The organism is Sphingomonas sp. Leaf242, assembly GCF_001422045.1.
GTDB lineage: Bacteria > Pseudomonadota > Alphaproteobacteria > Sphingomonadales > Sphingomonadaceae > Sphingomonas.
This window is the reverse complement of record NZ_LMLW01000010.1, coordinates 55,280-112,280: the sequence shown is the minus strand read 5'-3', so window position 1 is coordinate 112,280 and position 57,001 is coordinate 55,280. Positions and strand designations below refer to the sequence as shown.

The window sequence follows — 57,001 nt, the reverse complement described above, 5'->3', positions numbered from 1 at the left end:
CTTCTTCCCCGACGAACTCGGGGGACACGATCATCCGGTGCTCTACGAACCCAACGAGCGCGGCTTCGAGCGCGACGTGAAGAAGCGCCTCGAATTCTGGAACCGCCGCCGGAAACAGGCGCCCGAAGCCAAGGACTGACGCCTTATCGGTCTGCAGCGCGCGCCGATCTGCGTGGCGATGCGTTGGGGGTGCTCGTCCTGCCATCCCCAAGCCGTGAGATCCTCATGTCCATCATCGACCCCGCGCGCGACTATGCCGCGCGCGACGCCAGCATCGTCGTCAACAGCTACACCACCGTGCTCCGCCGCCCCGGCGTTCCGCACGAGGTATTCGCGACCTATTGGCGCGACGTCCACGGCCCGCTGTGCTCGCGCATTCCAGGGCTCGGCTGGTACGTCCAGACGCATCTGAACCGCGAGCAGGACGCGCATCTGTGGCCGGCGATCGACGGCATCGCGCCATTCGACGACTATGTGCTCGATGGCGGCGTCGAGATCGGCTTCGCCTCCGAAGCGGACCAGGACATTTTCAACGATGCCTGCGCGATCCTGTTCGCGGACGAACAGAACATGTTCGCGGCGACCGTCGCCTATGCGCTGCCGCAGGGGTCTCGGACGCTGGTCGACCGCGCCCCGGACCCGATCCCGAACGGCGATGACGGTCTCGACCGCCTTCACGTCCATTTCGGCGCGCGCCACGACGACGCGGCCGGCTTTGGCGCGTACATGATGCAGTTCGCCGAGACGCTTGCGGGCGATCCGGCGGTGCTGAAAGTGCGGCTCCATGTGCCCGAGCGCTACGACAATGCGGACCCCGCCCCGCCCGCACCCAACGTCGACCACAGCGTGCCGCCCGAACGCGCGCTGGTCGCGATCCTAGACATCGCGTTTGCCACGCCGATGACGCGCCGCGCATTCTACGCGTCCGACGCGTTCCAGCGCACCACCGCGGACCAGCAGGCGCATATCGCCTACACCTCGGCGTTCGCGGTCAGCGGCGTCTACACCTATGTCCGCGACGGCGCGCTGACGGTAGCGGGTCTGCGCGGCAGCCGCCCCGCGCAGCTGATCGAACGGCTCGGCGCCGCCAACCAGGTCGCCGACGACGCCCGCCACCTGCTCTTCACCGGGCGCCTCGAGGACTAGGCGCGGGTAGCGGCACCCTTTGCCCGGCGGCTCGCCAGCGTGCTGCCGGGCACCGAACGGCTAGTCGAGCCGTCGATCCGATAGCGCACCATCACGCCGATATGATCCGACAGCATCGCATTGTCGGGACCGCGACCGAACGGCGCGCTGAGCGCAAGCGGCTGGACGGCGGCGCCGTTCGACGGACGATACAGCAGGAAATCCTTCGCGCGCCCGGTCGAGTAGGCGATGTCGGCAGGCTGCGTCACCAGGCAGGTCCGCGACTCCCGGCACTTCAGCGAGCCGCCGGTCAGCGCGGTCGCTCCGCCGAACATGTGCTGCGCGAAATAGGCGCGCCGCGCGATATCGCGACCGACGTTGAAGTCGCCCGCCACCAGCATCGTCCCGCCGGGCCGCGCCATCGAACCGATGAACCCGCTCAGCACGTCGATCTGCCGCCGATACGCATACAGCGCGCGTGGCTCGGACACGCCAGTCGCGCCGTTCGAATTGAGATGCGTGTCGATCACCGTGACCGGCCCCGCGACCCCAGGCACCGCGATCAGCGCGGCCATCGCGCCCTTGTTTGCAAGGCAGTCATAGCCCGCACAGACCGGATAGCTGATCCGCCGCACCGCCAGGATCGGATAGTCGGAGAAAATCGCGAGGCCGCTGCCGACATGCTTGCCGACCCGCTCGCCGCGCAGCATGCTGCCATCCGCGACGAACTGCCGGTCCTGTGCGGTTGCGGGGTCCGCGGTCGCCTCGGCCGGCGCACCGAACGCGACATAGCGATAGCCAGCCGCGGCACCGATCGCCTTGGCCTCGGGCACGAACGATTCCTGCAACGCGACGATTCCGGGTTGCCGCCCCTCGGCGCGCATCGTGCGAAGCTGCGCGGCGATCGCCGACAACGCGCTCGATCGATCCTCCGCGACCGGCCAGGGCACGCCGTGGACGTTGTAGGTCATCACCGACACGCTCGTGCCGGGCGCGGTCATCACGGCGGATGGCACCGCGGCGGGCGCTGCGCTTCCGACCAGCGCGGCGATACCGACACCCAAACTCGCGATCCGTACCGACACCGTGCGATCTCCCTGCTCTTGCTTCGACGACGAGACGCCGCCGCGGCATCGGTTCCACATGTCCCGATTAAAACTTCCGCGATTTTCCGGTGTGCGACACTGCGGATCGATCGCCTCGTCGGCGTCTCCCAAGCAACGAGGGGAGAATGTCATGACGGCTTGCGATCGCGCCACGCTCGCCAAGGTTGCCGCCAAGGTGCCGGCGGTGACGACGGCGTTCTGGATCATCAAGATCCTCGCCACCACGCTCGGCGAGACCGCGGGCGACACGGTCAGCATGTCGCTGAACCTCGGCTACCTCACCGCCACAATCGTCTTCGTCGCGATCCTGCTGCTGTTGGTGTGGCAACAGGTTGCGGCGGACCGCTACCGCCCGGCGCTCTATTGGGCGACGATCATCGCCTCGACGACCGCAGGCACGACGCTCGCGGACTTCGCCACCCGCTCCCTCGGGATCGGCTATCCCGGCGGATCGCTGCTGCTGCTCGGCTGTGTCGTCGCGTCGCTGGCGTTGTGGTACAACCGGCTCGGTTCGGTGTCGGTCGCGACCGTCCACGAACCGCGCGCGGAATTGTTCTACTGGCTGACGATCACGTTTTCGCAGACGCTGGGCACCGCGCTCGGCGATTGGACCGCGGACACCGGCGGGCTCGGCTACGGCGGCGCCGCGATCCTGTTCGGCGTCGTGCTCGCAGGGATCGCAGGCCTGTATCTGTGGACGGCGGTCGACCGGGTTCTCCTGTTCTGGAGCGCGTTCATCCTCACCCGCCCGCTCGGCGCCGCGGTCGGCGATTTTCTCGACAAGCCGGTCGATCATGGCGGGCTCGCGTTCAGCCGCCCCTATGCGTCCGCGGCGCTGGTGATCGCGATCGTCGTCCTGGTGCTGCTCAAGCCCTTGTACCCGTCCGAACGCCGCGCCACCTGAACCGCGATGCCGAGCCCGCCGCCTGTAAATTCCGAAACCGGCAAGGCGGCGCGATTCACCCGGTTCACCGCGATCGACTGGTCGGGTGCGCAGGGGCATCGCCACAAGGGTATCGCGGTCGCGACCTGCGGCGTCGGCGATGCAGCGCCGGTGCTGGTGTCGCCCCCCAACTCAGTGGCCTGGTCACGCGCGGACGTGCTCGACTGGCTGCTCGACCAGCGCGATTCGCCGATGCTGATCGGGTTCGATCTCTCGCCGGCGTTCCCGTTTGTCGATCAGGGCGGCTATTTCCCCGGCTGGCAGCAAAGCCCCGGTGACGCGCGTACGCTGTGGGACTTGGTCGAGACGCTGTCGTCGGCCGACCCGCATCTCGCGGTCGACACCGTGTTGCGCGATCCCGACATCCGCCGCCATTTCCGCCAGCATCGCGATTGCGGCGATCTGTTCGCGGGCGGCGCGGGCCGGATGCGCGTCTGCGAGCTGGGCCAGCGCGCGATGGGCTTCGCGCCGACGAGCTGCTTCAACCTGGTCGGCGCGGCGCAGGTCGGCAAGTCGAGCCTGACGGGCATGCGCGTGCTGCACCGGCTGGCTGGGCGTATCCCGGTATGGCCGTTCGATCCGCGGCCCGATCACGGTCCGGCGATCGTCGAAATCTACACCACCATCGCCGCGCGCGCCGCCGGCATCCGCAAGGGCCTGAGCAAGATGCGCGACGCCGCCGCGCTCGATGCGGCGCTGGCAGGTCTGGGCAGCGACCCGCATACGCCGCTGCCGCGCTACGACGATCACGCCACCGACGCGATCCTGACCGCGGCGTGGCTGCGCGCGAACGCGGATCGCGCCGATCTCTGGGCGCCAGCAGGCATGACCCGCGATATCGCCCGCACCGAGGGCTGGACCTTCGGCGTTTCTTGAAGCATTGGAGCGCAACGCCGCAGACGCCTTGTCGCGCTGCGCACGTGGGCCGGTTTAGCTCAGTTGGTAGAGCGCCAGTTTTGTAAACTGGATGTCGCGGGTTCGATTCCTGCAACCGGCACCACTTTTTACCGCCATCGGACGGACAGTCGAAACTCTTCGACGGACACGGCCTATATCTCAACGCCCTGAAGCCGAGCGCCAAAGCGCCCGCCCCGCCTCGTCGAACCAAGATTTCGCCCGTCGAGGACAATATGGTTGCGCCGGAATCTTGCGCGCGTTGACATTAAGGCGTGGGTCCACGATGGTATTCGCATGTACGCACCTGCGACACATAAGCGTTTTCGCGACCACGCTGGCCAACTCGCCGCACGCGGTTAGCCCGAGCTCGCGGCCAATGCCGCTCGAGTTCGGGCTTTATTCGATCTGACCTTTGGGACGCGCGCTGCGCGCCCATGATCTCGAATGTGCGGAAACCGTAAAATGGCCGACAATATCTCGAACTCCGACGATCCTTCTGCGAGCGATCATAAGCCACAGGTTCGCAGCCCGTCGCCTCAGCCTTTTCTGAGAATGCGACCCAAACACTTCTTCTCGAACAAATTCGACATGGAAATCGTCGAGGACTATTCCAAAGCCGATGCTGCGGGCGTGCCGGAGGGAAAGCGGAACTGGCTCGGTAGACTTATGGAGCTGAACCTTCTGCTTCTGATCCTTTTGATCGGCGTGCCGGTGCTGGTGTATTGCATCTTGTCCTCGGCGGCCTGACCCGGAATCGGACATCGGCGCCTACCCGGCTCCGGGAGCGACAGGCCGCGCCGCGCACCTGGTCCATCTGCCCCCGGCGCATATTGTCTTCGCCGGGGGGACGCTCCACACCGTGAGCCATGCCTTCCAGCCGACCCGACATGGCCGATTTCACCTATTTTCTGGCGATCGCGCGACACCGCAGTTTCAGTCGCGCGGGGCTCGAACTCGGCGTCACCGCTTCGGGCCTGAGCCATGCGCTGAAAGGGCTGGAAGGACGGCTTGGCGTACGTCTGCTCAACCGCACCAGCCGCAGCGTCACGCTCACCGCCGCCGGGGGGGCGCTGCGCGATGCGGTCGAAGGACCGTTCGCCGAGATCGCTGTGGCCGTGGAAGGCCTCAACCGCTTTCGCGACACGCCGGCCGGGCGGATACGCCTCAACGTCGTTGCCGACGCTGCGACCTTGCTGCTCGGGCCGGTGATGTCGGCGTTCGCCGACCGCTATCCGGACGTCGAGGTCGACATCGTCGCCAGCAACCGGATGATCGATGTGGTCGATTCCGGGTTCGACGCGGGCATCCGTCATGGCGGCACGGTGCCGGAGGACATGATCGCACAGCGGCTGTCCGCCGACCTGCGCTGGGTGGTCGCGGCGGCGCCGGCGTATCTCGCGCGGTTCGGTACGCCGGCGACCCCCGCCGATCTCGTTCGGCATCGCTGCATCGGCGTGCGGCTGGGGGACGATCGTATCTATCGCTGGGAATTCGAGGGACCGGACGGGGAGTTCGCGGTGCCGGTCGCGAGCCGCATCACCGCCGACGATGGCCGCGCCATGCTGGCGATGGCGCTCGGCGGCACCGGATTGGTCTATGGCATCGCGCCGATCTTCGCGCCGCATGTCGCATCCGGTGCGCTCTCGCTGGTGCTGGAGTCCTGGTCGACGACCGGCCCCGGCTACGAATTATATTATCCGAGCCGCCGCCATGTGCCGACCGGGCTCCGGGCGTTGATCGACTTGATCAAGGAGTTGCAGCCGCTCGGGCGGTGATGCGAAACGTTGAGCTTTGCTCACAGGTCCTTGGAGTGCATCGGGGCTAATCGCCTTCGGTGAACAGGCCTATCTCGCCCGAGGAATACGCCGCCGCGTTCCGAGGAGAGCTTCGCTGACCACCGCAACAATGATCGACGCCGAGCACGGCCATGCGTCGCAAGCACCCGCATGGGGCGCCGTGTACGCGATGACGCTCTGCACCTTCGTGCTGGTGGCGTCCGAGTTCATGCCGGTCAGCCTGCTCAGCCCGATCGCAGCCGACCTTCACCTCACCGCCGGCCAAGCGGGTCAGGCGATCGCGATTTCCGGCCTGTTTGCGATGATCGCCAGCCTGGCGCTCGGCCGGCTGATCAACGGCATCGATCGCCGCCTCGTCCTGCTCGGGCTGACCGCCTTGCTGATCGTGTCCGGCGCCGTGGTGGCCTGCGCGCCGACCTACGCGATGCTGATGCTCGGACGCGCGATACTCGGGATCGCCATCGGCGGCTTCTGGTCGATGTCGGCGGCGATCGCGATGCGGCTGGTGCCGGCGGAGTCGGTGCCCAAGGCGCTCGCCATGCTCAACGGCGGCAACGCGCTCGCCACGGTGATCGGCGCGCCGCTGGGCAGCTTTCTCGGTGGCCTGATCGGCTGGCGTGGCGCTTTCTTCTGCGTGGTGCCGATCGCGATCGCCGCGACCGCGTGGCAGGCCTTGGCGCTGCCCTCTCTACCCGCCGAACGACGCGTCGGGGGCAGCGGCATGCTGGTCCTGTTGCGGCGCAGGACGGTCCTGCTCGGGCTGGCCGGCGCGGTCCTGCTCTTCATGGGACAGTTCGCGCTCTACACCTATCTTCGTCCGTTCCTCGAACAGGTGACGCGCGTCGGGCTGGGCACGCTGTCGACGCTGCTGCTCGTCGTCGGCGTCGCGGGGTTCATCGGCACGACGCTAATCGGTCGCCTGATCGGCCGCCAGATTCACCTCCTGCTCGCGGCGATCCCGGCGATCATGGCCCTCGTCGCGGTCGGCCTGGCGATCTTCGGAACGTCGGTCGCCATCGTCGCGGTCCTGCTCGCCGTGTGGGGCTTCGTCGCCACCGTGGCCCCGGTTGGATGGTGGACGTGGTTGACCCGCGCCGCGCCCGACCATCCCGAAGCCGGTGGCGGACTGATGGTCGCGGTGGTCCAGTTCGCGATCATGTCCGGGGCGACCATCGGCGGCCTGGCGTATGATGCTACCGGACCGAGCACGGAGTTTCTCGGCTGCGCGGCGATCCTCAGTGCGGCAGCAGCGGTCGCGCTGTTCTGCGGCACCGACCGCGCCGCCGCCTGACCGCGTCCCGCGCCCGTACGCGCACTATCTCTCACGGCCGACGAACCCACCGAAGCCCGCGAGACATGCGGCGATATCTCGTCAAGATCACCCACAAAGGAGTCGTTCGATGCACCTCAAGCGCGCAGGATCGCAACCGTCGCAGCCCGGCCCAGCCGACTATTTCACCGGCAGCGTGCGTATAGACCCGCTGAACGTGCCGCCCGCTCCCGCCCGTCATTCCTGCGCGGCGGTGACGTTCGAGCCCGGCGCGCGGTCGCACTGGCACACCCATCCGCTCGGCCAGACGCTGATCGTCACCGCCGGCTGCGGCTGGACGCAGTGCGAGGGCGAGAATATCGTCGAAATCCGCGCCGGCGACGTGATCTGGTGTCCTCCAGGCCACAAGCACTGGCATGGTGCGACCCCGACGACGGCGATGACCCACATCGCCGTCCAGGAGGCGCTCGACGGCAAGAACGTCGAATGGCTCGAACCCGTCACGGATGCGCAATATGCCGGCGTTCGGGACACTGCCTGAGACCGTGCCGCGCCGCTCGACCCATCCACCAGAATCGCGAAACGGCGACTAGGGTGTGGAACACCGGGGCCCGGCTTGATAGCCTCGGCAATGCCTATATTTCCCGCCACGCGCATCGCTTCCCTGCTGATCCTCACGACGCTCGGCGCATCGGTCATGGCCCAGGAAGAACGCCCTGTGCGCAGCGTCCGCTTCGTGGGACCGGTCGAGCGGGTTACCGCCGCCAGCCTCCCCGACTTGTCCTCTAGTCTCGCCCGGCTGGCAGCGATCGATCCGACGCATCCGCTGGGCGACGGCAGCACCGCACAGACGCTGAGCCTGTTCGGCCGGGAAGACCTGATCGCGGCGAGCAGCAAGGATTATCAGGCGAAGGCATGCGCGCCGCTCGAGGCCGCAACGGACGTCCTCGCCGAGATCGAGCGACGCGCGCGGACGACGTCGATCGTCATCGTCACCGAGAGCCACGAACGCACCGACCATCGCGGCTTCAGCACCGCGGTCGCGACGCGGTTGCGGCCGCTCGGGTACGATACGCTGGCACTGGAGACGCTGTCTCCATCGATGCCCGGCACGCCGACGCGATATCTGCCGGCGTTCGTCCGGCAGCCGGCGCTGCCGTATTTCGAGGACGGCGACGGCCATTATCTCTCGGAGGCGGGATACGGGCGGCTCGGTCGACGTGCCAAGGCGCTCGGCTATCATCTCCTGGCCTACGAGTTCATCGATGAACATCCGGCGGCGGACGCGACGATGGACCAGCGGATCGCAACGCGCGAGGAAGGACAGGCGCGCAACCTCGCCGCCTACGTACACGATCATCCCGGTGCCAGGCTGCTGGTCCACGTCGGCTACTCGCACGCTGCGGAGGTGCCACGCGCCGACGGCACCCGGTGGATGGCCGCGCGGCTCAAGGCGACGACCGGAATCGATCCGCTCACCATCTCGCAGACGACGTGTCGCGGCAGTAGCGGCGAGGTGCGGCTGTCCGCGCTGCCGAACGACGAGCCGCCCGGCACGTTCGACCTGGTCGTCGATCACCCCACGGCACGCTTCGTCCGCGGGCGCCCCCTATGGCGGCGGCAGGCCGGCGACCTGCCAGTCAGCATTCCCCGCGCGCTGTATCCGGCAAGCGGCTGGCGCGTCGTCGAGGCCCGCCCGGTCGGCGAGCCCGCCGCCTCCGTGCCGCTGGACCGGATCGCGATCCGCGCGGGCGATGATGTCGCGCTGATGCTGCCGGCAGGACGCTATCGGTTGCGGGTGATCGACGTGGGACCGGCGCGAGGATCGCAGACACCGGGCAAACCGGCCCTGTGAACGGCGAACGGCAGGCTTCGCGCTTGTCCCCCGCGCGTTCGCAAATGCAGCACGCTCAGCGGATCGTGACGATCACCTGGTCGGCGGCGCGACCGGCTGCATCGACGAGCCGCAACCGGTGCCGGCCCGGCGGCGCGAAGAACAGCAGTTGTTGCGCGGCGGGGCCGAGGTCGCGATTGTCGAGGAAGACGTGGTGCGCGCGGACGTCGCCAGTGGTCTCGATCGCGAGGCGCTGGCGGTCGGCGGGGATGTCAGGGTCGATCGCGTAGACGCTGCCCGAGGCAGGGTTGACGATCCGGGCACGGCGCGCGGTGGCGGGTGCTGCCGCGATCAGCGACTGGCCGGTGCCGCGGAGAAAATAGTCCATGCGGGGCTGCTCGATCGCGTCGGCGAACGCGATCCGGCGACGCTCGACACCGGCGGGCATGGCGGGCCCGCGTTCGTCGTCACGTCCGAGCGCCAGCATCACGTCGCGCCAGACCGGCGCCGCACCGCTGGTGCCCGAGACCGCGCGCATCGGGTCGCCCTCGACGTTCCCGACCCAGACCGCGACCGTATAGCGGCGCGAGAATCCGACGCACCAATTGTCGCGCATGCCTTTCGAAGTGCCCGTCTTCACCGCGGTCCAGAACGGCAGCCGCAGTGCCGAGTCCAGACCGAAGGTGGCGGCGCGGGCATTGGGGTCGGCCATCATGTCAGCGACGATCCACGCGGCGGCTGGCGTCGTGACCGGACGAGCGGCAACGTGGGGAGTATCGGCGGTCAGCCGCAGCGGGGACCAGCGCCCGCCATTCGCCAGCGACCGGTACGCATCGGCCTGTTCGAGCAGCGTCACCTCGGCTGATCCGAGCGCAAGGCTGAACCCGTAATAATCGCCGTCCTCGACGAGGCCACGATAGCCCGTATCCCACAGCCGATCGCGGAACGGTTCGACCCCGACCAGCAGCAGCGTCCGGACCGCGGGCACGTTGAGCGACCCCGCCAGCGCGCTACGCACCGACACGCGCCCCTTGAACCCGCGATCGTAATTCTGCGGGACGTACAGCCCCGACGCGGTGTCGAGCTGCACGGGGGAATCGTCGAGCACCGACGCCGGCGTCAGGTATCCGCGCTCGATCGCCTGTGCGTAGAGAAACGGTTTCAGCGTCGACCCGGCTTGGCGATAGGCGTTGGCGGCATCGACCGCCGGCGCGGTCGAGGCGCCGCCGATCCCGCCGACATAAGCAAGGACGTCACCGCTGGCATTGTCGATCACGACCGCGGACCCGTCGCGTGCGCGCGATCCGCCGAGCCCGAGCAACTGGCGACGCAACGCGGCGGCGACCGTGCGCTGCAGCGCTGCATCGAGCGTGGTGGTGATTCGCAGGCCGGGCTTGGTCAGCAGGCGATCGGCGAGATGCGGCGCGAGCCCCGGATCGAGCGCCAGCGTCCGCACCGGCCCGAGCATCGACGCGGCCTCGCTGGCGAACCGCGCGCAATCGCCCACGCCCCCCAATCGGCAGGCCCGCGCGGCGATGCGCGGTGCGGCGGCCTGCGGATCGGGCAGCAGCGCGGTCAGCAGCAGCGCGTCGTCGCGCGCCATCGCCGCAGGGGTCTTGCCGAACAGCGACAGCGCCGCCGCGCCGATCCCCTGCGCCTCGCCGCGGAACGGCGCGAGGTTGAGATACGCCTCAAGGATCTGGTCCTTGCTCCACGTCATCTCCAGCGCTCGGGCCGCGCGCATCTGGCGAAGCTTGTCGCGCCAGCCGCGTGCGCCGGGCATCGCCAGCGTCGGCGACAGGAAGGCCGCGACCTGCATCGAGAGCGTACTCGCCCCCCTGCCCCGCTCGCCCTTCGCGCGCGCGCGCACCGAGCCGAGGATCGCCAGCCAGTCGACGCCGCCATGGCTGCGGAAGCGGGCGTCCTCCGCCGCGACGACGGTGGCGGGCACGACCGGTGCGATCTGGTCGAGCGGCACCCACGCCAGCCGACGCGCGGCGAAATTGACGCGCGCGCTGTCGATCAGCACGCCGTGGCGATCGTACAGCCACGCCTCCGACGGCTTCCACGCAGCGCGAACCTGCGCATAGCCCGGCAGCGGCGGCGGGAACGTCGCCCAGTCGAACCCGACCGCGGCGAGGATCAGCACCAGCAATCCGACAAGCGCCGCGCGCTGCTTCATCGATCCGCGACGACCATCGTCTGGTTCGGCACCGCGGCGCGAATTGCCGGCGAATACATCGCCTCGACCCGGCTAGGCGGCATCTGGAACCGGCCGGCGCCGTTGAGCCGCAGCGTGTACGTCACGGTCGTGGTTCCCTTGGGCAGCCAGGCGAAATAGGCGCGCCACGTATCGCGGCCGCGCTCGACATAGCTCGGACCGCCGCCCTCACCGCCACCCTCACCCTCGCCGCCACCGCCGCCCTGCTGGAGCAGTTGCGACTGGCCGCCGAGATCGCCGATCACCGTGGCCCCTGCCGGCACCGGATCGCTGATCGCGACCCAGTTGCGCTCGGCGGTCGCCTCGACCGACAGCGTTACGCGGAGCACGTCGCCCGTCGTCAGCCGCCCTGCCGTACGCGCCTGCACGACATCGACCTTCCGCGTCAGGCGATAGCCCGCGAACAGCGGCTGCCGCAGCGGCACGGCCGCGGAGATCGACACGGTCGCCCACGGCCCCGCCCCGCCGCCTTGTGCCAACCGCAGTGGTCCGGCGGCAGCGAGCGGGAACGACACCGTCCGCGCGGGTTCCGCCAGCGGCCAGCCGCGCGCGACGCTACGGCCAGCGTAGGACAGCATCGTCGCCCCCGTGACCGCCTGCGCCGGATAGACCTGCGCGAACCGCCGCGCGGCGATCGCACCCCAGGCGTTGGCGGTGGTCGTATCCCAATGCCCGCGCGACTGACGCAGCGCCGTGCCGACCATCAGCCGCGGCGCATCGTCCTGCCAACCCGGCCGCCCGAGCACCGCCGCGGTCGCCTTGTTCGCCGCCTCGTCCGCCGACGACATCAGCCACCACGACGCATTGGCCGAGTCCGACAGATCGAGCCGCGTGCCCTCGAACACGAGGCGCGTGCGCAACACCGCCTCGGCCTGCGCCTTGGCTTCGGTCGACGCGCCGGGGATCGCGGTAAGAGCGGTAATATAGTCGGCGAGGCTCGCGGTCGGCATCTCGGCGGGCGTCATGCCGATCTGGCCGAGCATAGCCGGGGTGGCCTCGCCCTGCCGTGCTAGGGCCGCCAATGCCGCGACCTTGGTCAGGCGGACATCGCCGTAATCCTCGTGTCGCAAGCGCCCGTCGAGCACCGCCTTCATCGCCTCGATCATCCGCGCGCGCTGCACCGGGGGCAGCGACAGGTTCGCCGCGCCCGTCATCGACAGCACATAGGCGGTCAGCGCCTCCGACCCCTGCAGGCTGTCGCCGGGGAAGTAGCGCAGCAGGCCATCGGGCGCCTGATAGGTCGGGATTTCGCCCGCCAGCGTCGCCCAGCCCGCCATGTCGCCGAGCACGACGATCCGCGACAGCCGCTGTTCGAAACAGTTGAACGGATAGCGGCTCATGTAGTCGCGCACCCCGGCGAGCGACGGCGCCAGCGTATCGGCAAGGCGGATGTCGACGCTGCCGCGACCCGGCAGCGCCCCCATCGGCGGCGCGATCGGGATCAGTGTGTTCTCCCCGACCTGCGCGAGCGTCGCCGCCCAGATCTCGGTCGGCACCGCGGGGATGACGTCCTGCGTCACCGTCACCTGATCGGTCGCACGGCCGTCGGTACTCTTCGCACGCACCGTCCAGCGCAGCGTATCGACGCCAGAGGGCGCGGTAAGGTTCCACGCCACCGGTGCCGCACCACCCGCGGGAATGGTGACGGTCAGCGGCTTGCCTTGTGCGATCCGCGGGAAGACGTCGACGTTCGCCGTGACCGTCATCGCGCGGTCCGATCCGTTCCGCAGCGTAAAGCGCGCACCGTAGAAATCGCCCGAACGGACCAGCGGCGGCATCCCGGCATACAGCGACAGATCCTGCGCGGTACGGATGTCGGTGCTGCCGGTACCGAACGCCTGCGCGCCATCGGTGGCGATCGCGACGAGCTTGAACGACGACAGCGCGTCGGAGAGCGGCACGGACACGCGCGCACGCCCTTGCGCATCGAGCGGGACATGCCCCTTCCACAACAGCACCGGCTGGAAATTCTCGCGGTTGAGCCCCGACAGGTCGCCGCCACCACCGCCGCCGCCCGCTTCGAGCGCCTTGCGTCCATAATGCCGTTTGCCGACGACCTGCATCTGCGCGGTCGCGGTCAGGACGGACAGCGGGCGATCGCCCATCATCGCGTCGAGGATGTTCCAGCTGTCGTTGGGTGCGAGTTGCAGCAACGCCTGGTCGACCGCGGCGAACGCGACATCGGCCTCGCGCGCCGGGCTGCCATCGGGCTTCCGCACCTGGATCGCGACGTTGGCCGTCCCCCGCGGCGCGTAACGCTCGCGGTCCGCCTTGACCGCGACGGCGAGCGTATGGCCCTCCCAGCCAACCTTCACCTTGGCGATGCCGAGGCGGTAGGCGGGCTTGGCGAGATCGACCAGCGCGGTCGGCTCGGCCGCGTCCTCGGGCATGTCCGACAGCCCGAGCGTCCGCGCGATCCGGTGGATCCAGCTCCAGAACCCGCTCTCGACACGGCCGCGCACGACCAATACCGAGACATAGACGTCGGGCGCATAGGCGGAGTCCATCGGCACCTCGATCACCGGGTCCTTGCCCGACAATTCGGCGACGAAGCTCGACAACACCCCCTCGCGCTCGACGCTGACCAAAGCGGTCGCCGAGCGGAACGGCATCCGAACCTGGAACCGCGCGGTCTCGCCCGAGGCATAGGTGAGCTTCTCGGGGACGACGTCCATCCGGTCGCCATTGTCGCCGCCGAACCACCAGTCGTCGTTCCCCGCGAGCCACACCGACTTCACCGCGCGCGCGACGTTGCCGTCGGCATCGGTGGTGGTGACGACCGCGTAGATCTCGCCCGAGACGCCCGGATCCGCCTTGCACTGCGCGAGTCCCTGCGCATCGGTCGTGGCGCTGCACGAGGCCGACAGCTTGGTCGTCCGCATCCGGTTGTCATAGGCGTAGAACCCGCCGATCAGCCGCCGCCGCGCGGTCAGGATCTGGCGGCTGTAGAGCGCGACCGACAGCGTCTGCCCCTTGATCGGCTTGCCCTCGGTATCGAGCGCGACGAAGCGCAGGCGCAGATCGTCCGCGCGCATCATCCAGCCATCGGTGGCGACGCCGAGTTGCACGCCCGAGGCGTAGATCGGGATCGATTTCGAGGCGGTCAGCGTCTCGCCGTTCGCATCGCGGTAATCCATCTCGACCTGCATATCGGTCGTGCCGGGGAGGGTCTGCGGCATGTCGACCGTCATCCGCCGCGTGCCGTCGCTGCCGAGCGTCGCCGGCAGCATCTGGGTCGGCGGCAACGGCGTCTTCGCATCCTCGCCCTCGCCATCGAGCGGCTTGACGCCTTCGGTGATCGGTTCGCCGCCGAAGCTGAACTTGTCGTAGCCGACAGGCGTCGCACTATGCGCGAACCAGCCGATGCGGACGTCGACCGGCAGGCCGGGGGCACCGCCACCCGAGAGATAGCCGGCAAACAGATCGAGCTGTGCGGTGCGCGGTTTGACCAGCGCGGTCTTCGGCCCGGTCACGCTCGCGCGCATCGTCGGCAGGCGGTATTCGTCGACTTTGAACGACTGCGCGGACTCGGTGGTGGTGTCGCCGACGACGAAGATGAGGTCGTAATCCCCCATCGGCGCGCCCTTGGGGGCGGTCCAGACCGTCTCGCCGGTGCCGTTCGCGCCGATCGTCACGGGCATCTCGAACTGCGTGTCCGAACCGCGATGCGACAGCCGCAGCGTGCCGGTAAAGCCCGGCGCCAACGAGAAGCCGCGCGCGTCGGGGCGGCGCAGAATGTGCTTCATGTGGATCGTCTCGCCCTGGCGGACCAAAGCGCGATCGAACACGGTGTGGATGATGTCGGTCGCCGCCGAATAGCCATAGGACAGGTCGAAATCGAACGGCCGGATACCCTCGCCCCAGTCGGTCAGCGTGAAGCTGAAATCGTCACCGCTACGCGCCGAGATCATCAGCGGATGCGGCGAGCCCTCGCCCTTGCAGCTACCATAGGTCTCGGGTTCGGGAAGGCCCCGCGCGACCATCAACCCGCCGCTCTTGTCGGTCGCTCCGCGCGCGAGCGGCTTGCCCGTGCAACTGTCGCTGACCTGCACCACCGCGTTCGCGACCGGCTTGCCCGTCGACAGCCGCGTGACCCAGGCGAGCGAGCGATCGCGCCCCCATTCGAAATGCACGGCGAGGTCGGTGACCAGCGCGGCGCTCGCGACATAGCGCGGCACGTCGCGGCCGAGCAACGCACGCCCCAGCGTCGGGCTGGCGAGTTCGACGACGTAGAAGCCGGGCTTGCCTAGCGGCAGGCCGACGACCTCGAAATCCTTGCCCTTGCCCGGCAGGTCGAGCTTGAACGGATCGCCCGCGCCGCCGCTAGCCCCGCCGCCCCCGCTCCCGAACAGCAGCGGTTTCTCGCCGGTATGGTTGATCTGGAGCGGCTCGGCACCCTTGCGCTCGATCGTCTGGTAGTCGGTCTTGCCCGCATCCTCGACGCGCCGCAGCCACGCGGCGATCTCGCCGTCGGTACCGCCCACGCGCAGCCGCTGGCCGCCAATACCCGCGGTCTGGCCTTGCAGCGAAGGCTCGACGTTGCGCACGGTGACGGGCAGCACGCCGCCCTGTTTTGCCTCGAGGATGCCGAAATCAGCCGCGAACTTCACCAGCGGCGGGGCCTCGTCGAACTTCACCTCCAGCGGGAAACGTTCGCGGTTGGCGAGAATGCGACCGCTCTCGTCCTTGAGGTCGGCGGGGATCGCCACCGTCCCACGCGTCGCGACCGGCAAGGGTGCGGCGAACGTGACCTGCTCGATCGTCGCGCGGGTCTTCTCCTCGTCGCTGAACACGGGCGCGATCGTCTTGCCGTTCGCCAGCGTCAGGCGAACCGCCGTCGCCGCGCTCATCGGCACCGGCGCGGAGAACCGCAGATACGCCTTCTCGACCGGGCTGCATCCCGCTGCGGTGTTGACGCGCGAGCATTCGAACCGCGCGGTGAAGGGTTTCCGAACGGTGAAGTCGAACCGCTGGTCGGCACCGGCGAGCTTGCCCCCGGCACTGGCGATGTTCGCGCCCCACACCAGCGCCATGTCGCGGCCCGGCGGCAGCGGGCGGCGGCATTTCAGCGCGGTAATGCCGGCCAGCGCGCGCTGGCGCGATGCGGTATCGGCGGGGACCGTCTTGGGCAGTCCGGCACTTTCGAGGAAATTGCTGACCGAGTAGTTGCTTCCCAATCCGGCGAGCAGCTTGCCCGGCAGATCGGGCGCGAGCACGTCGACCGCGATCTTCTCGCCGATCCCGTCGACCGCGCAATACGCGTTGGCGGCGATCGATTCACGGGTCGCGAGCATGTTCGCGGCGACCAGGAACACCTGATCCTCCTCGATATCGCCCTCGCCGGGCAGCACCGCGCGGGCGATCGGACCGCCGGCATCGACGGTGAAGCTCTCCGCATCGACGCCGTAGCCCGCCGCGCTCTTGAGTCCCTCGCGCGTCGCGAGCGTGCAGCGCGTTCCCCCAGGCAGGCCTTGCGCGAAGTCCCAGACATAGGTCTGCGGATCTACCCAGCGCCCTTCGCCCGACACCGCGCACTCGACCTTCAGCGGCGAGGCGGCGCGCGGATCGCCGAGCGGGACGATCGCGTCGCTGAACCGCACGGTGAAACGCGTGATCGCGCCGTCCGAGATGTTGGGCGTGGCAAGCGTGACGTGCGGCGTATCGCCCCCGAACGCGGCAACCGGCGCGACGACGATCGCTAGCGCCGCCCACAGTCTAGCAAATCGCATCCCCGCTCTCCCCGCCGCCAGAATAGGGATCCGGGAGCGCTAGTCCAGACCGTTCCCGTCGAGATTGAAATACAGCGCCATGCTGCACCCAAGAATAGCTCGTTCGACGGGGCCGTGCATGGCCATGATGGCATTGAATACACGCAGGAGTCTTTGGCGGGCATCACCGGCGCTTCTCGATAACTCAGTATGTCCGACGGCAACGCGCGGGATCGAAAGTATAAATTGCGCAATGGTAGCGCTCTCTTTATCGTGACGACCAATAACGATAAAACAGGGGAGAGCGATCATGGTACACGTGATGAGCAACAACGCGGCGAGTGGGGGCGTGCGCCGTCGCCGTTCGGGATTCGGGCTGGCGCGACTCGGTTTCGCCGCAGCGATGATCCTGGCGACTCCGGTCCAGGCGCAGTCCGACCAGATGACCCCGATCGCGATCCCCGCGCAGACCGATGCGATCGTTCTCGGCACCGGCAAGCTGCCCGGCGCGACCGCCCCCGAAGCCTGGCACAGCCAATATGGCAGCGTGTTCGCGCGCAACGTCACGATCGCCACGCTGACCCCGTTCCTGCCCGATCCGTCCAAGGCGACCGGCACCGCGGTGATCGTCGCGCCGGGCGGCGGCTTCAAGACGCTGTCGATGGAAAACGAAGGCTATGACGTCGCGCGCGCGCTGGCCGCCAAGGGTGTCGCAGCGTTCGTGCTCAAATATCGCCTCAACCCGACGCCCGAGGCGATGCCCGCGTTCGAGAAATCGATGACCGCGATGTTCTCGTCGATCGCGCGTGCGCCCCGCCCGAAGCCCGATGCGATGATGGCGGGACTCGCACCGCAGATCGCGGATGCGCGCGCCGCCTTCGCGCTCGTCCGCAAACGCTCCGCCGAATGGCATGTCGATCCGACTCGCATCGGCATGGTCGGGTTCTCCGCCGGCGCGATGCTGACGATGGCGACGACCGTAGCGGGCGGCGATGCGAAGCCCGCGTTCATCGGCAACATCTACGGGCCGCTCGCGGCGATGACCGTCCCCGCCGGCGCCCCGCCGCTGTTCGTCGCGCTCGCCGCGGACGATCCGTTCTTCGGCAATAGCGGGTTCGGGCTGATCGAGAGCTGGCACGCGGCCAAGCGTCCGGTCGAATTCCACCTGTTCGAACAGGGCGGTCACGGCTTCGGCATGTACCCCAAGACCACCACCAGCACCGGCTGGTTCGACGAGTTCACCCGCTGGATGGCGATGCACGACCTGCTCAAGCCCGCGAAGTAATCCCACCAAGACCTTGACTACCCGGCGGCCCCGCGAGCGCTCGATAGAAGCGCCGCCGCCGGACGAAACTGCAGACATCATCAGGGAGAGGCCTGTGCCAAGATCGGCATTTATCGCTTTGCTCGCATCCGTCGGTGCGTGCGTCGTTCCAGCATTATTTGGGGGCGCCGGAACGGCCTCCGCCCAATCGCTTACCGCGACGCCTGCCGGGACGCTGGAAACGCAGGGGCTGTCGGTGATTATCGACCAGAACCAGTTCAGCCCGATCTTCTTCGACGAGAAGAACGCCGGGATCCAGATCGTCCTGCACGGCAATCGCCTCGCGACCGACGGCGCCGTCCGGCTCGATCCCACCCCCGAGCAATGGGCGCGCGTGCCCGCGTTCGTCAGCCGTACCACGGGCAGCGAACCCAACCAGATCGTCGTCCGCTCGACCTACAAGGACGTGAACCTCGCTTATGCGGTGAAGGTGACCACGGAAGGCGACGGCTTCCGGATCGCGGTCGATCTCGACCAGCCTTTGCCCGCCAGCCTCGCGGGCAAGGCGGGCTTCAACCTCGATTTCCTGCCGACCGCCTATTTCGGCAAGACCTATCTGATGGATGCCGCGCCGGGCCTGTTTCCGCGCCATCCGACCGGACCGATGGCGAAGGACGGCTCCGGCGATCCGCTGCCGATGGCGAGCGGTGGCACGTCGGTCACGCTGTCGCCCGAGGATCCGCTGACCCGCGTGACGATCACCTCGGATCAGGGGCCGCTGTCGCTATACGACGCGCGCAATCGTGCGCAGAACGGCTGGTTCGTCGTCCGCTCGATGATCGCCGCGGGTGCGAAGGATAATGCGGTCGTCTGGCATGTCCGGCCCAACGTCGTGAAGAACTGGGTGCGCGAGCCGGTCGTGTCGTTCAACCAGGCGGGCTATACGCCGAACCGGCCCAAGATCGCGCTGATCGAGCTCGATCCCAAGTTCAAGGCGCCCGCCGACGCCGCGCTCGTCAGGCTTACCGCCGATGGCGGCCAGCAGACCGTGCTGCGCGCCGGGACGCAATCGCGCGGTCGTTGGACACGCTACGATTACGCGGCGTTCGATTTCTCGACGGTGCGCGAACCCGGCATCTACGCGATCTCTTACGCGGGCAAGACGACCAACCCGTTCCGGATCGCCGCCGACGCGTATGACCGGATCTGGCAGACCTCGCTCGACACCTTCATCGCCGAACAGATGGATCATGTCGGGATCAGGGAGCAGTACCGCGTGTGGTCGGCGCCGTCGCATCTCGACGATGCGCGCCAGGCGCCGCCGGACATCACGCATTTCGACGGCTACAAGATGGGCGCGAACCTCGACTCGCCGTTCAAGGCGGGCGAGCATATCCCCGGCCTCGCGGTCGGCGGTTTCCAGGATGCCGGCGATTACGACATCCAGACTCCCGAGAACGCCTCGGTGGTGCGCGATCTCGTCTGGGCGCGCGAGTTGTTCGGGCTCGACTGGGACGAGACCAGCGTCGACGAGGCCGCGCGAGCGGTCGAGATCCGCAAGCCCGACGGCGTCGAGGATGCGGTCCAGCAGATCCGCCACGGCACGCTCCAGCTGCTCGCGCAGTACAAGGTGTTCGGGCACGCGATCGTCGGCATCGTCGACCCGGCGCTGCGCCAATACGCGCATCTCGGCGAAGCGGGATCGCAGACCGATGGCCTGCTCTACGACGCCGCGCTGAAGCCGGCCGAGCGCAAGGGCGGCACGTCGGGCGCTCCCGATGATCGCTGGGCGTTCACCACCGACCTGCCCGCCAACAATTTGCTCGTCGCCGCTGCGCTCGCCGCCTCGTCGCGCGCACTGACGTCGAGCGATCCGGCGATGGCGAAGGACGCGTTGACCGCATCGACGGCGATGTGGGCGAAACAGCAGCGCGGCATCGTCAAGTCGGGCGACGGGCGCGACGATTCCTCCTCGCCGCGCTCGGCCGACGCGGCGAACGTCGCGGCGACGATCGAACTGCTGATCACCAGCAAAGGCGACACGGCCTATGCCGATCGTCTCCGCCAGTTGCTGCCCGTGATCCGCCAGAATTTCGGCTGGATCGGCGGCGTCGCGGTCCGCGCGATCCCGTTCATGGATGCGGACTATCGCGCGCAGCTCGTGCCGCTGGTCCAGCAGTTCAAGACGAAGGCCGACGGCGACAAGGCGCGCAATCCGTTCGGGGTGCCGATCAGCGACGGCTCCTGGGCCGGATCGAACCAGGTCGTCAGCTTCGGCACGTCGATGTACCTGATGCACAAGGCGTTCCCCGAGCTGATCGGCACGGGCTATACGCTCGATGCGCTAGACTATGTGCTCGGGCGACACCCCGCCAACAACCTCTCACTGGTGTCGACCGTCGGCACCGACTCGAAACTGATCGGCTATGGTCACAACCGCGCCGACTACAGCTTCATCCCGGGCGGGATGGTGCCGGGCGTGCTGATCGTCAAACCCGACTTTCCCGAGTTGAAGACCGACTGGCCGTTCCTGTGGTTTGAGAACGAATACACCGTCAGCACGACGTCGGCCTATATCCTCGCGGCGCGCGCGGCGATGGCGGCCGCGGCGGAAGCCAAGTGATGCGCGCCCTCTGGGCGATCGCGGCGCTGGTCATCGCGGTACCGGCGGCGGCACAGGACCCCGCGCCGGTACCGGCCCCGACCTACACGTCGATCCCGCTCTGGCCGAACGGCGCGCCCGGTTCGACGGGACGCCGCAAGGAAGCCGAGATCGGCCGCGATTACTGGGTCCGCAACATCCACGATCCGTCGCTGATCGCCTTCCCCGCCGCGCCTGCGCATCGCAACGGCGCGGCGATCGTCGTCATTCCCGGCGGCGGTCACAAGCTGCTCGTCTGGACCAACGAGGGAACGAAAGTCGCCACCGCGCTCAACCGCATGGGCGTCACCGCGTTCGTCCTGAAGTACCGATTGGCGAACGAACCGGGCTCGCACTATTCGGTCGAGGGCGACGCCGCCGACGATGCGCGGCGAGCCGTCCGCTGGGTCCGCGCGCACGCCGCCGACTACGGAATCGATCCGCACCGCGTCGGCGCGATGGGCTTTTCGGCGGGGGGCGAACTCGTGTCGCTGATCGCTGACAATCCAGAGCCACCTGCCCGGCCCGTGGTCGACGCGATCGACCGCCAGTTCGCGCGTCCCGATTTTCAGGTCCTGGTATTCCCCGGACCGCGCGGCATTCCGGCGACCGCGATTGCGACCGCGCCACCCGCCTTCCTGATCGCCGGCAGCCGCGACGCCTGTTGTGCCGCACCGCCGGTCGCGCTGTACGAACAGTTGCGCAAGGCGGGCGTCTCGGCCGAGCTGCACATGTATGCGGACAGCGATCACGCATTCAATCTCGACGAGTCCGACCGCATCTCGATCCTGCACTGGCCCGACCGGCTGAACGACTGGCTCGCCGACAGCGGCTGGCTGTCGCCCAAACCTGCCACACCGCGGAAGTAGCGCGATAATTGTTCGCGGGCGCAAGGACGAAACGCCGGGCCATGCGTTGGGGGATGTCTGATCGATAGGACGAAGGACGCAGCGTGCCGCATTTTCTCGTCGCCGAGAGCGAAACCGCCGACGAGCGTGATGCGCGCCGCCGGCATACCGGCAAGAGTTCAGGCGAAAGCTACGCCGCCACGCTCGAACAGCTTCGTCCCGATGCCAGGATCACGATCGTCGCCCCCGCCGACGACGACGCGGAGGTCTACGACGCGACCGAAATCGCGGCGTTCGATGCGGTGTTCGTCACCGGTTCACCGCTTCACGTCTACGACGACACCCCCGAAGTCCGTCGCCAGCTGAGCTTCATGCGCAACGTGTTCGCATCGCGCACGCCGTCGTTCGGATCGTGCGCCGGCCTGCAACTCGCGGTGGCGGCAGCAGGCGGCACGGTGCGGAAGATGCCCGGCAAGCTCGAGGCCGGGCTCGCGCGTCGGATCACGCCGACCGATGCGGGGCGCAGCCATCCGTTGCTCGCGGGCCGGGCACCAAGCTGGGACGCGCCCGCGATCCACGGCGACGAGGTCGAGCACCTCCCCGACGATGCCACGCTGCTCGCGAGCAACGCCGTCACGACTATCCAGGCGGCGGAAATCCGCCACGACGGCGGAATCTTCTGGGGCGTGCAATACCACCCCGAACTGGCGCCCGGCGAGATCGCGGTGGCGCTGCGCCGACAGTCCGAAGACCTGATCGAGGCGGGTCTCGCCGATACGCCCGAGGACGTCGAACGCCGCGCCGCGGAGCTGGACGCGTTGCACGACGACCCCGGTCGCCGATCGATCCTGTGGGCGCTCGGCGTCGACAATGAGTTCGCGCAGGAAGCAAGTCGGCGGATCGAGCTGACCAACTTCCTCGATCACTTCGTCGCCGCGACGAGCGCCGACCGTTCGAATCACCCCACCCCCCTTCCCGCTTAACCCAAGGAGTTCCCATGCCCACGACCCTCAAAGCCAAGTTCGACACCCGCCGCGAAGCCGAGATGACCGTCGAGCGTCTCGTCCAGGAGCAGCATATCGAGCGGACCGACATCTTCATCACCACCGACGGCCCCGCCAACAGTGCCGGCAGCGAGACGGCGGGCGCGGACACCGAAGGCCAGGACCCCTCGCCCGCATCGCGCGACGACGCGGCGCTGGAGGACAAGATCGTCATCTCGGTCGACATCGCGGACGAGGCCAAGGCCGCCAAGGTCAAGGCCGCGTTCGCCGAGTTCGACGCGAGCGACGTCGCGCAGGGCTGAACGCGCACGCCGACGCGGGTCGATCCCGCGTCGGCGCTCGATCGCTTTGTCGTTTCGCAGGCATGACGCCGCAACCCAATTCCCGGACGCCGCGTTAAGCCCCCACGCATGATCAAGGTCGCCAGCTACAATATTCACAAGGGCATCGGGCTCGACCGTCGGCGCAATCCCGAGCGCGTGGTCGAGGTATTGCGCGAAATCGATGCCGACGTGATCGCGCTGCAGGAGGCGGATCGACGCTTCGGCGCCAAGGCCTGCGTCCTCCCGCACCATCTTCTCGACGAACATAGTGACTGGAAACCGGTCGATTTCGGCCTGCGTGCGCTCAGCATGGGCTGGCACGGCAATGTCATCCTCGTCCGCAAATCGGCGCGCATCGTCGCGAGCGAGCCACTGCATCTGCCCGCACTCGAGCCTCGCGGCGCCGTTATGGCGGACATCGAACTCGCGGGCGCGACGCTGCGCGTGCTGGGCATGCACCTCGACCTGTCGGGGCTCTGGCGCCGCAAGCAGGCCGCCGCGATCATGAATCATGTCGACGCCTGCGCGCACCGCCACCCGACCGTGATGATGGGCGATCTCAACGAATGGAGTGCAGGCGCCGGGTGCCTGCGCGATTTCGGGCGCGACTATGCGTTTGCCGAGACCGGCGCGAGTTTCCATTCCAGGCGGGCGATCGCACGGCTCGACCGGATCATGGTCTCGCGTGACTTGAAAGTCGCCGACTCCGGCGTGCATGCAAGCCCGGCGGCGCGCAAGGCATCGGATCATCTGCCGATCTGGGCTATTCTGCAGCCGACATAAGCGCGATGCGAACGACGATGCGGGACGGGATCTAGGATGCGCGAGAAGGAACTGCGACTGGCGCTCGTCTGCTACGGCGGGATCAGCCTGGCGGTCTACATGCACGGCATCACCAAGGAGATCTGGCGCCTCGTCTGCGCCAGCCGCGCGTTCCACGACGGCGAGACCCCGGTCGGGGGCAGCCAGGGCGTCTATCACGCGCTGCTCCAGGAGATCGAAGAACACGCGTCAATCCGCGTGCGCGTGCTCGCCGACATCATCGCTGGCGCGAGTGCGGGCGGGATCAACGGCATCTTCCTCGCGCAGGCGATCGCCACCGGCCAGAGCCTCGATCCGCTGACCGACCTCTGGATGACCTCGGCCGATGTCGAGGCGCTGATCGATACCGAAGCGGCGCCGAAATCGCGGCTGTCGAAGGTCTGGGCGATGCCGCTCGCCTGGATGGCGGCGGGGCGCAGCACCGACAAGGTCGAGGAGCTCGACGAGCCGACGCGCGAGGAGGTGCGGGCCAAGCTGTCGCACTTCATCCGCTCGCGCTGGTTCGAGCCGCCGTTCGGGGGGAAGACCTTCACCAATTTGCTGCTCGACGCGTTCGACGCGATGGCGGCAAGCACGCGCGGCCCCCGCCTGTTGCCGCCCGGACAGCCGCTCGACCTGTTCGTGACCGTCACCGATTTCTCGGGCCATCCCGAGCGCTTGCAGCTCAACTCGCCGGCCGAGGTGGTCGAAACCGAGCATCGGCTGGTGGTCGACTTCACCGACAATGGCGGCGCGACCGATACGCTCGCACCGCGTGCGGAACTCGCGTTCGCGGCCCGCGCGACGTCGAGTTTTCCCGGCGCGTTCCCGCCGTTCACCGTCGCGGAACTCGACACCGTGCTTCAGACCCGCCAGATCGCATGGCCCGGGCGTGGCGCCTTCCTCAAGCGCGTTCTGCCACGTCATGCTGCGGCGAAAGCGGCGGAGACCGCGGTGCTGATCGATGGATCGGTGCTCGCCAACGCGCCGTTCCGGCCCGCGCTCGATGCGCTCAAGGAACGGCCGGCACGGCGCCAGATCGACCGTCGCTTCATCTACATCGACCCCTCGCCGGGCATCAAGCTGCGGCTCAATCGCGGCGAGGGCACGCCCGGTTTCTTCCAGACGATCATCGCCGCGATCAGCGACATCCCGCGCCAGCAGCCGATCCGCGACAATCTGGAGGCGATCGCCGAGCGTTCCGCGCGGATCGATCGGATGCGCGGGATCGTCACCGCGATCCGCCCCGATGTCGAGGCCGATGTCGAATCGCTGTTCGGCCACACGCTGTTTCTCGACCGCCCGACCGCTCCCCGGCTGATCACTTGGCGACGGCGCGCGCAAAAGGCGGCCGCGTCGAAGGCAGGGTACGGCTTCGTCGCCTACGGGCACGTCAAACGCAGCGCGGTGATCGAGACGATGGCCAGCCTGCTGTTTCACGCGGGCCGTCATCATCGTCCACGCCGCCTTGCCCAGATCAGGTCGGCGATCGTGGCGAGCGTCGTCGCGACCGGCGCCGATCAGCTCGGCTCGAACTATCCCGGCGGTGCCAGCCCCGCGTCGATCGCGTTCCTGCGCACCTTCGACATCGGCTTTCGCATCCGCCGCTTGCGGCTGATGGCACGCCGGCTGGCAGAGGTCGAGACGCAGGCCGACGAGCCCGAACTCGCCCCGATGCGCGACGCGATCTACGAATCGCTGTCGCCGTATCTCGATCGGATGCGCGGCGAGATGCATGCCGGACAGCATGACGCGGTCCGCGCGATGCGCGGCGATGCGACCGAGGTGCTGGCGACGCTCGGCCGGACCTTCGACCTCGGTCGGCTCGACGCGGAGACCGACCAGCGCCTCGCCGCCGCGTTCGCGCAACTCGCCAAGCCCGCACGGCGCACGATGTTGCTCGCCTATCTCGGCTTTCCGTATTTCGACACCGCCACGCTGCCGCTGTTGCAGGGCGAAGGACTCGACGAGTTCGATCCGATCAAGGTCGACCGCATCGCCCCCGACGACGCCACCGCGATCCGCTCGGGCGGTGCCGACGCGACGTTGAAGGGGATCCAGTTCGGCACGTTCGGCGCGTTCTTCAGCCGGACCTACCGCGAGAACGACTATCTCTGGGGCCGCCTCCACGGCGCGGAACGGATGATCGACATCACCGTCTCGACGCTGCCGAAGACAGTGCGGATGAAGCCCGGCCGCGTCGCCGCGATCAAGCGCGCGGCGTTCGTCGCGATCCTCGACGAGGAGGAACCCCGGCTCACCGCGATCCTGCCGCTGATCGCGCAGATCAGGACCGAAATCGGCTGAGATCCCCCTTTTCCGCACAAGACTGGCCAAACCGGCCGCTTGGCGGTAGCTCTGGCACACCCATCGGCGCTTCGGCGCGGAGGGACGCGATAGAGGTGGCCGCATGCAGTTCCTGAAAATCCTGTTCTGGTGTCTGTTGGCGTTCATCGCCGCAGTCTTCACGATATCGAACTGGAATGCCGTGCAGATCCAGCTTTGGGGTGGGCTGATCGCCGACGTGAACCTGCCGCTGCTGCTGTTCGTCACGTTCCTGATCGGGTTCGTGCCGACGATGCTGTACAATCACGCGATCCGCTGGCGGCTGCGGCAACGCCTCGCGACGTGCGAACGCGAGCTGGTCGAACTGCGGACGCCGCGGCCCGAGCCGGTGGCGTTCGCGCACGCCGAGACGCCGGTCGCGCCGATCACCGCCGCTGGCCCCGCCTCCGACCTGTCGACCACGACCCAGCCGGGCTCGCTCCTGTGAGCAACCGCATCTACGTCGCGCTCGATACGCCCGATCTCGCCAAGGCCAAGGCGATCGCATCGCGCGTCCGCCATCACGTCGGCGGCATCAAGCTAGGGCTCGAATTCTTCTCCGCACATGGCCAGGCCGGCGTCCACGCGATGGCCGAACTCGGCCTGCCGATCTTCCTCGACCTGAAGCTGCACGATATCCCCAACACCGTCGCCAAGGCGGTACAGGCGCTCGGCGCGCTCGAACCGGCGATCCTGACGGTCCATGCAAGCGGCGGCCGGGCGATGCTCGAGGATGCGAAGGCAGCGGCGCCGATCGGCACCAAGGTGATCGCGGTGACGATGCTCACCAGCCTCGACGCGTCCGATCTCGCCGCAACCGGCGTCGTCGGCAGCGCGCACGACCAGGTCTCGCGGCTGACCGAACTGGCCTGCGCGGCGGGGGTCGACGGCATCGTCTGCTCCGGTGCCGAAGTCGCAGCGGCGAAGAAAATCTGGCCGAAGGGGTTCTTCGTCGTGCCGGGCGTACGCCTGCCCGACGGCCAGATCGGCGACCAGAAGCGAGTCGTCACGCCGCGCCAGGCGCTCGATGCCGGCGCGTCGATCCTCGTGGTCGGTCGCCCGATCACGCAAGCCGAAGACCCCGACACCGCCGCCCGCGCGATCGGCGCGACGCTCTGACGAGGGGGGCGTACCTGGCCCCCTTTACCATTCGCCGCCGTTACCAGTTGGGATGGCAATCGCGCGGATAGCAGTCAGTATCTCGGGAAGGCAGAACCACACGGCCGAGAGTGCGATCCAGGTGATGGCCACCATCCGCGCCCGCCAACCTCGCAACGCCCCAGCGCCGACGTTCCAGCGGCCCCGCCGAACCGCGAACGCGGCGATCGTGAACATACCGCCATTCACCCATGCCCACGGCACCAGCCGATCGGTTGGCAACCATGACGTCAGCGAATAGCCGGTATAAATCCGCACCAATCCATTGATCGCGGCTAGATGGATGATGACGACCGGCGGTATCCAGCGCCCTGCACCCATCGCGAACTGGCGATATTCGGACAGGTCGGTGGAATGGTCTGGATCAGACTGCACTGGTTTGGCCTCCACGAACGCACTAGCAAGACGCGCATGAAGAAAACGAAAATTTGCGGCCTTTCCACGCTCGCCACGCTCGACGCTGCGATCCGGCACGGGGCGAGCCATGTCGGGTTCGTCTTCTTTCCCGCCTCGCCCCGCCACGTGACGTTTGCGAAGGCGGCCGAACTTGCCGCACGCGTACCGGGCCATGTCGCCAAGGTCGGCGTGTTCGTCGATCCGGAGGACGACATGCTCGAACAGGCCGTCGGTTCGGCGGCGCTGGACGTGCTGCAACTCCACAAGGTGACCCCGCCACGCGCCGCCGCGATCCGCGCCAAGTTCGGGATCGAGACCTGGGTTGCGGTGGCAGTTCGCACGCGCGGCGATCTCGACGCGGCGCACGGGTTCGTCGGAGTCGCCGACCGCATCCTCTACGACGCGAAGACGCCGGACTCGGCGGCGCTGCCCGGCGGGATGGGCTTGCGGTTCGACTGGGACCTACTCGACGGCTTCCGGCATCCGCTGCCCTGGGCGCTGTCGGGCGGGCTCGATCCGACGAACGTGGCGGAGGCGATCCGCCGCACCGGCGCGGAACTGGTCGACGTGTCCTCCGGGGTCGAAAGCGAACCCGGTACCAAGGACGAAACCAGGATCGCGGCGTTTCTGAAGGCGGTCGCCGCGCGCTAGCACCACCCCGGCGAAGGCCGGGGCCCAATTGGAAAGGTCGAGGTCACGGAGCATCCGACTCGCCAAAAAGCCTTTCTCAATTGGGCCCCGGCCTCCGCCGGGGTGGTCTTTAGCGGAAACGGAAGGGGTGACAGCGATTTACGAAGTGCTAAACGCCCCTGCATGAACGCTCCCCTCGCCCCCAACTCCTACCGCGCCCAGCCCGACGAGCGCGGCCATTTCGGCGACTTCGGCGGCCGCTATGTCGCCGAGACGCTGATGCCGCTCGTCCTCGAACTCGACGAGGCGTACCGCGCCGCCAAGGCCGACCCCGCCTTCAAGGCGCAGTTCGACGACCTGCTTGAGCATTATGTCGGCCGCCCGAGCCCGCTCTACTACGCCGAACGGCTGACCGAAGCCCTGCGCGAATCCGCGCCCGAGGGCATGGGTGCGCAAGTCTGGTTCAAGCGCGACGAGCTGAACCACACCGGCGCGCACAAGATCAACAACTGCATCGGCCAGATCCTGCTGGCGATGCGGATGGGCAAGACGCGGATCATCGCCGAGACCGGCGCGGGCCAGCACGGCGTCGCCACCGCCACGGTCTGCGCGCGGTTCGGCCTGCCCTGCGTGATCTACATGGGCGCAAAGGACGTCGAGCGTCAGGCGCCCAACGTGTTCCGCATGAAGCTGCTCGGCGCCGAAGTCCGCCCCGTGACGAGCGGCGCGCACACGCTGAAGGACGCGATGAACGAGGGCATGCGCGACTGGGTCGCCAACGTCCACGACACCTTCTACATCATCGGCACCGCCGCCGGCCCGCATCCGTATCCGGAGATGGTCCGCGATTTCCAGAGCGTGATCGGCACCGAGGCACGCGCTCAGATGCTGGAGCGGGTCGGTCGCCTGCCCGACATGCTGGTCGCCGCGATCGGTGGCGGCTCGAACGCGATCGGGCTGTTCCATCCGTTCCTCGACGATGCCGACGTGCAGATGCTCGGTGTCGAGGCGGCGGGTCATGGTCTCGACAAGCAGCACGCGGCGAGCCTTGCGGGTGGTTTCCCTGGCGTGCTCCACGGCAACAAGACGTATCTGTTGCAGGACGAGGACGGCCAGATCACCGAGGCGCATTCGATCTCGGCCGGGCTCGACTATCCCGGCATCGGCCCCGAGCACGCCTGGCTGCGCGACATCGGCCGCGTCCAGTATGACAGCGCGACCGACACCGAAGCGCTCGACGCCTTCCAGCTACTGTGCCGGACCGAGGGCATCATCCCCGCGCTCGAACCAAGCCACGCGATCGCCACGGTGACGAAGAAGGCCCGCGAAATGCGGCAGGACCAGATCATCCTGGCGAACCTGTGCGGCCGCGGCGACAAGGACATCTTCACCGTCGCCGAAGCGCTCGGAGTGGCGATATGACTTCGCTTCTGCTCCCCTCCCGCTTGCGGGAGGGGTCGGGGGAGGGCCTGTTCGCTCCTCAGACCTTGGATGTGCGGCTATGTCAGCCCCTCCCCCAACCCCTCCCGCAAGCGGGAGGGGAGCAGTGAGCCGCCTCGCCGCCACCTTCGCACGCACCGCCGCCGCCGGTCGCGCCGCGCTCGTCGCGTTCGTCACCGCGGGCGATCCCACCACCGAAGCCACCGGCCCGATCCTGGACGCGCTCGTCGCCGGCGGCGCGGACGCGATCGAGCTCGGCATGCCGTTCACCGATCCGATGGCCGACGGCCCCGCGATTCAGGCCGCCAACATCCGCAGCCTCGCGCAAGGGACGCGCACCGCGGATATCCTCGCGACCGCCACCGCGTTTCGCGCGCGGCATCCGGACGTGCCGCTCGTCCTGATGGGCTACGGCAACCCCATGCTCCGCCGTGGCGCGGACTGGTTCGCCGAAGCCGCTGCCAACGCCGGCGTCGACGGCGTAATCTGCGTCGACGTGCCGCCCGAAGAGGACGACGCGCTCGGCCCGCAGTTACGTGCGGTCGGGATCGACCTGATCCGCCTCGCCACCCCCACCACCGACGCCGCCCGCCTGCCGACCGTGCTCGATGGCGCCAGCGGGTTCCTCTATTACGTGTCGGTCGCGGGGATCACCGGGCTCCAGCAGGCGCAGCAATCCTCGATCGAGGATGCCGTCGCTCGCTTGAAAGCACAGACCGACATCCCGATCGCGGTCGGCTTCGGCATCCGCACCCCCGAGCAGGCGGCGAACGTCGCGCGGGTCGCCGACGGCGTCGTCGTCGGCTCGGCGATCGTCGAACTGGTCGCGCAGCACGGTGCCGCTGCGGCCGAGCCGGTCCGCGCCTATATCAAGTCTCTCGCCGACGCCGTCGCTTCGGCCCGAAAGGTTCCCGCATGAGCTGGCTCAACAGCGTCCGCAACGTCCTGCCGTTCGTCGCGAAGCGCGAGACGCCCGAGAATCTCTGGCACAAGTGCAAGGGCTGCGGGCAGATGATCTTCACCAAGGAGCTCGAGGACAACCTCTACGTCTGTCCGAAATGCGATCATCACGACCGCATCGGGCCGAAGATCCGTTTTGCGCAACTGTTCGACGAGGGCAGCTGCAGCGAACTCCCCGCACCGAAAGTGCCCGAGGATCCGCTCAAGTTCCGCGACCAGAAGCGCTACACCGATCGCCTCAAGGCCGCGCGTACCGACAACAGCGAACAGGACGCGCTGATCAACGCCCGCGGCGCGATCGACGGCCACCGCGTCGTCGTCGGCGTGCAGGATTTCGGCTTCATGGGCGGCTCGATGGGCCTCGCGGTCGGCGAGGCCTTCGTCCGTGGCGTCGAGGCGGCGATCGAGGACCGCGTGCCCTACGTGATCTTCACCGCGAGCGGTGGCGCGCGTATGCAGGAGGGCATCCTCAGCCTGATGCAGATGCCGCGCAGCACGGTCGCGATCCAGATGCTGCACGATGCCGGCCTGCCGTATATCGTCGTGCTGACCGATCCGACCTCGGGTGGCGTGATGGCGGCGTATGCGATGCTCGGCGACGTCCAGATCGCCGAGCCCAAGGCGACGCTCGCCTTCACCGGCCGCCGCGTGATCGAAAGCACGATCCGCGAGAAGCTGCCCGAGGATTTCCAGACGTCAGAATATTATCTCGAGCACGGGATGATCGACATGGTCGTCCACCGGAAGGACCTGCGCGAACAGCTCGGCACGGTCATCGGGTACCTCAGCGCGCGCGAGGCCGCGTAAAGCACTCCCTCTCCCCCCCCGGGGAGAGGGTCGGGGTGATGGGCAGCCAGCCAGTGCTGCGCCCCGGTACAGCCCCTCACCCCAGCCCTCTCCCCGGAGGGGAGAGGGAGCCTAGAAGAATGCCCGACCACGCGACGTCCTCGTCCCCCGCAGTGCAAGCGCAACTCGACCGGCTGACCGCGCTGTCGCCCGGCGCCGACATCCTCGGCCTCGAGCGCATCACCGCGCTCCTGAGCTGCCTCGGCGACCCCCACCTCGATCTCCCCCCGGTGTTCCACGTCGCCGGCACCAACGGCAAAGGCTCGACCTGCGCCTTCCTGCGCGCCGCGATCGAGGCTGCCGGGCACAGCGTCCACGTCTATTCTTCCCCGCACCTCGTCCGCTTCAACGAACGCATCCGCCTCGCGGGCAAGCTGATCGAAGACGACCTGCTCGCCGCCTTGCTGTCGGAAGTCCTCGATCAAGCCGCCGACCTCCAGGCAAGCTTCTTCGAAGTCACCACCGCCGCCGCCTTCCTCGCTTTCGCGCGCACGCCAGCGGCAGCGACGATCGTCGAAGTCGGTCTCGGCGGCAGGCTCGACGCGACCAACGTCATCCCGAACCCGGTCGTCACCGGCATCGCCGCGCTCGGCATCGATCACCAGTCGTTCCTCGGCGACACGTTGCTGGAGATCGCCGGCGAGAAGGCGGGGATCGCCAAGGCCGGTGTCCCGCTCGTCACGATGGACTATCCCAAGGCCCTCCGCGCGAAGATCGCAGCCATCGCCGCAGCGGCCGGCGCGCCCGTCGTCGCCCGCGGCACCGCCTGGACCAGCGAGACCGCGCGCGCGACCGTCCGCTACGAGGACACCGGCTTTTCGGTCGTCACCAACCGCCCACGCCTCGTCGGCGCGCACCAGTCGCGCAACCTCGCGCTCGCGATCGCCATGCTGCGGCACCAAGGCGCATTGCACATCCCCGAAGCCGCGATGCGCGCCGCCGCCGACTGGGCGCAATGGCCGGCGCGCATGCAGCGGCTCTCTGACGGCCCGCTCCTCGCGCGCCTCCCCGCCGGCAGCGATCTGTGGCTCGATGGCGCACACAATCCCAACGCCGCCAAGCCGGTCGAAAGGACGTTGCGCCGGATCGCGCAAGGTCGCCCCGTCACGCTCGTCATGGGGATGCTGGCGAACAAGGATGCCGACGCCGTCCTCCGCATCCTGTCGCCGTCGCTGGCCCGGATCATCGCCATCCCCGTCGAAGGGCACGCGCACCACGCCCCCCACGCGCTGGTCGAGATCGCAGCCCGGTACGACGTCCAGGGCGACGTCGCTCCGGGCATTGCGGACGCGCTCGATCGCCTGTCCACGCAGGGTCCATCAGTCGTGCTGATCGCAGGATCGCTGTACATTGCAGGCGAAGCGCTCGTCCGGAACGACCAGCCGCCGGACTGATCTCTTATTGCTATTGACTATCAATAACCAACCGTCGAGTTTGGCGCGACCACCACGGAGTCGCGTGAATGACCGATGTTCGAACCGCCACCGCCCTGCTTCCGCACGCGTTGCCCGACTGTGAAAACGCGCGGATCGCGCTGTTCGCGATGCGGCGGATGGGCGCGAATGGCCTTGCGGACGCGCGCGCCGCGCACACCCTGTTCACCGCGTTCGGCCAGAGCTTCCGGCGGCCGCTCGTCCTGCTGCGCGCATTGATGGCGGATCTCGCGGGCACGTCCGCGGGAACGATCGCGATCGCGCCGTGCTGCTGCGCGCGGATGACGCCTGCGGAGGCGGCGATGCTGTCGATCCTGGCGCGGATAGAGACAGCACCCGAGATCGCCCGCCTGCTGATGGCCGATCTGCTCGGCGTGCGTCGCGTCGATGGCGTCCTGGCGAGCGCCGCCGCCGTCGCCGCGGCCTTTGCCGACGAAGGGCGCCCCGTCACCGCCTAGCGCGGGTCGGTCTGCGGCGATCGGTCTGCTGATGCCGGACGGGTGCCGGCATGGCGGTGCGCTACAGTCGAACGATCGTGGTTTTGCCGTCCTCGATCAATATCCCAGCGCGTGCGCCAGCGTCAGCAGCAGCCAGTACAGCCCCCCCGACAGCAGCATCGCCACCGGCAGCGTCATCACCCAGGCCAGCGCCATGTTCATCACCGTACGCCGCTGCAACCCGGCGCCGTTGGCGACGCTGGCCCCCGCAACGCCCGACGACAGGATGTGCGTCGTCGACACCGGCAAGCCGTAGCGGACCGCCAGCAGGATCGTCGCCGCCGCGACCAGCTCGGCCGATGCGCCCATCCCGTAGGTCAGATGCGACTTGCCGATCTTCTCGCCGACCGTGACGACGATCCGCTTCCATCCGACCATCGTCCCGAGCCCAAGCGCCAGCGCGACCGAGATCTTGACCCAGGTCGGGATGTAGCGCGTCCCCTGCTCGAGCTGCCCGCTATAGCTTTTGAGCGTCGTGATCTCCTGCGCGGTGAAGCGGCTCTGCGCGGCCGTATCGGCGGTGATCAGCTTGGTCGTATCGAGCAGCAGATACATGTCGTTGCGCAGGTTCGGCGTCGCCGCGGCGGGGACCTTGCCGAGCGAGCCATAGCCCGCGATCCGTGTCGACACGTCGTCCGACAGCGTCGCCAACGCGCCATAGACGACCGGATCGGCGACCTGCTTGGTCTTCAGCGCGCGCGTCACGTCGATCCGCGCGGCGGCGACGTCTCCGGGCGCGCCATTCGCATGCGCCACGAACGCGGTCGACGCGTCGTGCGCGGCCTGCACGAACGCCGGCGTCGCGCTCTCGGGCATCGTCCGGTTCAAGGCATAGGCGGTCGGTGCACAGCCGATCAGGATGAGCATGATCAGCCCCATCCCCTTCTGCCCGTCGTTGCTGCCATGCGCGAAGCTGACCGCGGTGCAGGTGCCGATCAACAGCGCCCGGATGCCGCGCGGCGGCGGCGTATCGCTCTTGGGTGCCTCGTAAAGCGCGCGATCACGCAGGAACCGCTTCATCACGAGCAGCATCAGCAACGCGCCGACGAAGCCGACGACCGGGCTGAACGCGAGTGCCGACAGCACTTTCCAAACCTGCGCCATGTCGACGCCCGACGTGCCGTCCGCGCCGCCCTTGATCATCTGGTTGGCGAGGCCGACGCCGAGAATCGAACCGATCAGCGCATGGCTCGAAGAATTGGGCAGCCCGGCCGCCCAGGTCGCGAGGTTCCAGACGATCGCCGCGAGCAGCAGTGCGAAGATCATCGCGAACCCGCCGACGCTGCCGACGTTGAGGATCAGGTCGACGGGCAACAACGTGATGACGGCGTAAGCCACAGCCCCCGACGACAGCATCACGCCGAGGAAATTGAAGAACCCCGACCAGACCACCGCAAGCGGCGCGGGCATCGAATGCGTGTAGATGACGGTGGCGACCGCGTTGGCGGTATCGTGAAACCCGTTCACGAACTCGAACCCGAGCGCGATCAGCAACGCGAGCGCGAGGAACGCGAACGCCCCGCCCGCCAGCGATTCGCCGACCTGCGCGGTATCGATCGCGATGCTGAACCCGGCATAAGCGAGCCCGCCGATCAGCACCGCAAGGAAAATCCAGCGGCCGGACGGATGGATCGCATGATCGAGTTTGGGGCCGGTGCGCGGGGCCGACGCCGCAGTGCTCGAATCAGCCGTCATCGCATCGGGTGCAAATGTGGAGGTTGCCATGAGGATGTGCAGTCGGCCCTAACGATGACAATCTTATGACAGATGTAAATCAAGCGACGATCCGCCCTGATTTGGGACGAGGCCGTCACCGATCCTCCCCCGCCAGGGGGAGGTGGCTGGCTCTTGCCAGACGGAGGGGGAGGAAGGGGTAACTTCTGTTCCGTGCCCTCCCCCTCCGTCGCCTCCGCCCCTCCCCTGACGGGGGAGGACGTTGGGCGCCGACCTCCTCAACGACCGCTACGGCTCACCGCCCCGCGCCGATGCTGGCGAGCTGCGTCCCGTTGCGGCCGAGGATCGCGGCGAACTTGACGCGCGCATCGTCGGTCATCTCCTGACGGCACTGGCGCGCGTCGGCGAGCGCATCTAGGCCGTTGGTACGCGGCTGGCAGGCGCTGGCGATCGCCGATTGCAGGCGGCGCTGGAACGCGGTCCGCCCGGCGTCGCTGGTCAGGTCGAGTCCGCGATGCGACACGCGCACCGACACCGGCTCGCGCACGGCGCTGGCCGATGCCCCCGCCGAGAACAGGCACGCGCCAAGGATCGCCGCCGAAACGACGCTGTTGAAAAGCTTCATGATGATGGTCCTCAAATGGTCCTGCGGTCCGCAGGGCGCTGCCTGCGGGACGACGGCGCCAGTGCGTCGGACAGCCTTTCTGCATGCGGCTGCTCCGACCACGAACCACGTCGCTGCGCCGTCTCTAGGCGGGCTTCATGACGCCCGCGCGACGATTCGGCGACGTTTCAAAGGTTGCCCGATCAGCCTCCGTTCCCTACCTGTTCACCGGTGAACCAGATCGCCCAAACGTCCGCGCCGCAAGCAGAGCCTCCCTATCTGCGCGGTCTCAATCTGCCGCAGCGCGAGGCGGTGCTGACCACCGACGGTCCCGTGCTGATCATCGCCGGCGCCGGCACCGGCAAGACCGCGGCGCTCACCGCACGCCTTGCGCACCTGATCTTCACCAAGAAGGCATGGCCGTCCGAGATCCTCAGCGTCACCTTCACCAACAAGGCCGCACGCGAGATGCGCGAGCGGGTCGGTCGTCTGGTCGGCGATGCGGTCGAGGGCATGCCGTGGCTCGGCACCTTCCACGCGATCGCCGCGAAGATGCTGCGCCGCCACGCCGAACTGGTCGGGCTGCAATCGAACTTTACGATCCTCGATACCGACGACCAGTTGCGAGTCTTGAAGCAGCTCATCCTCGCGGCCGATATCGACGAGAAGCGCTTCCCGACGCGCAGCCTCGCCGGGCTGATCGACCAGTGGAAGAACAAGGGCCTCGTCCCTGCCGATATCGATGCGGGCGAGAGCGAGCGTTACGCCAACGGTCGCGGCGGCGAGTTGTACCAGCAATATCAGGCGCGACTGATCGCGCTCAATGCCTGCGATTTCGGCGACCTGCTGCTCCACATGCTCGTCATCCTGAAGACGCACCGCGACGTGCTCGCGCAGTATCAGCAGCGCTTCAAATACATCATGGTCGACGAGTATCAGGACACGAACTCGTCGCAATATCTCTGGCTGCGGCTGCTCGCGCAGGAGCGGAAGAACATCGCCTGCGTCGGTGACGACGACCAGTCGATCTATTCGTGGCGCGGCGCGCAGGTCGAAAACATCCTGAAGTTCGAGCGCGACTTTCCGGGCGCGAAGGTCATCCGCCTCGAACAGAATTACCGCAGCACGCCGCACATCCTCGGCGCCGCGTCGGGCGTGATCGCCAACAATGGTGGACGGCTCGGCAAACAGCTCTGGACCGAGCGCGACGTCGGCGAGAAGGTCAAGGTCATCGGCGTCTGGGACGGCCCCGAGGAGGCGCGCCGGGTCGGCGAGGAGATCGACATTGTCCGCCGTTCCGGCAAATCCTTGGACGAGGTCGCGATCCTGGTCCGTGCGCAGCACCAGACGCGCGAGTTCGAGGACCGCTTCATCGCGATCGGCATGCCGTACAAGATCGTCGGCGGCTTCCGCTTCTACGAACGCGCGGAGATCCGCGACGCGCTGGCATACCTCCGCGTCGTCAACCAGCCGGCCGACGACCTCGCCTTCGAACGCATCGTCAACGTCCCCAAGCGGGGCCTCGGCGACAAGGCGGTCGCGCGCATTCATCAGCTCGCGCGCGCCACCGGCACCCCGCTGACCACCGCCGCCGCGCGCATCCTCGACACCGACGAATTGACCGGGGCTGCGAAGAAGTCGCTCGGACGGCTGGTCGGCGACATCGCCCGCTGGCGCGACATGGCGACCAGCCTGCCGCACGCTGAACTCGCTCGGCAGTTGCTCGACGAGAGCGGCTACACCGCGATGTATCAGGCCGAGAAATCGGTCGAGGCGACCGGCCGCCTGGAGAACCTCAGCGAACTCGTCCGCGCGATGGAGGAATACGACTCGCTCGGCGCGTTCCTCGAACACGTCAGCCTCGTGATGGACAACGAGGGCGGCGCGCAGGATCCGCAGGTCACGATCATGACCATCCACGCCGCCAAGGGCCTCGAATACGACACCGTGTTCCTGGTCGGCTGGGAGGAAGGCCTGTTCCCATCGCAGCGCTCGCTGGACGAAGGCGGGGTGAAAAGCCTCGAGGAGGAACGCCGCCTCGCCTATGTCGCGATCACGCGCGCGCGCCGGCTTGCGGTGATCATCCACGCCGCCAACCGCCGCATCTACGGCCAATGGAACTCGTCGATCCCCTCACGCTTCGTCGCCGAACTTCCGCCTGAGCATATCGACACGGAAACCACGATGTCCGGCGGCGCAAGCCTCTGGCAAGCCAACTGGTCCGACCGCGCCGATCCGTTCGCCGACGTCGCCCGCGGCACCGGCCGAGGCCCCGGCTGGCAGCGCGCCTCGGGCACCGGCAGCACCTTCTCCACCAAACCCGCCCGCGTCGTCGAAAGCCGATCAAGCGCGATCAGCCTCGGCAACAAGGGCCGCGACGACCTCTCGCTCGGCATGCGCGTGTTCCACCAAAAGTTCGGCTACGGCGCGATCGCCGAAATCGAGGGCAACAAGCTGGAGATCGACTTCGAACAGTCCGGGCGCAAGCGGGTGATGGACAGCTTTGTTACGATAGGATGAAGTAAAGCGTCGAGAGGCGCCCGATGCCGAACTGAACAGGAATTTTTTGCACGTTCCCGTAAATTTGCAACTTTCGGTCAAGTTTGAGATCATCCCTCCAAGACTTCGAGTCGAGGATGGGTACATGTCGGACAACAAGCGAACGATTCCTGAGATCCGTTCTCGACTTCGCGAGATTGCGGACGAGTCCGGAATCGAAGAACTTCACGATCTAGCCGACGAAACGTATCGAAATTCGCCAGTCACGCGTGCCTCGGCGCGAAGCGCACACTTCACGCCAGAACTCGCGGAGGATATCAGGGCATTCGTTGCCAAGTATCCAAAGCTACATCAACGTGACGTGGCACAGAAATTCAACGTAAATCCGGGACGAGTATCCGAGGCGTTGACCCACCAGATGTAAAACAATCCTGATGTGATCGATGTTGAGCCGCTTAAGCCGCCACTCGCTCCACCTCGATCTCGCCCTCACGCGTCCGAGCTTGCGCCAGATCATACGCCGCCTGCATCCGCATCAACGTTTCAGCCTGCAGACCGAACGCCTTCTCGAACCGGATCGCCATTTCAGCCGACAACCCGGCCCGGCTGCCAAGCAAGTTGCTCATCGCCTGCCGCGTCACGCGCAATTTGGCGGCCGCGTCGGTCACGCTCAACCCATGCGGCGCGACAACTTCAGCCCGCAACCAAGCGCCTGGGTGAACCGCAAAACTCGCATGAAGCTTGATCGCCATCAGTGATAATCCTCCAGATCGAGATCCTCGACGCCACCCGCATCGTTGATCCAAAACGTCATCCGCCAGTTCTTCGTCACCGTCAGCGACCATAGGCCTGCCCGATCACCCGCCAAGCGATGCGCGCCGAAATTGGGTGGCACCGTCAGTTCGTCCCCGGCTTCGACAGCGGCGAGATACGCCAGCATATTTCGCAATCGATCGACGAGATTGCCCGGCAATCCCCTCGACCGGCCGGTCTCGGCGAACGACCGCAACGCCTTATGCCGAATGCTTTCGATCACCATGATGGAACGTACGCCATTCGAGACGGTGCGTCAACCGTCGCTTGTCGCTTTACGATCACGAACTGCAATCGGGGACTAGAATGATGCCAAACCTGTACCGCGGCCGACAAATTCGTTCAGGAACGATGTCACTCGATAGCCGTATCACTGGCACATCCCGATTGTCGGGTTCGAGAGGACATCTCATGAAGTTTACCCATCTCATCGCCGCCGGGCTGGCCCTTGCAACGCTCGGTCTCGGCGCCGCCGCACCGGCCGAGGCGCAGCGCGATCGCGGCCATAGCGAGCAGTATCGCGACAACGACCACCGTGGCGACCATCGCGGCGACCGCCGTGATTTCCGCCGCAACGACCACCGCGGCGATCGTCACGACGACCGTCGCTATCGTGGTCGCGACCATGATCGTCGCAACTGGAACAACAATCGCCGCTGCCGCACCGAATGGCGCAACCATCGTCGCGTGCAGATCTGCCGCTGATGTAAGGCGATCCGGCGCGTGAAATCGCGCGCCGGGAAAGGTGGACGGTGGTATCGTGCTGCCGTCCGCCGTTGCGTTCGACCCTCGATAAGGATTTCAGTCATGAAGCGTTTGTTCGGTACGGTTGCAGTGATTGCGGCGACGTGCCTTTCCGTTGCGACACCCGCGCTCGCGCAGAGCAGCGCCGACGACGCCCGTTTCGCCGCCGCCCAGTCACGCCTCGACAGCGAATTGCAGATCTTCCGCCAGGAATTCGATCGCTACCAGTCGGTCCGCAATCGCGGCGGCTATGCGCCACAGGGCGGCTATCGCACCGCACCCGACCGTGGTTATCAGGAAGCCTATCCGGACGAGCGCGACGAAGGCAATTATGACCCCTCGCGCTACTATCGCGCGGGCCCGAACTATCAGGAACGCACGCTGTCGACCAACGACCGCGTCTACGCCGGGCAGGACGGCAAATATTACTGCAAGCGCAGCGACGGCACCACCGGGCTGATCATCGGCGCAGCCGGTGGCGGTATCCTCGGCAACGTGATCGACGGCGGTCGTTCGCGGACCGTGGGTACGCTGCTGGGTGCAGCGGTCGGTGGCCTCGCCGGGCGTGCAGTCGACCAGAACAACAGCCAGGTCCGCTGCCGCTGATCCGCACCCCCATCCCGTCATCCTGACGAACCTCCGTCATCCTGACGAACGTCAGGATCCAGAGCCACAAGCATAACGCTTCGTGGCTCTGGATCCTGGATCAGGTCCAGGATGACGGCAGGAGCCGCGCCCCTACTTAGCCGGCCCGACCAGCTTCTGCGTGAAATACGTCATCTGCAACGCCTGCAACCGGGCCCCCTGCTCGATATCCGCATCGCCCGAATGCCCGCCCGCCGTGTCCTCATAATACAGATATGGCAGTCCATATTCCTTCAACCGCGCCGCAAACTTGCGCGCATGCTGCGGCCCGACGCGGTCGTCCTTGGTCGTCGTCCAGATATACGGCTCCGGATACGCGACGCCCTTCCTGATGTTCTGATACGGCGAGATCGTCTCGAGGAACGCCTTCTCCGCAGGGACCGTCACCGAGCCATATTCGTCGACCCACGAGGCCCCTGCCGCAATCCCCTCATACCGGATCATGTCGAGCAACGGCACCTGGATCGTCACAGCCTTCCAGAGATCGGGATGCTGGTTGAACTCGACCCCCATCAGCAGACCACCGTTCGAGCCGCCATAGATGCCGAGCTTGGCCGGGCTCGTAAGCTTCCGCGCGAACAGGTCCTTCGCCACCGCCGCGAAGTCGTCATAGATCACCTGCCGCTTGGTCTTGCGCCCCGCGTCATGCCACTTGGGCCCGAACTCGCCGCCACCGCGGATATTCGCCAGCACGTAAGACCCGCCCCGCTCAAGCCACAGCTTGCCGGTGCTCCCCGAATAGCTCGGCGTCATCGACACCTCGAAGCCACCATAGGCGGTCATGATCGTCGGCGTCGTCCCGTCGAGCACGATGCCCTTCTTGTGGACGACGAAATACGGCACCTTCGTCCCGTCGGTCGAGGTCGCCTCGAACTGCTCGACGATATCGTTCGACGCGTCGAACTTCGCCGGCAGCGTCTTGATCGGCTTCGGCGCAGCGCCCGTCGCCGCATCCAGCGAATAGAGCGAGGTCGGCGTCAGGAACCCGGTCACCGTCAGATACGCGTCGTCGCTGCGATCGGTCGTGCTCACGACATCGATCGAGGCATTGTCCGGCAGCGCGATCGGCTTGGCGGTCCAGCCGTTCGCGCCGTGCGAATAGACCGACGCGCGGCCCCGGACGTTGTCCGACACGACCAGCAACAGCTTCGACCTGGTCAGCCCCATCCCGTCGACCGACTGGCGCGGCCCTGGTGCGAACACGATCGTCGGGTTGATCCTGCCCTTCTCCACCTCGGCAAGCGGTGCCGACGCGATCGCACCCTCGGGAATCTTGCCCCACGGATCGCTGGTCGAGAATATCACCTGCCCGTCGATCATACCAGCCGGGAAGGTACGGTCGGGTAACGCCAGCGGCCGCGCACCGGCCGGAGTCCACACCAGCTTGTCCGCGCCGAAGAACGTCTTCCGACGCTGGATCACGATCAGGCGATTGCCCTTCTCGTCGGTCAGCACGTTCGCCGCAGTCCCGCCCTGGTCGGTCGCCGCACCCCGATACACTTCGGTCGCGGCCTCGAGCGCCTGCCCGCGCTTCAGCTGCTTCATCACGAACGCATAGCCCGACTGCGTCGTCGTCCCCGCACCCCAGTCGCGCGCCACCAGCAGCGTATCCTTGTCGACCCAGGTCGCATCCTGCTTCGACTTGGGCAGCGTGAAGCCGTTCGCGACGAACCGCCCGGTCGAAAGATCGAACTCACGATACGTCACCGCGTCCTCGCCGCCCTCCGACAGCGCGACCAGGCACAGCCGCTGCTCGGGCTCAAGGCAGGTCGAGCCCTTCCACACCCACTGCTTCCCCTCGGCCTTGCCCAGCGCATCGAGATCGAGCGCGGTCGTCCATTTCGGCGTCGCCGACGCGTAATCAGCAGCACTGGTCCAGCGCCAAAGGCCATGCGGATGATCGGCATCGCGCCAGAAATTATAGATCCGCCCGAACATCTGGTTCGGCATCGGAATACGATCCTTCGCCGACGCGATCGCCAGCGCCTCGGCGTAGAAGGTCTTGTAGCGCGGATCGTTCTGCAGCCGCGGCAACGTCTTCGCATTCTCCGCCTCGACCCAGGCCAGCGGCTTCGCGCCATCCTTGTCCTCGAGCCAGATATACGGGTCGGCGGCGGTGTTCGTTTTGGTCGTATCAGTTTTGGTCATCGGTGCGACTTGGGCAATGGCCGACGTACCCGCAAGCATCGCTGCTGCCACCGAAAAGCAAAAACCACGCATACCCAACTCCCTACCGTCACCCCGGGCTTGTTCCGGGGTCCACCGATCCGCATAACAAATCCTGTCGAGTGTGCGGCACGGTGGTCCCCGGAACAAGGCTCTCCTGAGGAAAGTTGAAGGATCCGGGGTAACGAAGCGAGTTCAAGAAAATGCAGGACGGCCTGCCCAAGCCCCGGCGCTTCGTCGCGATCGCCGCGATCTCGGCGGGGACCGCGCTGACGATCATCGACGGCGGCATCGCCACCGTCGCGCTGCCGACGATCGCGCGCGACCTGCACGTCGGCAACAGCGCGGTGGTGACCGTCGTCACGGTGTACCAGCTGATCCTGGCGATGGCGCTGCTTCCGTTCTCCGGGCTCGGCGACCGCATCGGCCTGAAGCGGATGTACCAATACGGCCAGCTGTTGTTCACGGTCGCGACGTTGCTCTGCTTCTTTGCCAAGAGCCTGCCCTTCCTGCTCGTCGTCCGCGCCGCGCAGGCCCTGGGTGCGGCGGCGGCACTGAGCGTCTCGTCGGCGCTGATCCGCTCGATCTACCCGACCAAGCAACTCGGCCGCGGGCTCGGTATCAACTCGGTCGTCGTCTCCAGTTCCGCGGCACTCGCCCCGACGATCGGCGGCCTCGTCCTCGCCATCGCCCCCTGGCCCTGGGTGTTCGCCAGCGCCGTACCGTTCGCGATCGCGTCGCTCCTGCTCGGACGCGCGCTACCCGAACCGCGCAAACACGACGAACCGTTCGATGTGCTCGGCGCGGTGATGTGCGCGGCGATGATCGGACTCGTCATCGGCGGCGCCGAAAGCGCGGTTCACGGCGACAGCCCGATCGTCTCCGCCGCGATCGTGCTGACCGGCGTGGTGATCGGCTGGTTCTTCGTGAAGCGCGAACAGGGCGAGACCAAGCCGATCCTGCCGATCGACCTGCTCGCGCGCCCGGTGCTCGCGCTGTCGGCGATCGGTGCCTACACCGCGTTCATCGCGCAGATGACAATGCTGCTCTCGACCCCGTTCCGCCTGACGCACGCCTACGGGTTCAGCGCGGCGGAGGTCGGTGCGGCAATCGCGCCGTGGCCGCTAGCGAATATGTTCGTCGCGCCGTTGTCGGGCTGGTTGTCGGATCGGTACCCGGCCGGACTGCTCGGCGGGATCGGTATGGGCGTGTCGATCTGCGCGCTGCTGCTGATCGCGTACATGCCGGCGGATCCGGGGTATTTCGACATCGCATGGCGGATGGCGCTGTGCGGATCGGGGTTCGGGATGTTCATGGCCCCGAACGCACGCCTGATCATCGGCTCCGCCCCCCGCGAACGCGCCGCTGCGGCTGGCGGCCTCGTCTCCACGGTCCGCCTGGTAGGCCAGACCACCGGCGCCACCTTGGTCGCGGCGTTGCTGGCCATGGGCGTAGGCGCCGGCATGACCCCGCCGCTCGTAGCTGCCGGCCTAGCGCTAGTAGCAGGCCTATGCAGCTTAAGCCGCCTCCGCCCCTCGATCCGCAACCCGCCGACCGAAGAAACCCAGGACGTCCAACCAGCGCAACAGGCGCGCTGACTCCTCCTCCCTCTCCCCTCCGGGGAGAGGGTCGGGGTGAGGGGCAGCCAAGCAGCGCTCCGCTTGGAACAGCCCCTCACCCCAGCCCTCTCCCCGGAAGGGGGAGAGGGAGCAGCAGAAGAAGCTGAAGAAAAAAGAATGTTCACCCGCGAAGGCGGGTGCCCAGTCTGTGTCCCCGCCTTCGCGGGGACACATGCTTTGGTTTGGGACGCCTTTACCCCTAAATGCACCACCCCGGCGAAGGCCGGGGCCCAATTGGAAAGGTCGGCGTAACGGTAGACTGCGCTTCGTTAGCGACGCTCACCAATTGGGCCCCGGCCTTCGCCGGGGTGGATGGGAGAACGATCACGCTCCTCCCAAATTAAAACGCCGCGCTCGCCTTAGCCTCCCCCATCATCGCAGCCCGCACCAGAGGAATCGGCGGCCCCCCATAGCTCAGGAACTGGTCATGGAACGCCTTCCAAGCCTTCCTGCCACCCCGCGTCCCAGTCCAGTCCGCCCGCAGCTTCCGGATCATCAACTTACCCATCGTATAATTCAGATACGCCGGATCATACGTCCCCCGCGCCGCCTGCTGCTTGGCGTTCCCCTCGTCCTGGTAACACTCGTCGACGAACATCCGGAACGACTGCTCCTGCGTCATCCCCTTCGCATGCATGCGGATCGCAGACAGATACCGGCAATCGCGCAACAACGCGTTCGAGATCTGCCCGACATGCGTCTCAGGATCGCCGTTGTTGAGCCCAGCCTCCCACATCATCTCCTCGGCATAATGCGCCCACCCCTCGGCGAACGCATACCCCACGAACAACCGCCCGAAGAGCGACGGCGAGCGGTTCGCATGCAGGAACTGGACGAAATGCCCCGGCATCACCTCGTGCACCGAGGTGAACAGCAGGTCGTTCTTGCCCGGCACGAACGCGTCCTGCACCGCCTTGGTCCAGCTCGGGTCGGGCGGCGAGATGTAATAGATCGACGGCACGCCCTTATCGAACGGCCCCGGCGGATCGATATACGCCGAGTTCTGCCGGTTATACGGCGGCGACTCCTCGACCAAAGCCTGCTCGGTCCCCGGGATCGTCACCAGGTCGTGATCCACGACGAACTTCCGCAGCGTCGGGATCTGCCGCCGCGCCTCTGCAACCGGGCCGCCGACCGGCTTGTTCGCATTCATCTTGTCCATGCACGCCAGGATCGTCTGCCCCTTGGCGAACACCCCGCACGCCTGCGCCAGCGCCGCCTGGTTGCGCTTGAGATCGGCGACACCCGCCGCCTCCAGCTGGTCGAGCGGCGTATCGACGCCCTCGGTCATCGCCACCATCCGCGAGAACTTTTCCGCCCCGAGCGCAAAATCCTGCGTCGCGGTCGCGCGCTGGCCCTCGGTCCACGTCCCCAGATCGCGCATCGCCTTCGACGCCGCCTGCGCCGCGTCCGCCAGCTGCTTCTGCGCCGCCGCATCCTTGACGCCTGCAAACGCCTTCACCGCGTCGCCCGCATAATAATCCGCAAAGCCGTTGAACGCCGCCGTCCCGTAATTGACGTAGCTCAGCGGCATCGGCGTCTTGAGGTTCGCCTTGATGTTGCCCGCCGCCGCCGGGATCTTCTGCAGGAACGCGGTCAGCGCCTTCATCCGGGTCGGCGCATCGGCATAGTTGCGCGCGATATACGTGTTCGGATCGAGCCCCGCGCTGACGTACCAGGCCGGATTATGGTGCGGCTGGTCGGCATCCTCCAGCCAGAACAGCTTCCCCTTGGCGACCTGCACCAGATAGTCGCGCTCGAACGCCTCGGCGGGTTTCAGGTCCTTGAACGCCCCCGCCTTGTCGATCGCGCCATGCAGGAAGTCCGCCTGCCGCTTCAGCCCCGCCGCGCTCCAGTCGCCCAGGCCGCCGTCATATTCGTGCTTGCCCTGATAGACCGCGTTCGCCGGATCGATCTTGAACCAGCCGTCGATGAAGCCATCGCGAAACCCCGCCCAGTCGCCCTTCGCAGCGGTGGTCGGCGCAGCAGGAGCCTGCGTGTTCGCGGTCGTCTGCGCAGGGCCGCACGCGCTCAAGGCGAGGACCGCGCCAAGCGCCGTCGTCAAAAGTCCGATCCGCATCCTGTCTCCAATTCCGATTCGTCTGGAACCATGCTGCCAGTCGAAGCTTCGGTACGCCAGCGTGCGGAACGGTGGGCGCGATGAGCCGTTGAGCGCACACCTCCCTAGAGAGACTGGATAGCTTGATGCCCTACGTAAAAACCCGTGACGGTACCGATATTTACGTCAAGGATTGGGGCACGGGACGCCCGGTGATCCTGACGCATGGCTGGCCGCTGAACGCCGACAGCTGGGACGCCCAGGCAATGGCGCTCGCGCACGCCGGCTTCCGCGCGATCGCGTACGACCGCCGCGGGTTCGGTCGCTCGGGCCAGCCCTGGACCGGCTACAACTACGACACGCTGACCGACGATCTGGCCGACGTGATGGAAGCCACCGGCGCGAACACCGACGCGACGATCGTCGGCTTCTCGATGGGTGGCGGCGAGATCGCGCGCTACATGAGCCGCTACGAGGGCAAGGGCGTGGTCGCCGCCGGGCTGATCTCGTCGGTGGTGCCGTACATGCTCAAGACCGACGACAACCCCGATGGCGTCGACGAGGAAACGCTGGCCAGCATCGGCGCGAATATCGAGGACGACCGCCCGGCGTTCTTCAAGACCTTCCTCCAGCAATTCCTCGGCGTCGGGTTCATCACGTCGCCGGTCAGCGACGAGGTCGTCGACTGGGCATGGGGCCTTGCGATGCAGGCAGGCCTTCACCCGACGTTGGAGTGCGCCAAGGCGTTCGGCCACACCGACTTCCGTCAGGATTTGGCGGCATTCCGCGTACCGACGCTGGTCGTCCACGGTACGAGCGACAAGACCGTGCCGATCGACGCCACCGGCCGCGCCGCCGCCAAGGGCATCGCGGACTCGCAGCTGGTCGAATATGACGGCGCCCCGCACGGCCTGACGATCACCGAGAGCGATCGCTTCACCAACGACCTGCTGACCTTCCTGGGCCGGTAAACATCCAACCGACCACACTTCTTGCCCCTCCCTGGAAGGGAGGGGTCAGGGGTGGGTCGGCTTCCCCATGTCCCATCGGTGGCGGCTCAAGTTGGCCAACCCACCCCCAGCCCCTCCCTTTCAGGGATGGGAGCAGAAGATCGCTTCCCTCCCAAGGAGGGCAGCAGAAGCTCAATTCCCCAGCGGGACGATAACCTCGTCCGGATGCGCGACGTTCAGTTCCTTGCGGACCATCTCGTCGACCATATCCGGATTCGCATGATCCGGGTTCAGCAATGCCACCCGGTTCTTCAGCACCTCGCGCTTGCGATCGAGCGCGGCATAGTCCTGCTCGCGTTTCGCAAGCTGCCGCTTGTAATCGCCATACGCGAACATCCCGTTCGGCCCGAGTACGGCATACGCGCCGAAGAATGCCATCAGCGTCAGCCCCAGCGCCGGCCACGCGGCCTTGCGCATCGTCTTCCGCAACTTGCTGGTCTTCGTCGTCACGCGTGCCATGTCGTCCTCCGGTACTCCAAATCCACTCCGTCACCCCGGACTAGTTCCGGGGTCCACCGTTCCGCGCAATCAAGTCTGTCGAATATGCGGGACCGTGGATGCCGGAACAAGCCCGGCATGACGGATGGGGCAATCACCCCCCGATCAGGATGTCGCGGCCCGCATAGCGCGCCGCATCGCCCAGCTCTTCCTCGATCCGGATCAGCTGGTTGTACTTCGCCAACCGGTCCGACCGCGCCAGGCTGCCCGTCTTGATCTGACCGCAGTTGGTCGCGACCGCCAGATCGGCGATCGTCGAATCCTCGGTCTCGCCCGAGCGATGCGACATCACCGCGGTGTACTTGGCCCGCTGCGCCATCGACACCGCCTCCAGCGTCTCGGTCAGCGTGCCGATCTGGTTGACCTTCACCAGCAACGAGTTCGCGATACCCTGGTCGATGCCACGCTTCAGACGCTTCGGGTTGGTTACGAACAGATCGTCGCCGACCAGCTGGACCTTGTCGCCGATCAGGTCGGTGAGCGTCTTCCAGCCCTCCCAATCGTCCTCGCCCATGCCGTCCTCGATCGAGAAGATCGGATAGCGCCGCGTTAGGTCCGCGAGATACTCCGCCATCTCGGCGCTTTCGAGGATCCGGCCCTCGCCCGAGATGTCGTACTTGCCGTTCTTGTAGAACTCGGTCGCCGCGCAATCGAGCGCGAGCATCACTTCCTCGCCCGGCTTGTACCCAGCCTTCTCGATGCTCGACATGATGAAGTCGAGCGCCTCGGTCGTGCTGCCGATGTTCGGTGCGAAACCACCCTCGTCGCCGACGCTGGTCGACAGGCCCTTCTCGCTCAGGCCCTTCTTCAGCGTGTGGAAGATCTCCGAGCCACAGCGCACCGCCTCGAGGATGTTCGACGCGCCGACCGGCACGACCATGAACTCCTGAAAGTCGATCGGGTTGTCAGCATGCTCGCCGCCGTTGATGATGTTCATCATCGGCACCGGCAGCAGATGCGCCTGCACGCCGCCGACATAGCGGTACAGCGGCAGACCGCGTGCTTCGGCCGCGGCTTTGGCGACGGCGAGGCTCACGCCGAGGATCGCGTTCGCGCCCAGCCGGCCCTTGTTCTCGGTGCCGTCGAGTTCGATCATCGCGCGGTCGAGGTCCGACTGGTCCTCCGCGTCCATGCCGAGCACGGTGTCGGTGATCTCGTCGTTGACCGCGTCGACCGCGCCGTCGACGCCCTTGCCGCCCCAGCGTGTCTTGTCGCCATCGCGGCGCTCGACCGCCTCGTGCGCACCGGTCGAGGCGCCCGACGGAACGGCGGCACGGCCGAAGCTGCCGTCTTCGAGCAGCACGTCGACCTCGACGGTCGGATTGCCGCGGCTGTCGAGGATCTGGCGTGCATGAAGGTCGATGATTGCGGTCACGTAACGATGCTCCTACAAATCCCGGTGCCGGGTCGTTCGCGCCGCCTCTACCGTCTCACGCCATATCGGGCAATCGCGCGGACATCCGAGAATAGTGTCGTGCAATCGCGCGACGGTTCGGGAACCGTGCTCCAACGACGGTGTTGAGGGCGTAACAATTCTGAAAGGGACCGTCATGGCCGACTCCAGCGTAAACGACACCGTCAACGACCTGAAAACGACCGCGAACGAGGTCGGGACCGAGCTCAGCAAGACGATCGATAACGGCGATGTCTCGGCCAAGGCCGGCGACGCCAAGCAGGCGATCAAGGACGGCGCGAACAAGTACACCGCGCAGGCGACCGACAAGGTCCGCACTTTCGCCGAGGACGGCAAGGCACGCGCGAGTGGTGCGCTGGAACAGGTCGCGCAGTTGCTGACCGACGCCGCCGGCCAGGTCGATGAGAAGCTCGGTTCGCAATATGGCGGCTATGCCCGTAGCGCGGCCGACAGCGTCTCGGGCTTCGCCGACCAGGTGAAGGCGAAGGACATCGACGAGCTGTTCGACGACGCGCGCGAACTCGTGCGGAAATCGCCGGCCATCGCGGTGGGTGCAGCAGCCGCCATCGGCTTCGTCGTCGCGCGACTGGTGCAGTCGGGCGTCGATGCCAACGCGAAGGTCTGACGTCTTGGTCGATCCACTGACGTTCGCGACCGGCGAGGACGAGAGCCTCGTGTCGATCGTCGGTCGCCTGGCGACCGAGACGAAGAGCCTCGCGACTGCGGAAGTCGCTGTTTACAAGGCGAAGTTCGGCGAGACCGCCAGTGCGTACAAGTCGGCCGCGATGTTCTTCGCGGTCGCCGGCGTGCTGGCTTTGGCCGCGCTGATCGCACTGCTGGTCGGTGCGATCTTGACGGTGGCGACGCTGGTGGGGCCAGGATGGGCGACCGCCATCGTCGTGGTGGCCGTCCTCGCAGTGGCGGCGATCCTGGCGATGATCGGCAAGTCGAAGCTTCAGACGAAGAGCGAGCCCGTATCATGACATCCGCCAAAGTCGCCGCCGCAGAGATCGAATCGGCCCTCGCCCGCCAGCGCGTCATGATGACGCTCGGGCAGTTGCAGGACCGGCTCAATCCGCGGAAGCTCGCGCTGAACGCCAGCCGCGACGTCGCCGATGCCGGCACCGCCGCGCTCAGCGCCAGCGTGGATACCGTGAAGCGCAATCCGGGACCGACCGCAGGGTTCGCGGCGGTCGCCGGGCTGTTCCTCGCGCGTCACCGGATCGTCGGACTGTTCCGCCGCGGGCGTTGACCCCACTGAAACCTAGAAGTCCCGGCTCGCGTTCAACCCTCATTGCATCGAACGGCGAGCAGCTTGCCACCAGAAGGACATTTCCATGACCGACGCAAAGACCACCGCAAACGACGCCGCCCACGAGACCGAGAGCCGCCTGCGTGAAGGCCTCGACACCGTCCGCGAGACCGCATCGAAGGTCTATCACGACGCCGGCGACAAGGCCTCCGAGGTTCTCGAAGTCTCGCGCGAGAAGACCAAGCGCGTCGTCAACAATCTCGAGTCCAACCCGCTCGGCATCCTCGTCGGCGGTCTGGCCGTAGGCGCGCTCGCCGGTGCGCTGCTACCGCGTTCGGCGCGCGAGAAGGAACTGCTCGCCCCCGTCGGCAAGCGCCTCAGCGAGACTCTCGTCGCAGCGACTGCGGCTGCGAAGGACGCGGGCCGTTCGGAACTTGGCGAACTCGGCCTGACCAAGGACAATGCACGCGACCAGGCCAAGGGCTTGCTCGAGGGTATCGTCAAGGCCGTCACGACGGCAGGTACCGCAGGTGCGAAGGCGGTTTCGCAAAAGCCTGCCGTTTGAGAAGATAGGGCGTCTAAGGGTTCAAACCGCGGGTCGAACACGCTAGGGAGGCGGCAACCCCCTCCCTAGGAAAGCAAGCGCATGAGCAAGCTCCACCTCGTATTCGGCGGCCGCGTCAGCGACCCGCGCACCCTGGATTTCAACGATCTGAGCAAGATCGAGTTCGTCGGCGTATTCCCCGACTACGCCAGCGCCGAAAAGGCCTGGCGTGCTGCGGCGCAGCGTACGGTCGATGACGCCGAGATGAAGTTTGTGGTGGTGCACCTGCACCGGATGCTCGAACCGAACCTGGGCGCGACCGTAGCCTGAACTACTCTTGAGCCGTCATTCCCGCGGAGACGGGAACCCATATTGGCTAACGTCGCTACCTGATCGCAGCGATACAGTTCATGGATCCCCGCCTTCGCGGGGATGACGGCTTGGCGATACTTGGCCGACAATCAGGTTCTAGTAAGGTCACGGGCTCCGTCCTTCTCCCGATCGGGAGAAGGAAAGCCGCCAAAGGCGCCGCACCCCTTTCCGTTCGTGCTGAGTAGAGACCGAGTAGGCTCGCAGAGCCGTATCGAGGGCTCGTATCGAAGCACAGGCCCCGCACGCCAACCCATCCTTCGATACGCCGCTTCGACAAGCTCAACAGCTACTCAGGACGAATGGTGTGGGTGTGGGTGTGGGTTAGACGTGGGGCGGAGCGAACGCCTTGAGGCACAGGCCGCCTAAGCAGCCCGGTAATGCCAGAGCAACAAAGGCCGAGCCAGCACCAGCCCCGCCAAGAACCCACCGATATGCGCGCCAATGGCAATAGGCCCGCTAGCCCCAACCGAAGCCCCAAACCCGGCCAGCCCCATCAGCAGCTGGATCCCGATCCACGCCGCAGCCAGCCACACAACATGCACGACCCCAGCCGGTACAGGCCCGATCGCCTCCGCCCGCCGTTCGCCATACAGCAGCGCGTAAGCCCCAACGACGGCGGAAATGGCCCCGGAAGCGCCAATCATCGGCGCGGTAGACTCAGGCCCGAACGCCCAATGCCCCGCCGCCGCCGCATACGCGCCCAGCACGTACAGCACGACCAATCCGACCGTCCCCAGCGCCTTCTCGACGAACTGCCCGCAATACACCAGCATCACGAGGTTCAGCGCGATGTGCGCCCAGCCACCATGGATCAGCGTCGCGGTCAGCGGCGTCGCCCAGGACGGCACAACAAACATATGCTCGCTCGGAATACCGAGATCGGTCATCCGCAACGGAATGAACCCCGCGTTCACCGCCCAGTACCCAAGCGATCCGCTCAGCACCAGAAATCCCGAGACGATGACCGTCACGATCGTGATGATCGCCGTCGCCCGCGTCTCGAAGAATTGCATAAGGCTCAGATGAACTCGATCTTGGAGACGACGTAGTAACGCTCGCCAGCCGGCACCGTGACTTCGACTTCTTCATCGAGCTTCCGCCCGATCAACCCACGTCCCAGCGGCGAATTGTACGAGATCCGTCCGGTCTTCGCGTTAGCCTCGGTCTGGCCAACGATCTGATACTTCACCGGCTTGTCGTTCTCGTCGAGCAGCGTCACCGTCGCGCCGAACACGACCTTGTCGCCTGACAAATCCTTCGGATCGATGATCTGCGCGCGGCTCAGCTTGTCCTCGATGTCGGAGATCGATGCCTCGACCTGGCCCTGGCGCTCCTTCGCGGCGTGATATTCCGCGTTCTCGCTCAGGTCGCCGTGCGCGCGCGCCTCTTCGATCGCGTCGACGATCGTCGGACGTTCGGCTTTCAGGCGCTTCAGATCCGCGCTCAGCGTCTCATAGCCTTCCTGCAGCATCGGCATCTTTTCGACGGTCGCCATCATCTCGTCCCCAAATCCATTTCCCCGCGCGAGGCCCTGTACCAGCCCCGCCCACACATCATTCTCATGTCGGGATCAGTCGTGCGACTGCGAATAATAGGATTGCAGCGGCCGTACTTCAAGGCTGTGCGTCGAAAGCTTGGCGATCGCCTTCGCCGCCTCGAGCGAAGCGGGCGCGGTCGTGAAGTACGGAATGCGTTGTCCCAGCGCCGACGCGCGGATCGGCTGCGAGTCCTTCAGGCTCTGCCACCCTTCCGTCGTATTGAAGATCAGCGCGATATCGCCGTCCTTGATCCGGTCGACGATATGCGGCCGGCCCTGCGCCACCTTGTTGACCTTCTCGACCGGCAAACCGGCGAGGGCGAGGTGATCCGCCGTCCCACCGGTCGCGACGATCGAGAAGCCAGTATCGACCAGCGCCTTCACTGCCTCGACGATCATCGCCTTGTCGCCGTCCTTCACGCTGACGAAGACGTTGCCCTTGGTCGGCAGGATCGTCCCCGCGCCCAGCTGTGCCTTGGCGAATGCGATCGTGAAATCGGGATCGATTCCCATGACTTCGCCGGTCGACTTCATCTCCGGTGACAGCACCGGATCGACACCTGGGAACTTGTTGAAGGGGAACACCGCCTCCTTCACAGCATAATAGTCGATATGCCGGTCGATCTTCGGCAAATTGACCAGCTTCTCGCCCGCCATGACACGCGCGGCGATCTTGGCAATCGGCGCACCGATCGCCTTGGCGACGAACGGCACGGTCCGCGACGCGCGCGGGTTGACCTCGATGAGGTAGACCAGGCCATCCTTCACCGCGAACTGGATGTTCATCAGGCCGACCACCGACAAGGCATGCGCGAGCGCCACCGTCTGCCGCTCGATCTCGGCGATGATCTCCGCCGACAGCGAATATGGCGGGATCGAGCACGCGGAGTCGCCCGAATGGACGCCCGCTTCCTCGATATGCTGCAACACGCCCGCGACCACCACGTCGGTCCCGTCGCAGATCGCATCGACATCGACCTCGATCGCATCGCGCAGATACTGGTCGATCAGCACCGGCGAGTCGCCCGACACCTGTACCGCGGTCGCGATGTAATGCTCGAGCTGCCCGATCGTATCGACGATCTCCATCGCCCGGCCACCAAGCACATACGAAGGCCGCATCAGCACCGGATAGCCGATCCGCTCTGCCGCCGCGACCGCCTCGTCCCGGCTCCGCGCGAGGCCATTGGCCGGCTGCAACAACCCGAGCTTGGTGATCAGCGCCGCGAACCGCTCACGGTCCTCCGCCAGATCGATCGCATCCGGCGTCGTCCCGAGGATCGGAATGCCCGCAGCCTCGAGCGCCCGCGCCAAGTTCAGCGGAGTCTGCCCGCCGAACTGCACGATCACGCCCACCAAGGTACCGTTCTGCTGCTCGACATGCAGGATTTCCAGCACGTCCTCGGCGGTCAGCGGCTCGAAATACAGCCGGTCCGACGTGTCGTAATCGGTCGACACCGTCTCCGGGTTGCAGTTGACCATGATCGTCTCATAACCCGCATCCGCCAGCGCGAAGCACGCATGGCAGCAGCAATAATCGAACTCGATCCCCTGCCCGATCCGGTTCGGCCCGCCGCCGAGAATGACGATCTTCTTGCGGTCGGTCGGCTCGGACTCATTCTCGGGCTCGCCGAAGCTCGGCGCCTCGTAGGTCGAATACATGTACGGCGTCTTCGCATCGAATTCGGCCGCGCACGTATCGATCCGCTTGAACACCGGCCGCACGCCGAGCTTCAGGCGATGCTGGCGCACCTCCTCCTCGGTCACGCCGCCGGTCATCGCCTTGACGACCTCGTGGATCAGCCCCGAGCCACGTGCGATCCCGCGGTTCATGCCGCGCAGATTGGCGGATTGCAGCGCCAGCCATGCGAGCCGCTTGTCGCTGAACCCCATGCTCTTCAGGCGCCGCATGCCGGGCGCGTCGATCGGCAGGCCGTCCTTCATCACCTCGGCCTCGGCCGCGATGATCTCGGCAATCCGCTCCAGGAACCACGGATCGTACTTGGCGATCGCATGCACCTCGGCGACCGTGAAGCCCTCGCGCAAAGCCTGCGCCGCCACCAGCAACCGGTCCGGAGTCGCGACGGCCAGCGCCGCCTCGATTTCCGCGCGCGGTGCACCGACCAGATGATCGACCTGGTTGAACCCCGACAGGCCCGTCTCGAGCCCACGCAACGCCTTCTGCATCGACTCGTGGATGTTGCGACCGATCGCCATCACCTCGCCGACCGACTTCATCGCGGTGCCGAGCGTGTTCGACGCGCCCTTGAACTTCTCGAATGCGAACCGCGGGATCTTCGTCACGACGTAATCGATCGTCGGCTCGAACGCCGCCGGGGTGGCGCCGGTAATGTCGTTCTCGATCTCGTCGAGCGTATAGCCGACCGCCAGCTTCGCCGCGACCTTCGCGATCGGGAAGCCGGTCGCCTTCGACGCCAGCGCCGAGGAGCGCGAGACGCGCGGGTTCATCTCGATGACGACCAGCCGGCCATCCTTCGGATTGACTGCGAACTGGACGTTCGAACCGCCTGTTTCGACACCGATTTCGCGCAACACCGCGATCGATGCGTTGCGCATGATCTGGTATTCCTTGTCGGTCAGCGTCAGCGCCGGCGCGACCGTGATCGAGTCGCCGGTGTGGACGCCCATCGGATCGACATTCTCGATCGAGCAGATGATGATCGCGTTGTCGTTGCGATCGCGCACCACCTCCATCTCGTATTCTTTCCAGCCGAGCAGCGATTCCTCGATCAGCACCTCGGTGGTCGGCGACAAATCGAGCCCGTTGCGGACGATCGCGATGAATTCCTCGCGGTTATACGCGATCCCGCCGCCCGAGCCGCCCATCGTGAAGCTCGGCCGGATGATCGACGGAAGCCCCGTCTTCTCAAGACCTTCGAGCGCTTCCTCGACAGTATGGGCGATCGCCGAGCGCGCGCTTTCCAGCCCGATCCGGTCCATCGCATCGCGGAACTTCAGCCGGTCCTCCGCCATGTCGATCGCATCGGCATCCGCCCCGATCATCGTCACGCCGAACTTTTCCAGCGTCCCGTCATGGAACAGCGCGAGCGCGGTATTCAGCGCGGTCTGCCCGCCCATCGTCGGCAGGATCGCGTCTGGGCGTTCCTTCTCGATGATCTTGGCGACGATCGCCGGCGTGATCGGCTCGACATAGGTCGCGTCGGCCAGCTCGGGATCGGTCATGATCGTGGCGGGGTTCGAATTGACGAGGACGATACGATAGCCCTCCTCCTTCAACGCCTTGATCGCCTGCGTGCCCGAATAATCGAACTCGCACGCCTGGCCGATGACGATAGGTCCTGCGCCGATGACGAGGATCGAGGAGATGTCGGTGCGTTTTGGCATCTAACTAATCATCTTTGCAATTTCGAGAGCAAGCGTAAGAACCGTCGATATACTTGCGATTAATATCATCAGCTCTTTGATTGATTCCCAAGGAGGGCTTGGCGCTTCGGCCATCGTTATCGATGCAGCAATCAAGGCACCTGCCTGAGATTTTTCTGAGTTCGTAAGATCGGAATCCTCGACCACAGCCTGCAAGTTCTTTATTCTTTTGATAATTTCGACGCGCTTGGAGTCGGTGATGCTCGTTCTATCAAGCGACCCGGTCCATGACTCGGAGTTGATCGAGCTTGGCGTCGCCGCAATTTCCGCATCCATACTCTGGATGCCCTGCGCGGTTATCTGAAACCTGTCGCGCACTCCTCTCTTTGGTGCACCAACTAGTCCCTGAGAGAGAAGGTCATCGAGATGAATTTGAAGCACGGCAGGAGAAAGCTTTACCTTGCTGACATCGCTAAGAAGCTCGCTTATTCTCGGGCGCGTTAAACTGGGATCAGTCCGATGACCTTTTGTTGCGCGATCAAATAGCACATGCAAAACGTCACGCTGAGTTTGATGCGGCGATCTGCTACTCACTGCGCAAGCCGCCTACAAATCGCGCAAACAGATACAGGCTGTCCTGCGGCCCCGGGCTAGCTTCCGGGTGATACTGCACGCTGAACGCGTTCCGATCGGTCAGTTCCAGCCCTGCGTTCGACCCATCGAACAGCGACACATGCGTC

Annotated in this window: 53 protein-coding genes and 1 tRNA gene (2 of these 54 cut by a window edge); 36 read left to right on the top strand and 18 right to left on the bottom strand. The window is 66.6% G+C overall.

All coding sequences use genetic code 11. The annotated features are described in order from the left end of the window. On the top strand, positions 1-139 hold the end of the coding sequence (locus ASF09_RS14670) for a replication-associated recombination protein A (protein ID WP_060526902.1). It extends 1,175 nt beyond the left edge of the window; the window shows 139 of its 1,314 coding nt (coding positions 1,176-1,314); the start codon falls outside the window, past its left edge; it ends in the stop codon at positions 137-139. 86 nt (positions 140-225) lie between these two features. Further along, positions 226-1,146: a hypothetical protein gene (locus ASF09_RS14665; protein WP_060526901.1), complete on the top strand. Its 921-nt coding sequence runs from the start codon at positions 226-228 to the stop codon at positions 1,144-1,146. On the opposite strand, the gene ASF09_RS14660 is transcribed toward ASF09_RS14665, so the two are convergent. Continuing rightward, a complete protein-coding gene (locus ASF09_RS14660) occupies positions 1,143-2,210 on the bottom strand; it encodes an endonuclease/exonuclease/phosphatase family protein (RefSeq protein WP_162237257.1) in 1,068 nt (355 codons plus the stop codon). The two genes, ASF09_RS14665 and ASF09_RS14660, sit on opposite strands and share 4 nt — an antisense overlap. A gap of 151 nt (positions 2,211-2,361) precedes the next feature. Here ASF09_RS14660 and ASF09_RS14655 point away from each other — a divergent pair, with 151 nt between their 5' ends. From ASF09_RS14655 to ASF09_RS14620, 8 genes are all read left to right on the top strand, one after another. Beyond that, complete coding sequence (locus tag ASF09_RS14655; RefSeq protein WP_060526899.1) at positions 2,362-3,135, top strand: COG4705 family protein; 774 nt, start codon at positions 2,362-2,364, stop codon at positions 3,133-3,135. 6 nt (positions 3,136-3,141) lie between these two features. Further along, positions 3,142-4,050, top strand: a complete 909-nt coding sequence (locus ASF09_RS14650; protein ID WP_060526898.1) for a hypothetical protein — start codon at positions 3,142-3,144, stop codon at positions 4,048-4,050. 48 nt (positions 4,051-4,098) lie between these two features. Further along, positions 4,099-4,174: transfer RNA gene (locus tag ASF09_RS14645), tRNA-Thr, on the top strand. A 359-nt stretch (positions 4,175-4,533) separates the two neighbouring features. After that, the gene (locus ASF09_RS14640) at positions 4,534-4,818 is read left to right on the top strand and encodes a hypothetical protein (RefSeq protein ID WP_156359388.1); all 285 of its coding nucleotides are present in this window, start codon (positions 4,534-4,536) and stop codon (positions 4,816-4,818) included. Positions 4,819-4,958: 140 nt separating this feature from the next. Beyond that, on the top strand, positions 4,959-5,846 hold the full coding sequence (locus ASF09_RS14635; protein ID WP_235529840.1) for a LysR family transcriptional regulator: 888 nt from the start codon (positions 4,959-4,961) through the stop codon (positions 5,844-5,846). Positions 5,847-5,976: 130 nt separating this feature from the next. Next, the gene (locus ASF09_RS14630) at positions 5,977-7,158 is read left to right on the top strand and encodes an MFS transporter (RefSeq protein WP_060526895.1); all 1,182 of its coding nucleotides are present in this window, start codon (positions 5,977-5,979) and stop codon (positions 7,156-7,158) included. A 109-nt stretch (positions 7,159-7,267) separates the two neighbouring features. Beyond that, positions 7,268-7,678, top strand: a complete 411-nt coding sequence (locus tag ASF09_RS14625; protein WP_060526894.1) for a (R)-mandelonitrile lyase — start codon at positions 7,268-7,270, stop codon at positions 7,676-7,678. A gap of 90 nt (positions 7,679-7,768) precedes the next feature. Further along, entirely contained in the window at positions 7,769-8,992 is a 1,224-nt protein-coding gene (locus ASF09_RS14620; protein WP_060526893.1) for a hypothetical protein, read from the top strand. Between the two features lie 55 nt (positions 8,993-9,047). Here the strand turns inward: ASF09_RS14620 and pbpC are convergent, their stop codons facing one another. Genes pbpC through ASF09_RS14605 form a run of 3 tightly spaced genes read right to left on the bottom strand, consistent with a single transcriptional unit; the run spans position 9,048 to position 17,212 of the window. Continuing rightward, positions 9,048-11,153, bottom strand: coding sequence for a penicillin-binding protein 1C (gene pbpC, locus ASF09_RS14615; RefSeq protein WP_060526892.1), 2,106 nt, complete (start codon positions 11,151-11,153; stop codon positions 9,048-9,050). Next, positions 11,150-16,921, bottom strand: coding sequence for an alpha-2-macroglobulin family protein (locus tag ASF09_RS14610; RefSeq protein ID WP_060526891.1), 5,772 nt, complete (start codon positions 16,919-16,921; stop codon positions 11,150-11,152). The genes pbpC and ASF09_RS14610 overlap by 4 nt, the downstream gene beginning before the upstream one ends. A gap of 39 nt (positions 16,922-16,960) precedes the next feature. After that, on the bottom strand, positions 16,961-17,212 hold the full coding sequence (locus ASF09_RS14605) for a hypothetical protein (protein ID WP_060526890.1): 252 nt from the start codon (positions 17,210-17,212) through the stop codon (positions 16,961-16,963). On the opposite strand from ASF09_RS14605, the gene ASF09_RS14600 reads away from it, so the two are divergent. From ASF09_RS14600 to pyrF, 9 genes are all read left to right on the top strand, one after another. Beyond that, positions 17,211-18,185: an alpha/beta hydrolase gene (locus ASF09_RS14600; protein WP_060526889.1), complete on the top strand. Its 975-nt coding sequence runs from the start codon at positions 17,211-17,213 to the stop codon at positions 18,183-18,185. The two genes, ASF09_RS14605 and ASF09_RS14600, sit on opposite strands and share 2 nt — an antisense overlap. Before the next feature lie 94 nt (positions 18,186-18,279). Beyond that, positions 18,280-20,787 carry a glycoside hydrolase family 9 protein gene (locus ASF09_RS14595; protein WP_235529839.1) on the top strand — a complete coding sequence of 836 codons (2,508 nt, stop codon included), beginning with the start codon at positions 18,280-18,282 and terminating at the stop codon, positions 20,785-20,787. Next, the gene (locus ASF09_RS14590) at positions 20,787-21,674 is read left to right on the top strand and encodes an alpha/beta hydrolase (RefSeq protein ID WP_060526887.1); all 888 of its coding nucleotides are present in this window, start codon (positions 20,787-20,789) and stop codon (positions 21,672-21,674) included. The genes ASF09_RS14595 and ASF09_RS14590 overlap by 1 nt, the downstream gene beginning before the upstream one ends. A gap of 83 nt (positions 21,675-21,757) precedes the next feature. Then, positions 21,758-22,636 carry a type 1 glutamine amidotransferase gene (locus tag ASF09_RS14585; protein WP_060526886.1) on the top strand — a complete coding sequence of 293 codons (879 nt, stop codon included), beginning with the start codon at positions 21,758-21,760 and terminating at the stop codon, positions 22,634-22,636. 14 nt (positions 22,637-22,650) lie between these two features. Then, entirely contained in the window at positions 22,651-22,959 is a 309-nt protein-coding gene (locus ASF09_RS14580; RefSeq protein ID WP_060526885.1) for a hypothetical protein, read from the top strand. 108 nt (positions 22,960-23,067) lie between these two features. After that, a complete protein-coding gene (locus ASF09_RS14575; RefSeq protein WP_060526884.1) occupies positions 23,068-23,763 on the top strand; it encodes an endonuclease/exonuclease/phosphatase family protein in 696 nt (231 codons plus the stop codon). A gap of 36 nt (positions 23,764-23,799) precedes the next feature. Then, positions 23,800-26,088, top strand: coding sequence for a patatin-like protein (locus tag ASF09_RS14570; RefSeq protein WP_060526883.1), 2,289 nt, complete (start codon positions 23,800-23,802; stop codon positions 26,086-26,088). Between the two features lie 103 nt (positions 26,089-26,191). Then, entirely contained in the window at positions 26,192-26,554 is a 363-nt protein-coding gene (locus ASF09_RS14565; RefSeq protein WP_082444316.1) for a LapA family protein, read from the top strand. Next, on the top strand, positions 26,551-27,225 hold the full coding sequence (pyrF, locus tag ASF09_RS14560) for an orotidine-5'-phosphate decarboxylase (protein WP_060526882.1): 675 nt from the start codon (positions 26,551-26,553) through the stop codon (positions 27,223-27,225). Before ASF09_RS14565 ends, pyrF begins: the two co-directional genes overlap by 4 nt. Positions 27,226-27,249: 24 nt before the next feature. Here pyrF and ASF09_RS14555 read toward each other — a convergent pair whose 3' ends face one another. Further along, entirely contained in the window at positions 27,250-27,639 is a 390-nt protein-coding gene (locus tag ASF09_RS14555) for a hypothetical protein (protein WP_060526881.1), read from the bottom strand. Positions 27,640-27,675: 36 nt separating this feature from the next. Between ASF09_RS14555 and ASF09_RS14550 the strand changes: the two genes are divergently transcribed. From ASF09_RS14550 to ASF09_RS14525, 6 genes are all read left to right on the top strand, one after another. Continuing rightward, complete coding sequence (locus ASF09_RS14550; protein WP_060526880.1) at positions 27,676-28,311, top strand: phosphoribosylanthranilate isomerase; 636 nt, start codon at positions 27,676-27,678, stop codon at positions 28,309-28,311. 162 nt (positions 28,312-28,473) lie between these two features. Next, a complete protein-coding gene (trpB, locus tag ASF09_RS14545) occupies positions 28,474-29,712 on the top strand; it encodes a tryptophan synthase subunit beta (RefSeq protein WP_060526879.1) in 1,239 nt (412 codons plus the stop codon). 124 nt (positions 29,713-29,836) lie between these two features. Further along, the gene (gene trpA, locus ASF09_RS14540; RefSeq protein WP_060526878.1) at positions 29,837-30,649 is read left to right on the top strand and encodes a tryptophan synthase subunit alpha; all 813 of its coding nucleotides are present in this window, start codon (positions 29,837-29,839) and stop codon (positions 30,647-30,649) included. Beyond that, positions 30,646-31,497, top strand: coding sequence for an acetyl-CoA carboxylase, carboxyltransferase subunit beta (gene accD / locus ASF09_RS14535; protein WP_056051006.1), 852 nt, complete (start codon positions 30,646-30,648; stop codon positions 31,495-31,497). The genes trpA and accD overlap by 4 nt, the downstream gene beginning before the upstream one ends. A gap of 119 nt (positions 31,498-31,616) precedes the next feature. Further along, positions 31,617-32,930, top strand: coding sequence for a bifunctional folylpolyglutamate synthase/dihydrofolate synthase (locus tag ASF09_RS14530; RefSeq protein WP_060526877.1), 1,314 nt, complete (start codon positions 31,617-31,619; stop codon positions 32,928-32,930). Between the two features lie 68 nt (positions 32,931-32,998). Then, positions 32,999-33,427: a DUF6628 family protein gene (locus ASF09_RS14525; protein WP_060526876.1), complete on the top strand. Its 429-nt coding sequence runs from the start codon at positions 32,999-33,001 to the stop codon at positions 33,425-33,427. A 96-nt stretch (positions 33,428-33,523) separates the two neighbouring features. Here ASF09_RS14525 and ASF09_RS14520 read toward each other — a convergent pair whose 3' ends face one another. Both ASF09_RS14520 and ASF09_RS14515 read right to left on the bottom strand, forming a co-directional pair. Further along, the gene (locus ASF09_RS14520; RefSeq protein WP_060527082.1) at positions 33,524-35,161 is read right to left on the bottom strand and encodes an inorganic phosphate transporter; all 1,638 of its coding nucleotides are present in this window, start codon (positions 35,159-35,161) and stop codon (positions 33,524-33,526) included. A gap of 274 nt (positions 35,162-35,435) precedes the next feature. Further along, positions 35,436-35,765, bottom strand: coding sequence for a UrcA family protein (locus ASF09_RS14515; protein ID WP_060526875.1), 330 nt, complete (start codon positions 35,763-35,765; stop codon positions 35,436-35,438). Between the two features lie 219 nt (positions 35,766-35,984). Here ASF09_RS14515 and ASF09_RS14510 point away from each other — a divergent pair, with 219 nt between their 5' ends. Together ASF09_RS14510 and ASF09_RS20430 are read left to right on the top strand one after the other, a co-directional pair. Beyond that, positions 35,985-38,264: an ATP-dependent helicase gene (locus ASF09_RS14510; RefSeq protein ID WP_060527081.1), complete on the top strand. Its 2,280-nt coding sequence runs from the start codon at positions 35,985-35,987 to the stop codon at positions 38,262-38,264. 124 nt (positions 38,265-38,388) lie between these two features. Continuing rightward, on the top strand, positions 38,389-38,667 hold the full coding sequence (locus ASF09_RS20430) for a hypothetical protein (protein ID WP_147453157.1): 279 nt from the start codon (positions 38,389-38,391) through the stop codon (positions 38,665-38,667). 31 nt (positions 38,668-38,698) lie between these two features. On the opposite strand, the gene ASF09_RS14500 is transcribed toward ASF09_RS20430, so the two are convergent. Further along, positions 38,699-38,995, bottom strand: coding sequence for a HigA family addiction module antitoxin (locus ASF09_RS14500; RefSeq protein WP_060526873.1), 297 nt, complete (start codon positions 38,993-38,995; stop codon positions 38,699-38,701). Beyond that, on the bottom strand, positions 38,995-39,282 hold the full coding sequence (locus ASF09_RS14495) for a type II toxin-antitoxin system RelE/ParE family toxin (RefSeq protein WP_060526872.1): 288 nt from the start codon (positions 39,280-39,282) through the stop codon (positions 38,995-38,997). Before ASF09_RS14495 ends, ASF09_RS14500 begins: the two co-directional genes overlap by 1 nt. 185 nt (positions 39,283-39,467) lie before the next feature. Between ASF09_RS14495 and ASF09_RS14490 the strand changes: the two genes are divergently transcribed. Both ASF09_RS14490 and ASF09_RS14485 read left to right on the top strand, forming a co-directional pair. Continuing rightward, on the top strand, positions 39,468-39,761 hold the full coding sequence (locus tag ASF09_RS14490; RefSeq protein WP_060526871.1) for a hypothetical protein: 294 nt from the start codon (positions 39,468-39,470) through the stop codon (positions 39,759-39,761). 102 nt (positions 39,762-39,863) lie between these two features. Next, positions 39,864-40,406: a glycine zipper 2TM domain-containing protein gene (locus ASF09_RS14485; RefSeq protein WP_056051024.1), complete on the top strand. Its 543-nt coding sequence runs from the start codon at positions 39,864-39,866 to the stop codon at positions 40,404-40,406. Between the two features lie 132 nt (positions 40,407-40,538). Here the strand turns inward: ASF09_RS14485 and ASF09_RS14480 are convergent, their stop codons facing one another. Further along, positions 40,539-42,665, bottom strand: coding sequence for a prolyl oligopeptidase family serine peptidase (locus tag ASF09_RS14480; protein WP_082444314.1), 2,127 nt, complete (start codon positions 42,663-42,665; stop codon positions 40,539-40,541). Positions 42,666-42,814: 149 nt separating this feature from the next. Here ASF09_RS14480 and ASF09_RS14475 point away from each other — a divergent pair, with 149 nt between their 5' ends. Beyond that, positions 42,815-44,209, top strand: coding sequence for an MFS transporter (locus ASF09_RS14475; RefSeq protein ID WP_060526869.1), 1,395 nt, complete (start codon positions 42,815-42,817; stop codon positions 44,207-44,209). A gap of 361 nt (positions 44,210-44,570) precedes the next feature. On the opposite strand, the gene ASF09_RS14470 is transcribed toward ASF09_RS14475, so the two are convergent. Continuing rightward, a complete protein-coding gene (locus tag ASF09_RS14470; RefSeq protein ID WP_060526868.1) occupies positions 44,571-46,310 on the bottom strand; it encodes a DUF885 domain-containing protein in 1,740 nt (579 codons plus the stop codon). Positions 46,311-46,435: 125 nt separating this feature from the next. Here ASF09_RS14470 and ASF09_RS14465 point away from each other — a divergent pair, with 125 nt between their 5' ends. Then, positions 46,436-47,260, top strand: a complete 825-nt coding sequence (locus ASF09_RS14465) for an alpha/beta fold hydrolase (protein ID WP_060526867.1) — start codon at positions 46,436-46,438, stop codon at positions 47,258-47,260. A gap of 171 nt (positions 47,261-47,431) precedes the next feature. On the opposite strand, the gene ASF09_RS14460 is transcribed toward ASF09_RS14465, so the two are convergent. Together ASF09_RS14460 and eno are read right to left on the bottom strand one after the other, a co-directional pair. Beyond that, positions 47,432-47,758: an FtsB family cell division protein gene (locus tag ASF09_RS14460; protein ID WP_055878455.1), complete on the bottom strand. Its 327-nt coding sequence runs from the start codon at positions 47,756-47,758 to the stop codon at positions 47,432-47,434. A 133-nt stretch (positions 47,759-47,891) separates the two neighbouring features. Continuing rightward, positions 47,892-49,172, bottom strand: a complete 1,281-nt coding sequence (gene eno / locus ASF09_RS14455; RefSeq protein WP_060526866.1) for a phosphopyruvate hydratase — start codon at positions 49,170-49,172, stop codon at positions 47,892-47,894. A 175-nt stretch (positions 49,173-49,347) separates the two neighbouring features. Here eno and ASF09_RS14450 point away from each other — a divergent pair, with 175 nt between their 5' ends. The 5 genes from ASF09_RS14450 (at position 49,348) to ASF09_RS14430 (ending at position 51,337) form a co-directional block, all read left to right on the top strand. Continuing rightward, a complete protein-coding gene (locus tag ASF09_RS14450) occupies positions 49,348-49,836 on the top strand; it encodes a hypothetical protein (RefSeq protein WP_060526865.1) in 489 nt (162 codons plus the stop codon). A gap of 4 nt (positions 49,837-49,840) precedes the next feature. Further along, entirely contained in the window at positions 49,841-50,194 is a 354-nt protein-coding gene (locus tag ASF09_RS14445) for a phage holin family protein (protein WP_235529837.1), read from the top strand. Then, positions 50,191-50,463, top strand: coding sequence for a hypothetical protein (locus ASF09_RS14440; protein ID WP_060526863.1), 273 nt, complete (start codon positions 50,191-50,193; stop codon positions 50,461-50,463). The genes ASF09_RS14445 and ASF09_RS14440 overlap by 4 nt, the downstream gene beginning before the upstream one ends. 85 nt (positions 50,464-50,548) lie before the next feature. Beyond that, positions 50,549-51,028, top strand: coding sequence for a hypothetical protein (locus ASF09_RS14435; RefSeq protein ID WP_060526862.1), 480 nt, complete (start codon positions 50,549-50,551; stop codon positions 51,026-51,028). 81 nt (positions 51,029-51,109) lie between these two features. Next, a complete protein-coding gene (locus ASF09_RS14430) occupies positions 51,110-51,337 on the top strand; it encodes a DUF4170 domain-containing protein (RefSeq protein WP_056051043.1) in 228 nt (75 codons plus the stop codon). A 404-nt stretch (positions 51,338-51,741) separates the two neighbouring features. Here the strand turns inward: ASF09_RS14430 and ASF09_RS14425 are convergent, their stop codons facing one another. From ASF09_RS14425 to carA, 5 genes are all read right to left on the bottom strand, one after another. Further along, entirely contained in the window at positions 51,742-52,392 is a 651-nt protein-coding gene (locus tag ASF09_RS14425) for a rhomboid family intramembrane serine protease (protein WP_060526861.1), read from the bottom strand. 5 nt (positions 52,393-52,397) lie between these two features. Further along, on the bottom strand, positions 52,398-52,874 hold the full coding sequence (gene greA / locus ASF09_RS14420; RefSeq protein ID WP_056052861.1) for a transcription elongation factor GreA: 477 nt from the start codon (positions 52,872-52,874) through the stop codon (positions 52,398-52,400). A 75-nt stretch (positions 52,875-52,949) separates the two neighbouring features. Beyond that, on the bottom strand, positions 52,950-56,282 hold the full coding sequence (gene carB, locus ASF09_RS14415) for a carbamoyl-phosphate synthase large subunit (protein WP_060526860.1): 3,333 nt from the start codon (positions 56,280-56,282) through the stop codon (positions 52,950-52,952). Continuing rightward, entirely contained in the window at positions 56,283-56,855 is a 573-nt protein-coding gene (locus ASF09_RS20425) for a hypothetical protein (protein WP_156359386.1), read from the bottom strand. Beyond that, positions 56,848-57,001, bottom strand: partial view of a glutamine-hydrolyzing carbamoyl-phosphate synthase small subunit gene (carA, locus tag ASF09_RS14405; protein ID WP_060526858.1) — the 3' end only. It continues 1,154 nt past the right edge of the window; 154 of the gene's 1,308 nt are visible here — the last part of the coding sequence; its start codon lies off the right edge, out of view — the gene reads right to left on this strand; the stop codon is at positions 56,848-56,850. Before carA ends, ASF09_RS20425 begins: the two co-directional genes overlap by 8 nt.

What these genes read in the sequence shown, in the direction of transcription:
- ASF09_RS14665 (WP_060526901.1), top strand. Translation starts at nt 226, where the DNA reads ATGTCCATCATCGACCCCGCGCGCGACTATGCCGCGCGCGACGCCAGC.
- ASF09_RS14655 (WP_060526899.1), top strand. Translation starts at nt 2,362, where the DNA reads ATGACGGCTTGCGATCGCGCCACGCTCGCCAAGGTTGCCGCCAAGGTG.
- ASF09_RS14650 (WP_060526898.1), top strand. Translation starts at nt 3,142, where the DNA reads ATGCCGAGCCCGCCGCCTGTAAATTCCGAAACCGGCAAGGCGGCGCGA.
- ASF09_RS14640 (WP_156359388.1), top strand. Translation starts at nt 4,534, where the DNA reads ATGGCCGACAATATCTCGAACTCCGACGATCCTTCTGCGAGCGATCAT.
- ASF09_RS14635 (WP_235529840.1), top strand. Translation starts at nt 4,959, where the DNA reads ATGGCCGATTTCACCTATTTTCTGGCGATCGCGCGACACCGCAGTTTC.
- ASF09_RS14630 (WP_060526895.1), top strand. Translation starts at nt 5,977, where the DNA reads ATGATCGACGCCGAGCACGGCCATGCGTCGCAAGCACCCGCATGGGGC.
- ASF09_RS14625 (WP_060526894.1), top strand. Translation starts at nt 7,268, where the DNA reads ATGCACCTCAAGCGCGCAGGATCGCAACCGTCGCAGCCCGGCCCAGCC.
- ASF09_RS14620 (WP_060526893.1), top strand. Translation starts at nt 7,769, where the DNA reads ATGCCTATATTTCCCGCCACGCGCATCGCTTCCCTGCTGATCCTCACG.
- pbpC (WP_060526892.1), bottom strand. Translation starts at nt 11,153, where the DNA reads ATGAAGCAGCGCGCGGCGCTTGTCGGATTGCTGGTGCTGATCCTCGCC.
- ASF09_RS14610 (WP_060526891.1), bottom strand. Translation starts at nt 16,921, where the DNA reads ATGCGATTTGCTAGACTGTGGGCGGCGCTAGCGATCGTCGTCGCGCCG.
- ASF09_RS14600 (WP_060526889.1), top strand. Translation starts at nt 17,211, where the DNA reads ATGGTACACGTGATGAGCAACAACGCGGCGAGTGGGGGCGTGCGCCGT.
- ASF09_RS14605 (WP_060526890.1), bottom strand. Translation starts at nt 17,212, where the DNA reads ATGATCGCTCTCCCCTGTTTTATCGTTATTGGTCGTCACGATAAAGAG.
- ASF09_RS14590 (WP_060526887.1), top strand. Translation starts at nt 20,787, where the DNA reads ATGCGCGCCCTCTGGGCGATCGCGGCGCTGGTCATCGCGGTACCGGCG.
- ASF09_RS14580 (WP_060526885.1), top strand. Translation starts at nt 22,651, where the DNA reads ATGCCCACGACCCTCAAAGCCAAGTTCGACACCCGCCGCGAAGCCGAG.
- ASF09_RS14575 (WP_060526884.1), top strand. Translation starts at nt 23,068, where the DNA reads ATGATCAAGGTCGCCAGCTACAATATTCACAAGGGCATCGGGCTCGAC.
- ASF09_RS14570 (WP_060526883.1), top strand. Translation starts at nt 23,800, where the DNA reads ATGCGCGAGAAGGAACTGCGACTGGCGCTCGTCTGCTACGGCGGGATC.
- ASF09_RS14565 (WP_082444316.1), top strand. Translation starts at nt 26,192, where the DNA reads ATGCAGTTCCTGAAAATCCTGTTCTGGTGTCTGTTGGCGTTCATCGCC.
- ASF09_RS14550 (WP_060526880.1), top strand. Translation starts at nt 27,676, where the DNA reads ATGAAGAAAACGAAAATTTGCGGCCTTTCCACGCTCGCCACGCTCGAC.
- trpB (WP_060526879.1), top strand. Translation starts at nt 28,474, where the DNA reads ATGAACGCTCCCCTCGCCCCCAACTCCTACCGCGCCCAGCCCGACGAG.
- accD (WP_056051006.1), top strand. Translation starts at nt 30,646, where the DNA reads ATGAGCTGGCTCAACAGCGTCCGCAACGTCCTGCCGTTCGTCGCGAAG.
- ASF09_RS14530 (WP_060526877.1), top strand. Translation starts at nt 31,617, where the DNA reads ATGCCCGACCACGCGACGTCCTCGTCCCCCGCAGTGCAAGCGCAACTC.
- ASF09_RS14525 (WP_060526876.1), top strand. Translation starts at nt 32,999, where the DNA reads ATGACCGATGTTCGAACCGCCACCGCCCTGCTTCCGCACGCGTTGCCC.
- ASF09_RS14520 (WP_060527082.1), bottom strand. Translation starts at nt 35,161, where the DNA reads ATGACGGCTGATTCGAGCACTGCGGCGTCGGCCCCGCGCACCGGCCCC.
- ASF09_RS14515 (WP_060526875.1), bottom strand. Translation starts at nt 35,765, where the DNA reads ATGAAGCTTTTCAACAGCGTCGTTTCGGCGGCGATCCTTGGCGCGTGC.
- ASF09_RS20430 (WP_147453157.1), top strand. Translation starts at nt 38,389, where the DNA reads ATGTCGGACAACAAGCGAACGATTCCTGAGATCCGTTCTCGACTTCGC.
- ASF09_RS14500 (WP_060526873.1), bottom strand. Translation starts at nt 38,995, where the DNA reads ATGGCGATCAAGCTTCATGCGAGTTTTGCGGTTCACCCAGGCGCTTGG.
- ASF09_RS14495 (WP_060526872.1), bottom strand. Translation starts at nt 39,282, where the DNA reads ATGGTGATCGAAAGCATTCGGCATAAGGCGTTGCGGTCGTTCGCCGAG.
- ASF09_RS14490 (WP_060526871.1), top strand. Translation starts at nt 39,468, where the DNA reads ATGAAGTTTACCCATCTCATCGCCGCCGGGCTGGCCCTTGCAACGCTC.
- ASF09_RS14485 (WP_056051024.1), top strand. Translation starts at nt 39,864, where the DNA reads ATGAAGCGTTTGTTCGGTACGGTTGCAGTGATTGCGGCGACGTGCCTT.
- ASF09_RS14480 (WP_082444314.1), bottom strand. Translation starts at nt 42,665, where the DNA reads ATGCGTGGTTTTTGCTTTTCGGTGGCAGCAGCGATGCTTGCGGGTACG.
- ASF09_RS14475 (WP_060526869.1), top strand. Translation starts at nt 42,815, where the DNA reads ATGCAGGACGGCCTGCCCAAGCCCCGGCGCTTCGTCGCGATCGCCGCG.
- ASF09_RS14470 (WP_060526868.1), bottom strand. Translation starts at nt 46,310, where the DNA reads ATGCGGATCGGACTTTTGACGACGGCGCTTGGCGCGGTCCTCGCCTTG.
- ASF09_RS14465 (WP_060526867.1), top strand. Translation starts at nt 46,436, where the DNA reads ATGCCCTACGTAAAAACCCGTGACGGTACCGATATTTACGTCAAGGAT.
- ASF09_RS14460 (WP_055878455.1), bottom strand. Translation starts at nt 47,758, where the DNA reads ATGGCACGCGTGACGACGAAGACCAGCAAGTTGCGGAAGACGATGCGC.
- ASF09_RS14450 (WP_060526865.1), top strand. Translation starts at nt 49,348, where the DNA reads ATGGCCGACTCCAGCGTAAACGACACCGTCAACGACCTGAAAACGACC.
- ASF09_RS14440 (WP_060526863.1), top strand. Translation starts at nt 50,191, where the DNA reads ATGACATCCGCCAAAGTCGCCGCCGCAGAGATCGAATCGGCCCTCGCC.
- ASF09_RS14435 (WP_060526862.1), top strand. Translation starts at nt 50,549, where the DNA reads ATGACCGACGCAAAGACCACCGCAAACGACGCCGCCCACGAGACCGAG.
- ASF09_RS14430 (WP_056051043.1), top strand. Translation starts at nt 51,110, where the DNA reads ATGAGCAAGCTCCACCTCGTATTCGGCGGCCGCGTCAGCGACCCGCGC.
- ASF09_RS14425 (WP_060526861.1), bottom strand. Translation starts at nt 52,392, where the DNA reads ATGCAATTCTTCGAGACGCGGGCGACGGCGATCATCACGATCGTGACG.
- greA (WP_056052861.1), bottom strand. Translation starts at nt 52,874, where the DNA reads ATGGCGACCGTCGAAAAGATGCCGATGCTGCAGGAAGGCTATGAGACG.
- carB (WP_060526860.1), bottom strand. Translation starts at nt 56,282, where the DNA reads ATGCCAAAACGCACCGACATCTCCTCGATCCTCGTCATCGGCGCAGGA.